General features: G+C 68.9%; 47 protein-coding genes. 21 read left to right on the top strand and 26 right to left on the bottom strand.

Annotated features, from left to right (window positions below; translation table 11 throughout):
- The 9 genes from Q8O26_RS00515 to Q8O26_RS00475 form a co-directional block, all read right to left on the bottom strand.
- Positions 1 to 159: P-II family nitrogen regulator (locus tag Q8O26_RS00515; protein ID WP_305572416.1), on the bottom strand; the 159-nt coding region annotated here is incomplete at its 3' end.
- 291 nt (positions 160 to 450) lie between these two features.
- Positions 451 to 1308 carry an acyl-CoA thioesterase II gene (gene tesB, locus Q8O26_RS00510; RefSeq protein WP_305572411.1) on the bottom strand — a complete coding sequence of 286 codons (858 nt, stop codon included), beginning with the start codon at positions 1306 to 1308 and terminating at the stop codon, positions 451 to 453.
- Positions 1309 to 1379: 71 nt separating this feature from the next.
- Positions 1380 to 2171: an ABC transporter permease gene (locus tag Q8O26_RS00505; RefSeq protein WP_305572409.1), complete on the bottom strand. Its 792-nt coding sequence runs from the start codon at positions 2169 to 2171 to the stop codon at positions 1380 to 1382.
- Positions 2168 to 3070 (bottom strand): ABC transporter permease subunit, encoded by a 903-nt coding sequence (locus Q8O26_RS00500; protein ID WP_305572407.1) that lies wholly within the window; start codon positions 3068 to 3070, stop codon positions 2168 to 2170. Before Q8O26_RS00500 ends, Q8O26_RS00505 begins: the two co-directional genes overlap by 4 nt.
- 3 nt (positions 3071 to 3073) lie before the next feature.
- Positions 3074 to 4219 (bottom strand): ABC transporter ATP-binding protein, encoded by a 1146-nt coding sequence (locus tag Q8O26_RS00495; RefSeq protein ID WP_305572406.1) that lies wholly within the window; start codon positions 4217 to 4219, stop codon positions 3074 to 3076.
- Positions 4220 to 4223: 4 nt separating this feature from the next.
- Positions 4224 to 5327 carry a polyamine ABC transporter substrate-binding protein gene (locus tag Q8O26_RS00490; protein WP_305572404.1) on the bottom strand — a complete coding sequence of 368 codons (1104 nt, stop codon included), beginning with the start codon at positions 5325 to 5327 and terminating at the stop codon, positions 4224 to 4226.
- Between the two features lie 57 nt (positions 5328 to 5384).
- A complete protein-coding gene (locus Q8O26_RS00485; protein WP_305572402.1) occupies positions 5385 to 6824 on the bottom strand; it encodes an amidohydrolase family protein in 1440 nt (479 codons plus the stop codon).
- Between the two features lie 51 nt (positions 6825 to 6875).
- Positions 6876 to 7655 (bottom strand): ABC transporter permease, encoded by a 780-nt coding sequence (locus Q8O26_RS00480; protein WP_305572400.1) that lies wholly within the window; start codon positions 7653 to 7655, stop codon positions 6876 to 6878.
- Position 7656: 1 nt separating this feature from the next.
- The gene (locus tag Q8O26_RS00475; protein ID WP_305572414.1) at positions 7657 to 8496 is read right to left on the bottom strand and encodes an ABC transporter ATP-binding protein; all 840 of its coding nucleotides are present in this window, start codon (positions 8494 to 8496) and stop codon (positions 7657 to 7659) included.
- Positions 8497 to 8777: 281 nt separating this feature from the next.
- Here Q8O26_RS00475 and Q8O26_RS00470 point away from each other — a divergent pair, with 281 nt between their 5' ends.
- Positions 8778 to 9269, top strand: coding sequence for a CinA family protein (locus tag Q8O26_RS00470; protein ID WP_305572398.1), 492 nt, complete (start codon positions 8778 to 8780; stop codon positions 9267 to 9269).
- 245 nt (positions 9270 to 9514) lie between these two features.
- On the opposite strand, the gene Q8O26_RS00465 is transcribed toward Q8O26_RS00470, so the two are convergent.
- The 6 genes from Q8O26_RS00465 to Q8O26_RS00440 form a co-directional block, all read right to left on the bottom strand.
- Positions 9515 to 10951, bottom strand: a complete 1437-nt coding sequence (locus tag Q8O26_RS00465) for a homospermidine synthase (protein ID WP_305572396.1) — start codon at positions 10949 to 10951, stop codon at positions 9515 to 9517.
- Between the two features lie 154 nt (positions 10952 to 11105).
- Positions 11106 to 11882, bottom strand: coding sequence for an enoyl-CoA hydratase (locus Q8O26_RS00460; protein WP_305572394.1), 777 nt, complete (start codon positions 11880 to 11882; stop codon positions 11106 to 11108).
- Between the two features lie 84 nt (positions 11883 to 11966).
- Positions 11967 to 12533 (bottom strand): DsbE family thiol:disulfide interchange protein, encoded by a 567-nt coding sequence (locus Q8O26_RS00455; protein ID WP_305572392.1) that lies wholly within the window; start codon positions 12531 to 12533, stop codon positions 11967 to 11969.
- Positions 12530 to 12712, bottom strand: a complete 183-nt coding sequence (ccmD, locus tag Q8O26_RS00450) for a heme exporter protein CcmD (RefSeq protein WP_305572390.1) — start codon at positions 12710 to 12712, stop codon at positions 12530 to 12532. The genes Q8O26_RS00455 and ccmD overlap by 4 nt, the downstream gene beginning before the upstream one ends.
- 8 nt (positions 12713 to 12720) lie before the next feature.
- Positions 12721 to 13482 carry a heme ABC transporter permease gene (locus Q8O26_RS00445; protein ID WP_305572388.1) on the bottom strand — a complete coding sequence of 254 codons (762 nt, stop codon included), beginning with the start codon at positions 13480 to 13482 and terminating at the stop codon, positions 12721 to 12723.
- A gap of 119 nt (positions 13483 to 13601) precedes the next feature.
- Complete coding sequence (locus Q8O26_RS00440; RefSeq protein ID WP_305572386.1) at positions 13602 to 14273, bottom strand: outer membrane protein; 672 nt, start codon at positions 14271 to 14273, stop codon at positions 13602 to 13604.
- A 533-nt stretch (positions 14274 to 14806) separates the two neighbouring features.
- On the opposite strand from Q8O26_RS00440, the gene Q8O26_RS00435 reads away from it, so the two are divergent.
- Together Q8O26_RS00435 and uvrC are read left to right on the top strand one after the other, a co-directional pair.
- Entirely contained in the window at positions 14807 to 15562 is a 756-nt protein-coding gene (locus tag Q8O26_RS00435; protein ID WP_305572384.1) for an SDR family oxidoreductase, read from the top strand.
- Between the two features lie 62 nt (positions 15563 to 15624).
- Complete coding sequence (gene uvrC, locus Q8O26_RS00430; protein WP_371134406.1) at positions 15625 to 17652, top strand: excinuclease ABC subunit UvrC; 2028 nt, start codon at positions 15625 to 15627, stop codon at positions 17650 to 17652.
- 19 nt (positions 17653 to 17671) lie between these two features.
- Here the strand turns inward: uvrC and Q8O26_RS00425 are convergent, their stop codons facing one another.
- Together Q8O26_RS00425 and Q8O26_RS00420 are read right to left on the bottom strand one after the other, a co-directional pair.
- Positions 17672 to 18406 carry a 1-acyl-sn-glycerol-3-phosphate acyltransferase gene (locus Q8O26_RS00425; protein WP_305572380.1) on the bottom strand — a complete coding sequence of 245 codons (735 nt, stop codon included), beginning with the start codon at positions 18404 to 18406 and terminating at the stop codon, positions 17672 to 17674.
- 31 nt (positions 18407 to 18437) lie between these two features.
- Positions 18438 to 19148 (bottom strand): YdcF family protein, encoded by a 711-nt coding sequence (locus Q8O26_RS00420; protein ID WP_305572378.1) that lies wholly within the window; start codon positions 19146 to 19148, stop codon positions 18438 to 18440.
- 179 nt (positions 19149 to 19327) lie between these two features.
- Between Q8O26_RS00420 and Q8O26_RS00415 the strand changes: the two genes are divergently transcribed.
- On the top strand, positions 19328 to 20302 hold the full coding sequence (locus Q8O26_RS00415; protein WP_305572376.1) for an NADPH:quinone oxidoreductase family protein: 975 nt from the start codon (positions 19328 to 19330) through the stop codon (positions 20300 to 20302).
- A gap of 72 nt (positions 20303 to 20374) precedes the next feature.
- On the opposite strand, the gene Q8O26_RS00410 is transcribed toward Q8O26_RS00415, so the two are convergent.
- On the bottom strand, positions 20375 to 20767 hold the full coding sequence (locus Q8O26_RS00410) for a hypothetical protein (RefSeq protein ID WP_305572374.1): 393 nt from the start codon (positions 20765 to 20767) through the stop codon (positions 20375 to 20377).
- Positions 20768 to 20873: 106 nt separating this feature from the next.
- Positions 20874 to 22631 carry a gamma-glutamyltransferase gene (gene ggt, locus Q8O26_RS00405; protein ID WP_305572373.1) on the bottom strand — a complete coding sequence of 586 codons (1758 nt, stop codon included), beginning with the start codon at positions 22629 to 22631 and terminating at the stop codon, positions 20874 to 20876.
- 142 nt (positions 22632 to 22773) lie between these two features.
- Here ggt and Q8O26_RS00400 point away from each other — a divergent pair, with 142 nt between their 5' ends.
- Both Q8O26_RS00400 and Q8O26_RS00395 read left to right on the top strand, forming a co-directional pair.
- Entirely contained in the window at positions 22774 to 23337 is a 564-nt protein-coding gene (locus Q8O26_RS00400) for a carboxymuconolactone decarboxylase family protein (protein WP_305572371.1), read from the top strand.
- 98 nt (positions 23338 to 23435) lie between these two features.
- On the top strand, positions 23436 to 24830 hold the full coding sequence (locus Q8O26_RS00395) for an MFS transporter (protein ID WP_305572369.1): 1395 nt from the start codon (positions 23436 to 23438) through the stop codon (positions 24828 to 24830).
- 92 nt (positions 24831 to 24922) lie between these two features.
- On the opposite strand, the gene Q8O26_RS00390 is transcribed toward Q8O26_RS00395, so the two are convergent.
- The 3 genes from Q8O26_RS00390 to Q8O26_RS00380 all read right to left on the bottom strand — a co-directional run bounded on the left by Q8O26_RS00390 (position 24923) and on the right by Q8O26_RS00380 (position 28725).
- A complete protein-coding gene (locus tag Q8O26_RS00390; protein WP_371134405.1) occupies positions 24923 to 25312 on the bottom strand; it encodes a heavy metal-binding domain-containing protein in 390 nt (129 codons plus the stop codon).
- 48 nt (positions 25313 to 25360) lie between these two features.
- A complete protein-coding gene (gene purH / locus Q8O26_RS00385) occupies positions 25361 to 26959 on the bottom strand; it encodes a bifunctional phosphoribosylaminoimidazolecarboxamide formyltransferase/IMP cyclohydrolase (RefSeq protein ID WP_305572367.1) in 1599 nt (532 codons plus the stop codon).
- Positions 26960 to 27060: 101 nt separating this feature from the next.
- Positions 27061 to 28725, bottom strand: coding sequence for a heparinase II/III family protein (locus Q8O26_RS00380; RefSeq protein ID WP_305572365.1), 1665 nt, complete (start codon positions 28723 to 28725; stop codon positions 27061 to 27063).
- 221 nt (positions 28726 to 28946) lie between these two features.
- Between Q8O26_RS00380 and Q8O26_RS00375 the strand changes: the two genes are divergently transcribed.
- The 6 genes from Q8O26_RS00375 (at position 28947) to Q8O26_RS20720 (ending at position 33795) form a co-directional block, all read left to right on the top strand.
- Positions 28947 to 29762 (top strand): DUF3108 domain-containing protein, encoded by an 816-nt coding sequence (locus tag Q8O26_RS00375; RefSeq protein WP_305572363.1) that lies wholly within the window; start codon positions 28947 to 28949, stop codon positions 29760 to 29762.
- Between the two features lie 206 nt (positions 29763 to 29968).
- Positions 29969 to 31018, top strand: a complete 1050-nt coding sequence (locus Q8O26_RS00370) for an ABC transporter substrate-binding protein (RefSeq protein ID WP_305572361.1) — start codon at positions 29969 to 29971, stop codon at positions 31016 to 31018.
- A gap of 87 nt (positions 31019 to 31105) precedes the next feature.
- A complete protein-coding gene (locus Q8O26_RS00365; protein WP_305572359.1) occupies positions 31106 to 31897 on the top strand; it encodes an ABC transporter ATP-binding protein in 792 nt (263 codons plus the stop codon).
- 10 nt (positions 31898 to 31907) lie between these two features.
- Positions 31908 to 32789, top strand: a complete 882-nt coding sequence (locus Q8O26_RS00360) for an ABC transporter permease (protein ID WP_305572357.1) — start codon at positions 31908 to 31910, stop codon at positions 32787 to 32789.
- A gap of 88 nt (positions 32790 to 32877) precedes the next feature.
- Positions 32878 to 33168, top strand: a complete 291-nt coding sequence (locus tag Q8O26_RS00355) for a YggT family protein (RefSeq protein ID WP_305572355.1) — start codon at positions 32878 to 32880, stop codon at positions 33166 to 33168.
- Positions 33169 to 33177: 9 nt separating this feature from the next.
- Complete coding sequence (locus tag Q8O26_RS20720) at positions 33178 to 33795, top strand: DUF167 family protein (RefSeq protein ID WP_371134404.1); 618 nt, start codon at positions 33178 to 33180, stop codon at positions 33793 to 33795.
- 7 nt (positions 33796 to 33802) lie between these two features.
- Here the strand turns inward: Q8O26_RS20720 and hisE are convergent, their stop codons facing one another.
- Complete coding sequence (hisE, locus tag Q8O26_RS00345; RefSeq protein ID WP_305572353.1) at positions 33803 to 34141, bottom strand: phosphoribosyl-ATP diphosphatase; 339 nt, start codon at positions 34139 to 34141, stop codon at positions 33803 to 33805.
- A gap of 145 nt (positions 34142 to 34286) precedes the next feature.
- Between hisE and Q8O26_RS00340 the strand changes: the two genes are divergently transcribed.
- Positions 34287 to 35252 carry a DMT family transporter gene (locus tag Q8O26_RS00340; protein ID WP_371134403.1) on the top strand — a complete coding sequence of 322 codons (966 nt, stop codon included), beginning with the start codon at positions 34287 to 34289 and terminating at the stop codon, positions 35250 to 35252.
- A 12-nt stretch (positions 35253 to 35264) separates the two neighbouring features.
- Here the strand turns inward: Q8O26_RS00340 and putA are convergent, their stop codons facing one another.
- Complete coding sequence (gene putA / locus Q8O26_RS00335) at positions 35265 to 38357, bottom strand: bifunctional proline dehydrogenase/L-glutamate gamma-semialdehyde dehydrogenase PutA (protein WP_305572351.1); 3093 nt, start codon at positions 38355 to 38357, stop codon at positions 35265 to 35267.
- Positions 38358 to 38485: 128 nt separating this feature from the next.
- On the opposite strand from putA, the gene Q8O26_RS00330 reads away from it, so the two are divergent.
- Positions 38486 to 38950 (top strand): Lrp/AsnC ligand binding domain-containing protein, encoded by a 465-nt coding sequence (locus tag Q8O26_RS00330; RefSeq protein WP_305572349.1) that lies wholly within the window; start codon positions 38486 to 38488, stop codon positions 38948 to 38950.
- A gap of 82 nt (positions 38951 to 39032) precedes the next feature.
- Here the strand turns inward: Q8O26_RS00330 and Q8O26_RS00325 are convergent, their stop codons facing one another.
- The gene (locus Q8O26_RS00325) at positions 39033 to 39236 is read right to left on the bottom strand and encodes a hypothetical protein (RefSeq protein WP_305572347.1); all 204 of its coding nucleotides are present in this window, start codon (positions 39234 to 39236) and stop codon (positions 39033 to 39035) included.
- Between the two features lie 114 nt (positions 39237 to 39350).
- Positions 39351 to 41696 carry a penicillin acylase family protein gene (locus tag Q8O26_RS00320; protein ID WP_305572346.1) on the bottom strand — a complete coding sequence of 782 codons (2346 nt, stop codon included), beginning with the start codon at positions 41694 to 41696 and terminating at the stop codon, positions 39351 to 39353.
- 266 nt (positions 41697 to 41962) lie between these two features.
- Here Q8O26_RS00320 and Q8O26_RS00315 point away from each other — a divergent pair, with 266 nt between their 5' ends.
- The 7 genes from Q8O26_RS00315 to Q8O26_RS00285 all read left to right on the top strand — a co-directional run bounded on the left by Q8O26_RS00315 (position 41963) and on the right by Q8O26_RS00285 (position 49155).
- On the top strand, positions 41963 to 42703 hold the full coding sequence (locus Q8O26_RS00315) for an MBL fold metallo-hydrolase (RefSeq protein ID WP_305572344.1): 741 nt from the start codon (positions 41963 to 41965) through the stop codon (positions 42701 to 42703).
- 87 nt (positions 42704 to 42790) lie between these two features.
- Entirely contained in the window at positions 42791 to 43192 is a 402-nt protein-coding gene (locus Q8O26_RS00310) for a cytidine deaminase (RefSeq protein ID WP_305572342.1), read from the top strand.
- The gene (locus Q8O26_RS00305; protein ID WP_305572340.1) at positions 43189 to 44004 is read left to right on the top strand and encodes a purine-nucleoside phosphorylase; all 816 of its coding nucleotides are present in this window, start codon (positions 43189 to 43191) and stop codon (positions 44002 to 44004) included. The genes Q8O26_RS00310 and Q8O26_RS00305 overlap by 4 nt, the downstream gene beginning before the upstream one ends.
- Positions 43997 to 44734, top strand: coding sequence for a deoxyribose-phosphate aldolase (gene deoC, locus Q8O26_RS00300; RefSeq protein ID WP_305572338.1), 738 nt, complete (start codon positions 43997 to 43999; stop codon positions 44732 to 44734). Before Q8O26_RS00305 ends, deoC begins: the two co-directional genes overlap by 8 nt.
- Positions 44731 to 46071 (top strand): thymidine phosphorylase, encoded by a 1341-nt coding sequence (deoA, locus tag Q8O26_RS00295; protein WP_305572336.1) that lies wholly within the window; start codon positions 44731 to 44733, stop codon positions 46069 to 46071. The genes deoC and deoA overlap by 4 nt, the downstream gene beginning before the upstream one ends.
- Positions 46072 to 46074: 3 nt before the next feature.
- Positions 46075 to 47268 carry a phosphopentomutase gene (locus Q8O26_RS00290; protein WP_305572334.1) on the top strand — a complete coding sequence of 398 codons (1194 nt, stop codon included), beginning with the start codon at positions 46075 to 46077 and terminating at the stop codon, positions 47266 to 47268.
- Between the two features lie 96 nt (positions 47269 to 47364).
- Entirely contained in the window at positions 47365 to 49155 is a 1791-nt protein-coding gene (locus tag Q8O26_RS00285; protein WP_305572332.1) for a glucan ABC transporter ATP-binding protein/ permease, read from the top strand.
- The last annotated feature ends 152 nt before the right edge of the window (positions 49156 to 49307 follow it).

The following is a 49307-nucleotide window of genomic DNA, read 5'->3' as shown; positions in this document are numbered from 1 at the left end:
CACGGCATATTCGGCGCCGCGATAGATCTCCGTATGGCCCTTCTGGCGTCCATATCCCTTCACCTCGGTGACGGTCAGGCCGTGGACCCCGATCCCCGTGAGGGCATCGCGGACCTCCTCCAGTTTGAATGGCTTGATGATCGCCATTACGATCTTCATGTCGTCATCCCCGAATTGGCTCCGTTGGGACGAGGTCCTGCGGAAGCGTGTGTGTCTGCGAGCGGGCCACGATCCCGAAGGCCGAAGTCCGAACCGGGATCATAGAATCAAGTCGCGTGCCACAGTCGGAACGCGGCGAATTTCGAAGCATTGGCAAAGGGTTGAGAATGGGACCGGAGGCCCTCGTCTGGCTGGAGAGGGGGCAATGCCGCCTTTTTGGGCAGCCTCCGGGGGGCGCCCATCTTCAGCCGTCTTTGGACCGGACTCTTGCCTGCAAATGAGGCAGTTTTCTCAGATACGCTTCTTCCGCAGCAGCCCTTCCTGGGCCACGGAGGCCACCAGCACGCCCTGTCGCGTGTAGATCGAGCCGCGGGTAAACCCGCGGGCGTTCTGCCCCGACGGTGAATCATGCGCATAAAGCAGCCAGTCGTCGGCCCGGAACGGCCGGTGGAACCACATGGCGTGGTCGAGGCTCGCCGCCTGCACCGACTGGTCGAAGAACGAGCGTCCATGCGGCACGTTGGCCGCGTCGAGCAGCGTCATGTCCGAGGCATAGGCGAGCACGCAGCGGTGGACGACGGGGTCGTCGGGCAAGGGCGCGGTGGTGCGGATCCAGACGTGGAACTTGCCCTCCGGCTGGCTCTCCCCGGTATAGCGGCCGAACTCGACCGGGCGGATCTCGATGGGCCGTTCGCGGGCGAAATAGGCCTTCATGGCCTCGGGCATATGGGCATGGAAGAGCTGGCGCACGTCGGCCTCCGACTTCAGCGCCTCCGGCGCCGGCACATCCGGCATGGCGAACTGGTGCTCCTCGCCCTCCTCCTCGACATGGAACGAGGCCGACAGCGAGAAGATCGCCGCGCCGTGCTGAATCGCCTTCACCCGCCGGGTGGAGAAGCTGCGGCCGTCGCGTACCCGTTCGACCTCGTAGATGATCGGCGCCTTGGGATCGCCTGGCAGGACGAAATAGCCGTGCAGCGAGTGCGGCCGGCGGTCCTCCACCGTGCGGCAGGCGGCGACCAGCGCCTGGCCTATCACCTGGCCGCCGAACACACGCTGCCAGCCGTCCTGCGGGCTCTTGCCGCGGAACAGGTTCACCTCGAGGCGTTCGAGGTCGAGGATTCCAAGGAGATTGGCGACGGCAGACATGGGCGCTCGCGGAACGGACGGGGTCTGCCGCCAGAAATCACTGTCGCACCCTTCGGGTCAACAGCCGCGGCTCAGCGCGCCGCCGCGCTGCGCTTGGTCGCCAGCGAGGCGGCAATCACCAGCACCGTCACCGTCGCGATCATCAGGGTGGAGATGGCGTTGATCTCCGGCGTCACCCCCAGCCGCACCTGGCTGTAGATGCGCATCGGCAGCGTCGTCGATCCCGGCCCCGTCGTGAAGGAGGCGATGACGAGATCGTCCAGCGACAGAGTGAAGGCGAGGAGAAAGCCCGCTACCACGGCGGGGGCGATGATCGGCAGGGTGACGCGGGTGAAGACATGGGCGGGCGCGGCGCCGAGATCGGCCGCCGCCTCCTCCAGCGACCGGTCGAAGGTGACGAGCCGCGACTGCACCACCACCGCGACGAAGCCGCAGGTGAAGGTCGCGTGCGCCACGGTCACCGTCCAGAAGCCGCGGTCGATGCCGAGCGACACAAAGAGCAGCAGCAGCGACAGGCCGGTGATCACCTCCGGCATGACGATCGGCGCATAGACGAGGCCGGAGAACAGCGTCCGGCCGCGGAAGCGGACGTAGCGGGTGAGCGCCAGCGCCGCGAGGGTCCCCACCAGGGTGGCGAAGGCGGCTGACGCAGCGGCGACCTGCACCGTCATCCAGGCGGCGTCCATCAGCTGGCGGTTCTGCCAGATCGCGGCATACCAGCGTGTCGAGAACCCGCCCCAGACGGTGACGAGCTGGCTGGCATTGAAGGAGAAGATCACCAGGATGACGATCGGCAGGTACAGGAAGGCGAAGCCGAGCGTCAGGGCGGTCGCATCGAGGAAGCGGGAGCGCTGAGAGGTCATCGTCCCGCCTCCATCTGCCGCGCCTGCTGGCGCTGGTAGACCATGATCGGCCCGACGAGGATGAACAGCAGCAGCACCGCCACCGCCGAGGCCACCGGCCAGTCGCGGTTGGAGAAGAACTCCGTCCACAGCGTCTTGCCGATCATCAGCGTATCGGAGCCGCCGAGGAGATCGGGGATCACCACCTCGCCGGTGATCGGGATGAAGCAGAGGAACGACCCCGCGACGATGCCGGGCAGCGACAGCGGCACGGTGATGCGCCAGAACGCCTTCCAGGGCGGGCAGCCCAGATCGTTGGCCGCTTCCAGCAGCGTCCGGTCCATGCGCTCCAGCGTCGCGTAGAGCGGCAGCACCATGAAGGGCAGATAGGAATAGACGACGCCGATCAGCACCGCCGTCTCGCTATTGGCGATCTGGAGCGGCGTGCCGATGATCCCGATGCCGAGGAGCAGTTCGTTCAGCAGGCCCTCCGGCTTGAGGATGCCGATCCAGGCATAGACGCGGATCAGGAAGCTCGTCCAGAACGGCAGGATCACCGCCATGACCAGGATCGGCCGCCAGCGCTCCGGCGCGCGCGCCATGGCATGGGCCATCGGGTAGCCGATGACGAGAAGGATCGCGGTGCCGATCGCGGCGATGCGCAGCGAGGAGAGGAAGGCGTCGACATAGAGTCGGTCGCCGGCGATCAGCGCGTAGTTGTCGAGGGAGAGCTCGCGCGCCTTGGCGAGCCAGCCGGCCGGCCCGTCGGCAAGGCCGAAGGTCGGCACATAGGGCGGGATGGCGGTCGCCACCTGCGACAGCGACATCTTCGCCACGATGGCGAAGGGCACAAGGAAGAACAGCACCAGCCACAGATAGGGCACGAGGATGATGGTGCGGCGGGTGGCGCGCTCACTCATGGCTCACCGCACCAGCAACAACAGCGCGTCCGGGGCCACCGCCAGCTTCACCGCCTCGCCTGTCCCGATCGGCCGCTCGACGCTGCGCGCGGCATTCGCCACCGCCGCCTTCAGCCGGAGGCCGGTGACGTCCACGTGATAGGTCGTGCGTCCTCCGAGATAGCCGATGTCGTGGACCGTCCCGGAAATGACCGCACGGCCATTGGAGATCGCCTCGCCTGCCCGCACGATGCGCGTCTTCTCCGGCCGCCAGGCCACAGCCACCGCCTGGCCGACCGCAACGCTGTCCGCGGCATCGGCGACGGTCAGATCGCCGACCGCCGTCGCCACCGTGACGCGGCGGCCATCGCAGCCCGAGACCGTCCCCTCCACCAGGTTGATCTCGCCGATGAAGCCGGCGACATGGCGCGTCGCCGGCGCCTCGTAGATGACGGCTGGCGTTCCCACCTGGGCGATCCGGCCCTTGTCCATCACGGCGATGCGCGTCGCCATGGTCATGGCCTCGTCCTGGTCGTGGGTGACGATGATGAAGGTGAGGCCGAGCCGCTCCTGCAGCGCCATCAACTCGAACTGCGTTTCCTCGCGCAGCTTGCGGTCGAGGGCGCCGAGCGGCTCGTCCAGGAGCAGCAGCTTCGGCCGTTTCACCAGGGCGCGGGCGAGCGCCACCCGCTGCCGCTGGCCGCCGGAGAGCTGGTGCGGCCGACGCCCGGCGAGGCCCTCGAGCTTCACCATGCGCAGCGCCTCGGCGACGCGGGCGCCGACCTCGTCGCGCGGCCGACCGTCCATCTCCAGCCCGAAGGCGATGTTCTTCTCCACGCTCATATGCGGGAAGAGCGCATAGGACTGGAACATCATGTTGACGGGCCTGACATGCGGCGGCATGCCGGCGAGGTCCTGTCCGGCCAGCAGCACGCGGCCGGCACTCGGCGTCTCGAACCCGGCGAGCATCCGCATCAGGGTGGACTTGCCGCAGCCCGAAGGCCCCAGCAGCGCGAAGAACTCGCGCTCGTAGACGGCGAGGGTCAGGTCGGAAACGGCGGTCTCGGCGCCGAAGCGCTTCGTCACGCCGTCGAAGAGCACGAGCGGCTGGGCGGCCGGCTCATCCCAGGGCGCGAAGGTGCCGCGGGAAGGACGTTCGGGAGGCTCCACGGCGCTAGCGGCCGGTCTTCGCCCGCGTCCAGGCGCGGGTGATGACGCGCTGCAGACGCGCATCGGGACTGGTCACGGTGAAGAGCCGCGCCATGACCTCGTCCGGCGGGTAGACCGATGGATTGTCGCGCACGGCGGGCGTGACCAGCGGCCGCGCTGCGAGATTGCCGCTGGCATAGGAGACGAAGCTCGCCACCTTGGCGATGACCTCGGGCTGGTTCAGATAGTTGATGAAGGCGTGGGCGAGATCGGCGTTCGGCGCGTCGGCGGGGATCGCCATCTGGTCGAACCACATCTGGGCGCCTTCCCTCGGGATGACGTACTGGATGTCGACGCCGTTGCCGGCTTCCTTCGCCCGTTTCTGCGCCTGGAAGATGTCGCCGGAATAGCCGACGGCGAGGCAGATGTCGCCATTGGCCAGCGCCGAGACATACTCGGACGAGTGGAACTTTGTGACGAGCGTGCGCAGCTTCTGCACATGGGCGGCCGCAGCCTCCCAGTCCTCGGCGCGCTTGGAATTCGGGTCGCGGCCGAGATAGCGCATGACCGAGGGCAGGAAATCCTCGGCCGTGTCGAGGAAGTGGATGCCGCAATCCCGGAACTTCGCCAGCGTGTCGAAATCGAAGGCCAGCTTCCAGGAATCGAGCGGCGCGTCGGCCATCCGCTCGCGGACCTTGGCGACGTTGTAGCCGATGCCGGTGGTGCCCCAGAGATAGGTCACCGAATAGGCGTTGCCGGGATCATAGGCGGCGACCCGGCGCTGGATCTCCGGCCACAGATGGACCCGGTTCGGGATCTTCGACATGTCCAGCCGCTGGTGGACGTTCGCCGCGATCTGCCGGGAGAGGAAGGGCGCCGAGGGCACCACGATGTCGTAGCCGGTGCGCCCGGCGAGAAGCCGCGTCTCCAGCACCTCGTTGGAATCATAGGTGTCGTAGGTGACCCTGGCGTTGAAGGCGCGCTCGAAGTCGCGCAGCACCTGCTCGTCGATATAGTTCGACCAGTTGAAGATCCGCAGCTCCCTGGGCGCCTGCGCGGCAGCGGCCGCGGCGAGACCGAGTGTCGCGACGCCGGCGACGGCGAGTTTCGCGAGGAAGCGCAGGACCATGATGCCATCCTTGAACCAGTGGGAAAGGGATGCCGCAATCTAGGCAAAGCGGCCCGTTTAGCAACAGCCCAGCCGCTCGCTGAAGTGGCGGCAGATTGTCGTCTCGAGCTCCGGCAGCACCGTCCGGAACGGCTCGCCCGCCGCCATGCCGGCGCGGAGCCGGCTTCGCACCTCTTGATGGACGGCTTCGGCGTCGATCCCCGTCAGCTTGCCGTCCCGCATGATGGTGCGGCCGGCGACGATCGTCTCACGGACATGGCGGGCGGTGGCGCGGGCGAACAGCAGTTCGACGGGGTCGACGGCCATCAGCGCGTCGGCGTCGAGCGCCGCGCGGTCGACCACGACGAGGTCGGCGGGCGCGCCCGAGACGAGGTGGCCGGTGACCGGCGAATTCAGGGTCCGGTGACCGGTGGCGAGCACAGCGCCGAGCACGTCGTCCGGGCTCAGGGCGCGGTCGAAGCCCCAGCCGGCATGGAGCGACCAGATCAGCCGCATCTCGCGCAGGAGGTCGTCGTCCTCGTCGAAGGCCTGGCCGTCGATGCCGATGGCGAGTTTCACGCCGGCCTTCAGCATGGCCGCGACCGGCGCGAGGCCCGAGCGCAGCGCCAGGTTCGAGGAGGTGTTGACCGAGACCGTGACACCGGCCTCCGCCAGGAGCTCCAGTTCGTCGGGCCGCGCCCAGACGCAATGCGCCAGGGTGAGGCGCGGCGACAGCAGGCCGATTTCCTTGAGATAGGTGACGATGCCCTGCGGAAAGGTGCGATCGGCATAGTCGCGCTGGTAGCGCGTCTCCAGCAGGTGCATGTGCACCCGCCGGCCCGTCGTCGCCGAGGCCTCGGCGATGGCCGCGAGAAGCTCCGGCGTCGCCCATTGCACACCCTGCGGGCCATACTGCACGTCGACCATCGGCCCGCCGATGGCCTCGGCTACCGCATCGACCCGTTCGAGCTGAGCCGTCACCGACAGCGGCGCCGCCGCCAGGAAGCGTTTCTCCACCTCCGCCCGCGCCGCTGCCGAGAGCTGGTCGAGGACCGGCGCGCTGTCGCCATAGACCAGCGGGTTCTGGTTGCGTATGGCAATGGCGAAGGCAATGCGCAGCCCGGCATCGGCGGCGGCCCGCGCCACCTCGCGGACCTCGTCGACGTAAGGGGTCAGGCCCTGCACGCCGGTGTAATGGACCATGGTCGCCCCCTGTCCGCCGGCGACCGCGCGAGCGAAGGGTGCGGCGGCGGCGAGATAGGGGTCGAGCGGCGCGAAGAGCCTCAGGCGGTGCAGCCAGACCTCCAGAGGCCGGCCGAAGCCGCCGATGGAGGAGGTGCGGATGGTGCGGCCGTGGTCGTGGGCATTGGCGAGGGCCGGCATGACCACGAGGTCGTCATGGGGCGCCCCCGCCGGCAGTGCCTCGATCGCCGCGATCCTGTCGCCGTCGAGCGTCAGGCGGGCGGGACCGCGGGTACCGTCGCGGTCGACCAGGGCGGAACAGGTGATGATGCGCATGAGGGTCTCCGCGGGCGGAAGGGCCGGCACTGCCACAGGGCGTGAGGCCCTTCAGGTCACCGCCAGATCCTTGCGGTGGGCCCAGCCGGTGACGCGGCTCTCGGCGATGGAGAACAACGCATAGAGCCCGACGCCGAGGCCGGCGAGGATGAAGAGGCCGGCAAAGACCAGCGGCACGTTGAAGGTGGAGGAGGCGACCATCATCATATTGCCGATGCCGCGGTTGGAGGCCACCGTCTCGGCCACCACCGAGCCGACGAAGGCGAGCGTCACCGCCACCTTCAGCGAGGCGAAGAAATAGGGCATGGAGCGCGGCAGCGAGACGTTCCACAGAATGTCCCACTTCGACGCCTTCAGCGTCTTCATGACATCCTCGAGTTCCGGCTCAACCGTGGCGATGCCGGTGGCGACGTTCACGACGATCGGAAAGATCGAGATGATCGCCGCGGTGAGAATGGCCGGCACGGTGCCGGCGCCGAACCACAGGACGAAGATCGGCACCACCGCCACCTTGGGGATCGACGAGATGCCGACGAGGAGGGGATAGGCGGTGTCATAGGCGAGGCGCGAGGAGCCGATCCCGACGCCGAACAGGATGCCGATGACGACGCCGATGGCGAAGCCCACCAGCGTCGTGAACAGCGTCTGCGCCGCATGGGGCTGGATCGCCGGCCAATATTCGATCAGCGACGCGATGATCTGGGTCGGGCGCGGCAGCACGATGTCGGAAATGCCGCCGACGAGACAGGCGAGCTCCCAGAAGACGAAGACGCCGATGATCAGCGCGATGGAGGCGGACTTGCGCCGCACCAGATCCATGATGCCGTCCATGTCAGTGCCCTCCCGCCTGGACGATGCCGGTGCCGCCGCGGGCCTCGACGATAAGGCGGCGCAGCTGCTGGTTCAGCGCCACGAAATCCGGCTCGTAGGTCATGTCGATGGTACGGGGCCGGGCGAAGCTCACGGGTGAATCGTCGAGAATGCGACCGGGCCTGGCGCTCATCACGCAGATGCGGTTGCCGAGGAAGGCCGCCTCGCGCAGGTCGTGGGTGACGAGGAGCACCGTGGTCTTCTTCGCCATCCACAGCTCCTGCATGATCTGCCAGAGCTCCTCGCGGGTGAACTGGTCGAGGGCGCCGAAGGGCTCGTCGAGGAGCAGCAGATCGGGCTCGTGGACGAGGGCGCGGCAGAGGTTCGCCCGCTGCATCATGCCGCCGGAGAGCTGCCAGGGAAACTTGTCGCCGAAGCCGGCGAGGCCGACCTGCGCCAGCAGCGCCTCGGCCCGGTCGCGGAACTCGCCCCTGCGTTTGGCCCGGAACTGCGACCGGAATGGCGGCACGATCTTCAGCGGCAGCATGACGTTGTCGCGGATGGTGAGCCAGGGCAGCAGGGTCGAGTTCTGGTAGGCCATCCCGATGCGGATCGGCGTCGCGCCGAGTTCGCGCCCGCCGACGAAGACATGGCCGGTAGAAGGCTTCAGCAGGTCGCCGACCAGCTTCAAAAGGGTGGACTTGCCGCAGCCTGAGGGGCCGACGAGCGCGACGAAATCCCCCTCGTGGATGGAAAGGCTCGTCTCAGCCAGCGCCTGGACCTGCCTGTCGCCCTTGCCGAAACGCACCGAGACCTTCTCGAACTCGATGAAGGGCCGGGTATGCGACACCAGCGGCGACATGCCTGATTTGTGGGCAGCCGCGTCGTCGTCATGGACGGGAGCGACGGCGGCGAGGGCGAGGGACATGGCAAATCCTGGCTGGGCGACGCAGCGGCGCTGAATGTCGCTTCGTCGTGGCAAGACGGATGCCAAGCGACGATGCCAGGCGACGGACGGGAGCCGATCATGAGACCGCCCATCAGACCGCCCGGCGGGACTTGGCGGTTCCCTCCGACGGCCGCGTTGCGCCTTCCTGCCGGCTCGGGCAGGGTTCGCCGGCCTGCCTTCGATCGGAGACTTCCATGGATCTCGACGCCATCGCCGCCCGCATCGGCCGCCTGCTCGTCGAACGGAAGGAGACCGTGGCGGTATCTGAATCCTCCGCCGGCGGGCTCATCTCCGCGGCCCTGCTCTCGGTCCCCGGCGCCTCGGCCTATTATCTCGGCGGCGCCGTGGTCTACACGCCGAAGGCGCGCGACGCCCTGCTCGGCATCTCGACCCGCCAGATGGTGGAATCCGGCATCCGCTCGGCCTCGGAGCCCTGGGCGGCGCTGATGGCCAAGACCATCCGCGAGAGCCACGGCGCCACCTGGGGTCTGTCGGAGACCGGCGCCACGGGCCCGACCGGCAACCGCTACGGTGATCCCGCCGGCCATGCCTGCCTCGGCCTCGACGGACCGGTGCTGAAAGCCGTGACGCTGCACACCGGATCGGCCGACCGCGGCGCCAACATGCGCGCCTTCGCTGCCGCGGCGCTCGGGCTGTTCGAGGATGTGCTGGAAGGCCGGGGTTGAGGGACGGTAACAGGCCGGACATGCCCCACCCTCACCCACCCCTCGCTGGCGCGAGGAGAGGGGGACTACCGCGTCGCGCCTTCTATCACCGGTCGAGCCTGGCTCGACGGCCCCGGACGGTTCGGGTCGTCATAGTCCCCTCCCCTCGCCAGAGGGGAGGGTGCGGGTGGGGCATTCCTTCAATGAAACCCAAAAAACACGAAGGGCGGGCCCATGGCCCGCCCTTCGCATGCAATTCGCTCCGCTCAGTCGCGAACGAGGATGTTCCGGAACTGCCAGGGGTCGGAGGTGTCGATGTCCTCCGGGAAGAAGCCCGGGCGGCCATCGAGCGGCGTCCAGTCGGTATAGGTGCCGATGACCGGCCCGAGATAGGGCCTCTGCACCTCGAGGCAGCGGCGGAAATCCATGTCGTCGGCTTCGACGATGCCGGCTTCCGGGTTCTCCAGCGCCCAGACCATGCCCGCGAGCACGGCCGAGGTCACCTGCATCCCGGTGGCGTTCTGATAGGGAGCAATGCGCCGCGTCTCCTCGATGGAGAGCTGCGAGCCGTACCAGTAGGCGTTGCCGGCATGGCCGTAGAGCAGCACGCCGAGCTCGTCGATACCGTCCTCGATCTCGTTCTCGTCGAGGATGTGCCAGCTATCCTGCCGCTTGCCGGCGGCGCCGAACATCTCGTGCAGCGACAGCACCGCGTCATTCGCCGGATGATAGGCGTAGTGGCAGGTCGGCCGGTAGGTGACCTTGCCGGCCGCATCGCGCACCGTCAGGTAGTCGGCGATGGAAATGGCCTCGTTATGGGTGACGAGGAAGCCGTACTGGGCACCCGGCGTCGGGCACCAGGACCGGACGCGGGTATTGGCACCGGGCTGCAGCAGATAGATGGCGGCGCCGCAGCCGGTCTCGTGCGTGCCGGCATTGGCCGGCATCCAGGTCTCGTGCGTGCCCCAGCCGAGTTCGGCCGGCTGCAGGCCTTCCGACACGAAGCCCTCGACCGACCAGGTGTTGACGAAGACATTGGCCGGCTTCGGCTTCTTTGAGCGCTGGGTGTCGCGTTCGGCGATGTGGATGCCCTTGACGCCGACCTTCGCCGCCAGCGCCGCCCATTCCGCCTTGGTCTTCGGCTCGGTGAAGGCGATGCCCTGGTCGGTGGCGATGTTCAAAAGGGCCTGCTTGACGAACCAGGACACCATGCCGGGATTGGCGCCGCAGCAGGAGACCGCGGTGATGCCGCCGGGATTGCGGTCCCGGGCGGCCAGGACGCGCTCGCGCAGCGCATAGTTGGAGCGCTCGGCAGGACCCATGCTCTCGTCGAAATAGAAGCCGGCCCAGGGCTCGGCGACCGTGTCGATGTAGAAGCTTCCGAGCTCGCGGCACAGTTCCATGATGTCGACGGAGGAGGTGTCGACCGACAGGTTGACGCAGAAGCCCTTGCCGCCGCCGGCGGTGAGCAGCGGCGTCAGCAGCTCCTTGTAGTTCTCCCGCGTCACATGCGCCTGCAAGAAGCGGATGCCGCGCTCGTCCAAGAGCTTGCGGTCGGTGTCGACCGGATCGATGACCGTCAGGCGCGCCTGATCATATTTGAAATGCCTCTCGATCAGCGGCAGCGTGCCGCGGCCGATGGATCCGAAGCCGATCATGACGATCGGTCCGGTGATTTCATGATGGACGGGCCATGAGCTCATGCGAGGTCTCCGATCTTGCATGGAAACTGAAAACGGGTCCGCGGCGGCTAAGCCGGGACCCGGATGTGATAGCGGCGCGTTCTTGGACACGACGCGACCCTTCCGTCAACACCCTCTTCGCGTGACGTGATGATGACGGCAGGCCCGGCCCCGCTCAGCGTGACCGGCCCTTGGACTGGACGCCCTCCCGGCGGGCGGCAAGATCGTTAGGCGCGAGGGCGCTGTTGTGGCGCCGCGACCACTCCGCCTCCAGTGCCATCGCCTCGCCGAAAGGCAGGTCGTAACCCTCGTTCATCAGCCGCTTGTAGTCGGCGAGAAAGCCGGCATCGACCTCGGCGATCTCGCCCGCCAGCGCCAGCACCTCCGCCATCAGGTCGCCCGGCGGCACGGTGCGGCTGACGAGGCCCCAGGCGCTGGCCTCCGGCGCCGTCACGAAGCGGCCGGAGAAAGCCATTTCCTTCGCCCTGGAAGGGCCGATGATGCGGGCGAGCTTCTGGCTCAAGCCCCAGCCGGGAATGACGCCGACGCGCTGGTGCGTGTCGGCGAAGCGCGCCGTCTCGGCGGCGATGAGGATGTCGCAGGCGAGAGCCAGTTCGAACCCGCCGGTGATGGCGACGCCGTTGACCGCGGCGATCACCGGCTTCGGGCACTGCTCGATGGCGCGGATCGGGTTCGGCCTCTCGCCGCCGCCCTCCACCATGCCGAGGAGGCCGGACGAGGCGCCGAGCTCCTTCAGGTCGAGGCCGGCGGAGAAGGCGTGCTCGCCGGCACCCGTCAGCACCAGGACCCGCGCCGTTTCGTCGCGTCCGAGGGCGGCGACGGCGGCCGTCAGCGAGCGGATCAGCGACTGCGACAGGGCGTTCATCGCCTGCGGGCGGTTGAGGACGAGCACCGCCACCGGGCCGTGGCGTTCGATGAGGAGTTCGGTCACGGCGGTCCTCCGGTGGATCCGGCGGAGTGTGCGGCGGTGCGGCCGGCGGCGCATCCCGGCGATTCGGCGGAGGTCGCGCCGGCTCTACCGCGCCAGCGCCTTCTCGACCTCGGGCCGGATGATCCCTGCCAGGACCTGCGCGGTGATCGGCCCGACATGCTTGAACAGGATCGTACCGTCGCGGCCGACGACGAAGGTTTCGGGAACGCCGTAGACGCCCCAGTCGATCACCGCACGCCCGGCCGGATCGACGCCGATGAGCGCATAGGGATTGCCGTTGCGGCCGAGGAAGCGGCGCGCATTGTCCGGCTGGTCCTTCTGATTGATCCCGGCGATGCGAATACGCGTGTCCTTCGCCAGTTCCATCAGGAAGGGATGCTCCTCGTGGCAGGGGATGCACCAGGAGGCGAAGACGTTGACCACCGTGACATGGCCGGCGAGGTCGGCGGTGCGGAAGCCCGGGCGGTCGATGCCGGCGAGGGGCGCGAGTTCGAACTGCGGTGCCGGCCGGCCGATCAGGGCGGAGGGCAGCCGCTGCGGATCACCGCGCAGACCGACGACGAAGACTGCGACCAAAGCGGCAAAGAGCACCAGCGGCAGGTAGGCGAACCAGGAGCGGCGCTTCGGCGCCGAGGCTGCCGTCTCGGTCACGACGACACGCCCCCACTGCGGGCCGAGCGCCGGGTGACGCCGCGGGCCTCGAGCGCGGCGAGCCGCGTCTTCTGGGTCCGGTGGTCGACGACGATCCAGACGATGAGCGCACCCAGCGTCACCACGGTGACCGCATAGGACGCGAAGATGAAGCCGGTATGGGGATCGGAACCGAACATGATGGCGTTCACTCCCCGGGAACGGGCTCGGCGCCCGCCGGCATCTCGCGCTGCGCCGCGACCATCTGCATGGCGCGCACCCGGCGCCGCAGGATCTCGTTGCGCATCGCCGCCAGATGCAACGTGACGAAGAGCAAGGTGAAGGCGATGGCGGCGACCAGCAGCGGGGTCAGGATGGACGGATGGATCGTCGGGCCGTCGAGGCGGAAGACGGAGGCCGGCTGGTGCAGGGTGTTCCACCAGTCGACGGAGAATTTGATGATCGGCAGGTTGATGGTGCCGACGAGCGTCAGGACGGCGGCGGCGCGGCCGGCCCGGCCGGGATCGTCGACCGAGCGCCAGAGCGCCATCAGGCCGAGATACATCAGGAGGAGGACGAGCTGGGACGTCAGCCGCGCGTCCCAGATCCACCAGGTCCCCCACATCGGCTGGCCCCAGAGTGAGCCGGTGGCGAGGCAGATGAAGGTGAAGGCCGCCCCGATCGGTGCCGCCGCCTTGGCCGAGACGTCGGCGAGCGGATGGCGCCAGACCAGTGTGCCGATCGAGGCCACCGCCATGACCGCATAGCAGAACAGCGACAGCCAGGCCGAAGGCACGTGGACATACATGATCCGGACGGTGCTGCCCTGCTGGTAGTCGGCGGGCGAGCCGAAGAAGGCGAGGTAGAAGGCAATGGCCATGACGACGGCGGTCGCGGCGGCGAGCCACGGCAGCGCGCGGGCGACCAGCGCGAGAAATCGTGTCGGATTGGCCAAGTCTGTCAGCGCCATGCCCATTTTCTAGAGCGCGGGGGCCGGGCTGGCAATGCGGCCGATCAACCGGGACGTCTGAAAACGACGACGGCCCGGGCGAACCCGGGCCGTCGGTGGACACGCCTGCGTGAGGCGGATCAGAAGCGGTAGTTCACGCCGGTGCGGATCGTGTGGCTGTTCATGCCGATGCGCGGCGCGCCGCTGAGCGCCGTGAAGGCCGAGCGGCCGAGGTCGGTGTAGCGGTATTCGACGAGGGCCGAGACGTTGCGGGTGAACATGTATTCGCCGCCGACGCCGAGCGTCCAGCCGGTGAGCGACCGCGTCTGGCGGGCGACCGCCGGAGCGAGTTCGCGGGCCTGGATCTGGCCGAGGGCGAGACCACCGGTGGCGTAGAGCAGCAGGTTGTCCTGCACGGCATAGCCGAGACGGGCGCGCAGCGACCCGTGCCAGTTCTCGCTGGCGCGGACGTCGACGGCCGGGCCGACCGCGACGAAGCGGCGCGAGATGCTGCCGTAGGAGATGTCACCGGCGACGCCGAGCACGACGCGGTTGATCTGCCAGTCATAGCCGGCCTGCAGGCCGCCGAAGACGCCCGAAGCGCTGCCGAGCCCGTAGCCGGCATTGTTGCGGAAGTTCGACGCGAAAGCGCCGCCGAGATGGGCACCGATCGAGAAGCCGGTCCAGACGCCGGCCGGGGCGCCCGGAGCGTAGACGGCGTCGGCGATCGGCTGGCGGCGCGGAATATCCGCGGCGAAGGCCGGGGTGGCGAGCGTGGCGGCTGCAGCCGCGGCCCAGACGATCTTCTTCATGGTCAACTCCTGTCCCACGAACGATGCCGGCGACCGGCCCCGTCCCTGATGTGATGCGGTGAACAATCCATAACCGCATTCGTTCGAATTATCGCGTGTTCCTTCGCCGTGTCCTTAATGGAGCGTTACCGAACGAAGGATGCGCAGCCGTCAGGCGACGGCATGAGCGTTCATTTTCATCGGTTGTTGGCTGAATTGAGGCGCATCGCGCCAGAACACAATAGGAAATATTCTGTTATTCCGCGTGCAATCGAAAGTTTTTATTTGAAACCTCGGAATAGATGCTGGAATTCCTCCCGCGTGATGTGTCGCAATCATGGCGTCCGGCGGGCCTTCCGCGGGCCATGCAAGTGAACCGCGGTCCCTGAGCCAGCGTAGAGCATGACGCAATGCGGCAGGACCCCCGGGCGCAAGTCGATGGCCCCGCCGATACTGACTCCATGTGGGACCGGCACGGCAACGCCGCCTGTGGCATATCGGCACCACCGGGATCATGTCGTCGCCGCGTGCGGCACCAGGGGATGGGAACGCAGATGAGCGAGATCGGCACGGCTCTGGTGACGGGCGGCGCGAGGCGGGTCGGCCGCGCCATCGTCGAGGCACTGGCGGCAGCGGGCTATGCCGTCGCTATCCATGCCAACCGGTCGCAAGGCGAAGCCGAGGAACTGGCGAGGCATATCGTAGGGGCGGGCGGCCGCGCCGCCGTGGTCACTGCCGATCTCGCCGAACCGGCCGATGTCGACGGTCTCGTCGCCCGCGCCTGCGCCGCGGTGGGGCCTTTGACCCTGCTCGTCAACAATGCCAGCGAGTTCGCCGAGGACCATCTGGGCTCGCTGACGCGCGAGGTGTGGAACCGCCAGTTCCGTGTCAATATCCAGACCCCGTCCTTCCTCGCCCAGGACTTCGCCGCGCAGGCCCCCGCGGGCGCCTCCATCGTCAACATCACCGACCAGCGGGTGTTGAAGCCGACGCCGCAATTCTATTCCTATGCGCTGACCAAGGCCGCGCTCGCCGCCGCCACCGTGGCGATGGCGCAGGCCCTGGCCCCCCGCATCCGCGTCAATGCGGTCGCGCCGGGCCCCAGTCTCCAGGGCCACCGTCAGGGTCCTGAGGATTTTGCCCGCCAGACCGCCGCCACCCTGACGCGGACCGGCAGCCCGCCCGACGAGATCGCCCGGGCCGTCCTCTACCTCGCGGGCGCAACGGCCGTGACCGGCGTCACCATCCCCGTCGACGGCGGCCAGCATCTGATTTGGCAGACCCCGGATGTCGACGGCGTGCGCGAATAGCCGGGCGCGCCTTCCACTGATGCCAGATGCCGGACGCGGCGATCGCCTATATATCGCCCATCATGACTCGCCCCGGCCGCACCAATATCGACCCCGACCTCTCGGACCCTGAGGCTGCCGCCGCGGACGAGCCCGAAACCCTCATCCTCGACCTCGCCGCCGAGGAGGACGATGCGCCGGGCGAGGGCACGGTCGCCGCCGGCATGGAGGTCATCAAGGCGGCGGTGAAACACGCCCCCAGGGGTCCCGGCGTCTACCGGATGATCGGTGCCAAGGGCGAGGTGCTCTATGTCGGCAAGGCGAAGTCGATCGCCCGCCGCGTCGTCTCCTATACAAGGCCGACAGGCCTCGTCAGCCGCATCGTGCGGATGGTGGCCGCTACCACCGCGATGGAATTCGTCTCGACCAAGACCGAGACCGAGGCGCTGCTGCTTGAGGCCAATCTCATCAAGCAGCTGCGCCCCCGCTTCAACGTTCTGATGCGGGACGACAAGTCCTTTCCCTATATCCTGATCACCGGTGACCACGCCGCCCCGCGCATCGTCAAGCATCGCGGCGCCCGCGCCGCCAAGGGCGACTATTTCGGCCCCTTCGCCTCGGCCTGGGCGGTCGGCCGCACCATCAACGCGCTGGAGCGGGCCTTTCTCGTGCGCTCGTGCTCGGACGCCGTCTTCGACAGCCGCACCCGGCCCTGCCTCCTGTTCCAGATCAAGCGCTGCGCCGGACCCTGCACCGACGAGGTCGCGCCGGACGATTATGCCGCCCTGGTGAAGGAGGCCAAGCTCTTCCTCTCCGGCCGCAGCCAGGCGGTGAAGCAGCTCCTCGCCCGCCAGATGGAGGAGGCCGCCGAGGCCATGGAATTCGAGCGGGCCGCCGTCTATCGCGACCGCCTCGCCGCCCTCTCTGCCATCCAGGCGACCCAGGGCATCAATCCCCGCGGTGTCGAGGAGGCCGACGTTTTCGCGGCGGTGCAGGAGGGCGGGCAGACCTGCATTCAGGTCTTCTTCTTCCGCACCGGGCAGAACTGGGGCAACCGCGCCTACTATCCCAAGGCCGACCGGTCGCTGGAGGCCGCCGAGGTCCTCGCCTCGTTCGTCGCCCAGTTCTACGACGACAAGCCGCCGCCGACCCTCGTCCTCCTGTCCCACGAGGTCGAGGACCAGCCGGTTCTCGCAGACGCCCTCTCCGCCCTCGCCGGCCGACGTGTGGAGGTGCAGGTCCCCAAGCGCGGCGAGAAGAAAGATCTCGTCGACCATGCCGCCCAGAATGCCCGCGAGGCGCTGGGACGCCAGCTCGCCGAGAGCGCATCGCAGTTGAAGCTCCTTCAGGGCCTCGCCGGCGCCTTCGGCCTGTCGGCCCCGCCGCGCCGGATCGAGGTCTATGACAATTCCCACATCATGGGCTCCAACGCCGTCGGCGGCATGATCGTGGCGGGTCCGGAGGGCTTCCGCCGCCGCGACTACCGCAGCTTCAACATCAAGTCCGACATCGCGCCCGGCGACGATTTCGGCATGATGCGCGAGGTGCTGGAGCGGCGCTTCAAGCGGCTGCTGAAGGATGCCCCCAAGGCTGTCGCCGAGGACGGCGCGGAGACGGATGGCGAGGCCGGCGCGGCGGAGGAGGTCGAAGCCGACGGCTCCTGGCCCGATCTCGTCATCATCGACGGCGGCCCGGGCCAGCTCGCCGCCGCCCAGACCATCCTCACCGGCCTCGGGATCGCCGACGTGCCGCTCGTCGGCATCGCCAAGGGCCGGGACCGCGAGGCGGGGCGCGAGACCTTCCACATGGCGGGACGCGAGCCCTTCCGGCTCGAACCGCGCGATCCCGTGCTCTACTTCGTCCAGCGACTGCGCGACGAGGCGCACCGCTTCGCCATCGGCACCCATCGAGGCCGTCGCAAGAAGGACATCCGCTCGGCCGGCCTCGCCGAAATCGGCGGCATCGGCCCGGCGAGGAAGCGCGCCCTGCTCAACCATTTCGGCACGTTGAAAGCGATCGAGCGCGCCAGCCTCGGCGACCTCCAGCTCGCCCCTGGCATCAATGCCGCGACGGCCCAGGCCGTCTATAACTTCTTCCACCCGCAGGGGTGAGGCGGCACGCCGGACGCGGTTACTCGCCCTCGCCGCGGGCCCGCGATTCCGCGATCAGCCGGTTGGTCGCGCCCTCGATATCGGCCTCCAGCTTCTCGGCGAAGTCGGCCGCCGACAGGCCGGGCGGGATCGGATCGAGGAATTCGACCAGAACGGTGCCCGGTCGGCGGGTGAAGGACTTGCGGCTCCAGAACATGCCGGAATTCAGCGCCACAGGCTGGCACGGCAGTTCGAGGGTCCGGTACAGATGGGCAACGCCGTATTTGTAGTCCGGCGGCGCGGCCACCGGCCGCCGCGTGCCCTCGGGAAAGATCATCACCTGCCGGCCGATGGCCGCCGCCGTCTTGGCGCCTTCGGTGATCGAGGCGAGCGCCTCGCCCTTCTTGCCGCGGTCGACCGGGATCTGCCGGGCCTTCCAGACCGCCCAGCCGAACAGCGGAACATAGGCGAGCTGCCGCTTGTACACATAGGCGGGCCGGCGGAACGGCAGGAAGAAGGCGAAGGTCTCCCAGGCCGACTGGTGCTTGGCCGCGACGAGGATGGCGCCGTCGGGAATTTTCTCAATCCCGCGCCACTCGACCTTCAGGTCGCAGATGACGCGCAGCGCCCAGAGATTGCCCCGCCCCCAGACGAGCCCGATGCCCAGGATGAGACGGTCGCCGGGGAGGAGCATGAGCGGAACCATGACGAGGAGCAGCAGCCCCGTCCACAGGTAGAAGAAGATGTTGAAGACGAGGGAACGCAGATGAAGCATCGGGCGGGTCCTTGCCGCCCGGTCCGGCGGATCAGCTGCGGGCGGTGCGCAGTGGCGGGACGGGTGGATCGGCGGTCGCCCGGTCCAGCCGCAGTCCCACCGCCGCCATCAGGTACTTGGCATATTCCACGCCGAGAATCTTCACGCTCGCTGCGTCTTTCCACCATCGCTGCGGATGGATCGCGCCGGTCTGGACCGGAAAGGCAACCAGCCGCACGTCCGGCATGATCCGCTGCAACTCCAGCATGGTCCGCGGCATGTGATAGCTCGAGGTCACCACGAGCAGCGAACGGAAGGCGTGCAGCCGCGTCCATTTCGCGGTTTCGATGGCATTGCCGCGGGTATTGAGCGCGCGGTGATCGAGGTCGATGCAGCAGGCCATGAGCGGCGAGGCCGACGGCACCGCACGGGCGAGTTCGCGCTCGCGCACCATCGGGTTGACGCCGCTGATGAGGAGGCGGCGACCGTGGCCGGCGCCGAGCAGGGTCACCGCATCACTGACCCGGTAGGAGCCGCCCGTCATCGCCACGATCGCCTCGGTGCGCGGGCTGTCGGGATCATAGGGGCGGGTGGCCGTCTCGGCGAAGGCGATGAACCCGCCGCCGAGCCCGAGGACGGCGGCAGCGGTCAGCGCCGGGATCAGGAAGGACGGCCGCAGCACCGCGCGAAGCAGCGAAGGCCGGGGAGAGACCTTCGATCCGGGCGCCAGACCGGGCGCGCTGTCGATGCGCAGGAGCGTCATGAGAGATAGAATAGCACCGAATGAGGCAATCAGAAGTCCCGTTCGTGGTCGGCTGCCATGGTTTGCCTCGCGAGAGGCCGGTGTCGCGGGCCGGCGTTCGCCGCCCTTCCTTCGGCCGGGATTGACTTGCGGCGGGCCGCCGTCGAAGCCTTTCCGACCCGTCCCTGGAGTGCGTCGTCATGAAAGCCGTCCTGTGCAAGGCCTATGGGCCGCCCGAAAGCCTCGTCGTCGAGGATCTGCCCGATCCGGTCGCCGGACCCGGCGAGGCGGTCGTCAGGGTCGCCGCGGTCGGCCTCAACTTCTTCGACAACCTGATCATCCAGAACAAGTACCAGGTGAAGCCGGAGCTACCCTTCTCGCCCGGCTCCGAATTCGCCGGCCGGGTCGAGAGCCTCGGCGAGGGCGCGAGCGGCCTGAAGGTCGGCGACCGCGTCCTCGGCAACATCTCCCACGGTGCCGCGCGCACCCATATCGTCGTCAAGGCCGCAGCGCTGGCGCCGATCCCCGACGGGCTGTCCGATGCTCAGGCCGCCGGCATGGTGATCACCTACGGCACCACGATCCATGCGCTTAAGGACCGTGCCCAGCTGAAGCCGGGCGAGACGCTGGCCGTCCTCGGCGCGGCGGGCGGCGTCGGCCTCGCGGCCATCGAAATCGGCAAGGCCATGGGCGCCCGGGTCATCGCCTGCGCCTCCTCCGACGAGAAGCTCGCATTCTGCCGTGCGCATGGGGCCGACGAGACGCTCAACTACGCCACCCACGACCTCAAGGAGGGACTCAGGACGCTGACCGGCGGCAAGGGCCCTGACGTCATCTACGATCCCGTCGGCGACAAGCTGGCCGAGCCGGCGCTGCGCGCCATCGCCTGGGAGGGGCGCTTCCTGGTGATCGGCTTCGCCGGCGGCGAGATTCCGAAGATCCCGCTCAACCTGACCCTGCTCAAGGGCTGCGACATCCGCGGCGTGTTCTGGGGCTCCTTCGCCCAGCGCGAGCCCGAGAGAAACCGCGACAACCTCGTCCAGGTCGCCCGCTGGACCGCCGAGGGCAAGCTGTCGCTGCATGTCCACGGCACCTGGCCGCTGGAGCAGATCGCGGAAGCGCTCGGGGTGCTGACCAGCCGCAGGGCCCAGGGCAAGGTGATCCTGACACCATGATCCTGACTCCCGGATCCTCTTGCGGAGATCCTGACGCGTCCCCGGCACCACCGCCGCGCCGGAACCGTCCCTTCAGGTCGAGGCCAGGGACCGCGGCACCGAAGCGCGCTGCGGCGCGACGGTGCTGAGATCGGCCTCGGCAGCGGCGCGGTCCGCCTCGCTCTCGGCGATGAGGTGGACATGCACCTCCTCGGCGCGCTTCATCTGGGCGAGGCGCGCGAGGGCGGCGGGGGAAGCCGGCGAGCGGCCGGCCCAGAGCGCGACGCGCGTGCCGTCGGCTTCGGCACGGGCGAGGACGATGACGGCCCCCTGATAGGCGGGAGCGGTCGCGGCGGCATGGACGGTAGCGAGATAGCGCCGCCCGGAAACGCCGCGCCAGGCATGGAAGCGCGCGGCAAGGCCGGAGACCCTCAGGGCGGAGGGCATACCGGCGTCGAAAGCGTGGATCGTTCGGCCTCTGTTCATTGGAACATTATGAGAACAAACCAGCGTTGCGGTCAATGGGGCCGGACCCCTTCGCCGCCCCCTTGCTGACAGCGTTATGGCAAGAGGAGCCGCCGGTGCCACCCGCTCAGTGCCCCGCGGCCAGGGTGCCGCGCTGGCGGCTGTCCGCCGCCCCGGCCCAGCCGCCTGGCACGGCGAGGATGGCATTGACGTTGCCGAAGGCACCGCGCGGCGCGATCCGGTGGCCCCGCGCCTCCAGCAGCCTGAGCGTGTCGACCGACAGCCCGCCCTCGATGTCGATGGCATCCGGCAGCCACTGGTGGTGGATGCGTGGAGCGGCGACCGCCTCGGCGATGTTCATGCCGTGGTCGATGACATTGAGGATGGTCTGAAGGGTGATGGTGATGATGCGGCTGCCCCCCGGCGATCCCGTGACCATCGCCACCTTGCCGTCGCGGAACAGGATGGTCGGCGTCATCGAGGAGAGCGGGCGCTTGCCCGGCCCGGGCAGGTTGGCGGCGCCCTGGACGAGGCCGAAGGCGTTCACCGCCCCGGCCCGGGCGGCGAAGTCGTCCATCTCGTTGTTGAGCAGGATGCCGGTGCCCTCGGCGACGAGGCCGAGGCCATAGGAGAAGTTCAGCGTGGTGGTGTTGGACACAGCGTTGCCGTGGCGGTCCACCACCGAGAAATGCGTCGTCTGCTCGCCCTCGTGCGGCGCCGGGTCGCCGGCGCGAATCTCGGCCGAGGGACGGGCGCGCTCCGGATCGATCCGTCCCCTCAGCGAATCCGCATAGGCCTTGGCGGTGAGCCCACGCACCGGCACGGTGACGCTGTCGGGATCGCCGAGGTGCTGCGCCCGGTCGGCATAGGCAAGCTTCATCGCCTCGACCATGAGATGGATCGTCTCGGCGCTGTTGTGGCCGCGCCGTCCGAGGTCCATCGGCTCCAGAAGGTTCAGCATCTGCAGGAGATGCACCCCGCCCGAGGAGGGTGGCGGCATGGAGGCGATGGCATAGCCCTTGTAGCTGCCGCGCACGGCCGGGCGGATCACCGGCCGATAGGCGCGCAGATCCGCCTCCGTCATGATGCCGCCATGCTCTGCCAGGGCGGCGACGATGCGCGCCGCCGTCGCGCCCTCGTAGAACCCGGCCGGCCCCTGCTGGGCGATGGCCTCGAGCGCGCGGGCGAGGTCCTCCTGCATCAGCCGTTCGCGCTGGCCGAGGGCGCTGCCGTCGGCCTTGAGGAAGATGCGCCGCGAGGCGGGAAAGCGGCCGAGCCGCGCCGCGGCCCGGGGAAGCGAATCCGCCAGGTCCTCGTCCACCGGTATGCCGTCGCGGGCGAGCCGGATAGCGGGGGCGATCAGTTCGGCGAGGCTGAGCCGCCCCGAGCCGTAGCGGCGATGCGCCTCGGCGAGGCCCGCCACCGTGCCGGGCACGCCTGCGGCCAGCCCGGTCTCGCGCGACAGACGCGGGTCAGGCTCCCCATTCGCCCCGAGGAACATGGTCGGCGTCGCCGCCGCCGGCGCCGTCTCGCGATAGTCGATCGCGACCGTCTCGCCCCTCTCGGCGAGATGGACCAGCATGAAGCCGCCGCCACCGAGATTGCCGGCCCGCGGCAGTGTCACCGCCAGTGCGAAGCCGACCGCCACCGCCGCGTCGACCGCATTGCCGCCGCGCTTCAGGATCTCGACCCCGACGCGGGTTGCCCGCGCCTCCTGGCTCGCCACCATGCCGTTCGGCGCCAGCGACGGATGGACGCGCGCCGCCTCGGCAATGATCGGCCAGGGCGCGACGGCCGGTGCCGGCACCGACTGGGCGAGTGCGGCCGGCGGCATCAGCCAGGCGGCGGAGACGGCCAGCAAGGCCAGAACATTCCGATGACGCATTCCCGTCCTCTCCCGACGCACTGCCGTCCCGCAGCGGCGGCCCTTGGCAAGTCGCCCGCGAAAGCCATGATGGGCGCGATTGCGGAGGTGAGTCGGTCACGTCCGCGCGACCCCATAAGAACAACCGACGCGAGACACGTCCATGGCCGCCCCCGACCGCCTGCCGCCCATCGCCCCCGCCGCCTACACGCCCGAGCAGGAAGCCGCCGCGGCGGATTTCCGCAAGCGCCGCGGCGTCGAGCCCTTCGGCCCCTATGCGCCACTGATGCGTTCGCCCAAGGTGATGATCGACGTCGAGGCGCTGGGCCGCCGCCTGCGCTACGGCTCGTGCCTGTCCGAGGACCTGAAGGAACTCGCCATCTGCCAGGTGGCGCGCTCCTATTCGCAGCAGTTCGAATGGTCCGTGCATGCCATGGAAGCGGAGAAGGCGGGCGTCTCGAAGGAGATCCTCGCCGCCCTCGCCGACGGCCGCCGTCCCGACGCGATGAGCACCGACGAGGCCCTGATCTACGATGCGGTCGCCGAACTCCTGACGACGAAGCGCTGGTCGGACACGACCTATGCCCGCATCGTCGCGCGCCACGGCGAACAGGGTGCCGTGGAGATTCCGACCCTCATCGGCATCTATTCGCTGCTCGCCCTCGTCCTCAACGTCGGGCGCACGCCAGCCGATGGTGCCGAGGGCCTCGCCCGCTGGCCCGAATGACCCTCTCCGGATTGTGATTTCCGCATCGCTTGCAGCCCCCGCAAACCATCGCGACTCCTGATTCGTCCATTCGGCGCGGAACTCTTCCAAGGACCCCCATGTCGCCCACGGCCATCGTCTCCGGCGAGACCGCCGTCCAGCCGGCGCCCCGCAAGGCCATCGCCGGCTGGGTGCTGTTCGACTGGGCGGCGCAGCCCTATTTCACGCTGATCAACACCTTCGTCTACGCCCCCTTTTTCGCCAGCGCGATCGCCGCCAACCCGGTCGAGGGGCAGGCCATGTGGGGTTTCGCCACCAGCGCCGCCGGCGTCGCCATCGCCATCCTCTCGCCGGTGCTCGGTGCCATCGCCGACGCCTCGGGCCGGCGCAAGCCGTGGATCGCCGCCTTCGGACTGCTGCTGGTGGTGGGGGCGAGCCTCCTGTGGTTCGGCCGTCCCGGCGCACCGGAAACCGTCGCCATCGTGCTGGTCGCCTTCGTCATCGCCACCATCGGCGCCGAATTCGCCACCGTCTTCAACAATTCGATGATGCCGACCTTGGTTCCGCCCCAGCGCATCGGGCGGCTGTCCGGCCTCGGCTGGGCGGTCGGCTATCTCGGCGGGATGACCTCGCTGATCTTCATGCTCGGCTTCCTCGTCGCCAGCCCCGAGACCGGGCGCACCCTGGTCGGGCTCGAACCGCTCTTCGGCCTCGATCCGGCACTGCGGGAGGGTGATCGCGCCGCCGGCCCCCTGACGGCCCTGTGGTTCATCGTCTTCATCATCCCGCTCTTCCTCTTCACGCCGGACGTGCCCGCCCGGATGGGCATGGGCGCGGCGGTCAGGTCGGGCATGGCGAGCCTCAGGGCGACGCTGAAGGAGGTCCGCCAGCACCGCAACGTGCTGGTCTTCCTGATCGCCAACATGATCTACATGGACGGGCTGGTGGCGCTCTTCGCCCTCGGCGGCATCTATGCCGCAGGCGTCTTCGGCTGGGCCACCATCGAGATCGGCCTGTTCGGCATCTTCCTGACCATCACCGGCACGGCAGGCGCCCTGCTCGGCGGCCGGCTCGACGACACGCTCGGCTCCAAGACTGTCATCCTCGGCTCGATCGGGATCCTCACCTTCGCCGTGGTGACGATCCTGCTGATCGGCCCCGGCCACGTCTTCTTCGTCTTCCAGACCGCCCTGCCGGCAGCGGGCGACGGCCTCTTCGCCACCGCTCCCGAACAGGTCTATCTCGCCCTCGGCGGGTTGATCGGCGCTGCGGCGGGCCCGCTCCAGGCGGCTTCGCGCTCGCTGCTGGTGCAACTCGCCCCGCGTGCGCAGATCGGCCAGTTCTTCGGGCTCTTCGCGCTGTCGGGCAAGGTCACGGCCTTTGTCGGGCCGTTCCTCGCCGGCGTCGTGACCCTCGCCCTCAACGACCAGCGCGCCGGACTCGGCATGCTGGCGATCATGTTCCTGATCGGCGCGGCGGTCCTCGTTTATGTCCGGACCGAGCGGGCTGCGTGAAACTCTCCCCGGCGGGGGATCCGGTCACTGTCTCGTCAGCCCCGGTCTCGTGCCGGGCCATGACGCGATGATCCCGACAATTGCCCTGCAGGTCAGCGCTGGCCGCCCCAGGGCGGCACCGAACCGCCCATTCCGGTCGGCTGGATCGGCGCCTGCTGGCCCATCAGCATCTCGACGGTGACGGCCGTGCCGGAGACCGAGACCATCAGCATGGACTTGCCGAGCGTTTCGTAATCGATGTCGATACCGACGATGGCATTGGCGCCGAGGCGCTGGGCCTCCGCCATCATTTCCTGGAACGCCGTTGTCCGCCCGTCGCGCAGCACGGTCTCATAGGACCCCGCCCGGCCGCCGACGATGTCGCGGATCGAGGCGAAGAGGTCGCGGAAGATGTTGGCGCCGAGGATGACCTCGCCGGTGACGATTCCGTTGTAGCGGATGATCCGGCCGCCCTCGAGCGCCGGCGTCGTGGAAAGCAGCATGGGATGGTCTCCTCGGGGGTCGCCCGCCTGTGATGTGGGGATGCGTGCTCAGTGTCGGAAGTGGCGTATTCCGGTGAAGACCATGGCGAGGCCGGCGGCATCGGCCGCGTCGATGACCTCCTGGTCGCGCATCGAACCGCCGGGCTGGATGACGGCGGTGGCGCCCGCCTCGACGGCGGCGAGAAGGCCGTCAGCGAAGGGGAAGAAGGCGTCGGAGGCGACCACCGAGCCCCTGGTGAGCGGGGTGGTCCAGCCGCCGGCGACAGCCGCATCCTCGGCCTTGCGGGCGGCGATGCGTGCGCTGTCGACCCGGCTCATCTGGCCAGCGCCGATGCCCACCGTCGCGCCGTCCCTGGCATAGACGATCGTGTTCGACTTGACGTGCTTGGCGACGCGGAAGGCGAAACGCAGGTCGGTCAGTTCCTGCGGCGTCGGCGCACGCCTGGTGACGACCTTGAGCTGGAGGTCGTCGACGACGGCATTGTCGCGCGATTGCACCAGCAGGCCGCCAGCGACCGTCTTCACATTGATGCCGGGAGCCTTGGGGTCGGGCAGCCCGCCCGCCAGCAGCAGGCGCAGGTTCTTCTTGGTCGCGAGGATGGCTTTTGCCTCCTCGGTCGCGTCAGGTGCGATGATCACTTCGGTCAGGATCTGGACGATTTTGCGGGCCGCTTCCGCGTCCAGGGTGCGGTTGAGCGCGATGATGCCGCCAAAGGGGGATACCGGATCGCAGGCGAAGGCCTTCTCATAGGCCTCGAGCAGGGTCGATGCCTCAGCAACGCCGCAAGGGTTGGCGTGCTTGATGATGGCGACCGCCGCGGTCCGTGCCGGATCGAACTCGCCGATCAGCTCATAGGCCGCATCCGTATCGTTGATGTTGTTGTAGGAGAGCTCCTTGCCCTGCAACTGACGGATCGTCGCGACGCCGGGCCGCGGGCTGGCGCTCTGGGGGGTCTTGTAGAAGGCCGCCCACTGGTGCGGGTTCTCGCCGTAGCGCAGGCCCTGGGCCAATGCGCCGCCGAAGGCGCGATAGGCCGTCGCGGTCTCGTCGAGCGCGTCGAAGAGCCAGTTGGAAATGGCCGCGTCATAGGCGGCAGTGCGGGCATAGGCCTTGGCGGCGAGGCGCTTGCGAAGGTCTACGGTCGTGGCGCCGCCATTGGCCCTCATGGCCGCGACGACCGCGGCGTAGTCGGCTGCATCGACCACCACCGTCACGGCCTCGTGGTTCTTCGCGGCGGCGCGGATCATGGCGGGACCGCCGATGTCGATGTTCTCGATCGTGTCGTCCCACGAGGCGCCACGGGCGATCGTCGCCTCGAAGGGGTAGAGATTCACCACCAGGAGGTCGATCGGCAGGATGCCGTGGGCCTCTGCGGCGGCCTCGTGCTCGGCATGACCACGAATGGCGAGCAGCCCGCCATGGACCGTCGGGTGCAGGGTCTTCACGCGGCCGTCCATCATTTCCGGAAAGCCCGTGAGCTCGGCCACCTCGGTGACCGCCAGACCCGCATCCTTCAGCGTCTTGTAGGTCCCGCCGGTGGACACCAGCGCCACGCCCAGCGCGGCGAGGTCGCGGGCGAAATCGACGATCCCGGTTTTGTCGGACACTGAGAGAAGGGCACGGGAAATGGGCGTGGCATTCGGCAAGGCGGGCGGCTCCGGCGGGCACGATGGGGATTGTCGCGCGCTCTAGCACGCGTACAGCGTGCCCGAAACCGCTTTTGCGGGCCGCAGGCCTCGCGCGCCGTTCAGAGCGGCAGTTCGGGCTCGGCCTCGGCGGCGGGGGCCGGGCGCGGACGCTCGAGCTTCTGGAACGACCAGGACACCGCGGGAACCGCAGCGGAGGAGGGCACAGCCACGGCGAGCTGCAGCGTGCGGCGCGGCCCCTCGGCGAGCGTCAGCGCGACGCTCTCCTCGATGGCCACCGGCTGGTCCGCCAGGAACCGCCAGCCTTCCCCGCTCGCCAGGCGCAGCAGCGCGGCGCGCGGGTGCTCGGTGGGGATCAACATGACGGCCGGGTGGATGTGGAAGCGCAGGACATAGGCCCGGTCCTCGCCCTCGATCCGGTCGACGCCTTCCAGCAGGTCACCCGCCGCGGCGAGGCGCAGGCGACGGCGGTGCAGGACACCCGCCCGGCCAAGATAGCCGTCGTGGCGGGCGTCGAGCGTCAGGTCCAGCCTCTGGCAAGAGACCTCCCGCGGCCCGGAGAGGACCAGCCCCGCCGTGTAGAGCCCGCGGCCGACGGTCATCGACGACCGCTCGGCCACCGTCACCGTGGAATGGGCGGCTGTCTTGCGCGCCTCCATGCGCCAGGTGGCGCGCTGGAGGGAGGGGCTGCCGCAATTGATGACGATCGTTTCGAGCCCGGAGGACAGTTCGAGCGAGAGGCAGCCGGCATGGGCCCTGGCGCTGAAGGCGGGGGGCGGCGCCGGGCCGGTATCGATCAGGGCGATGGTGCCGCCGGCCTCGAGCCGCTCATAGCCGCCGCGCGGCGCCGAAGCCGGGGTCAGGCCGCGCGTCTCGTCATAGGCGAGGGCCGTCGCGACCTGGTCGATGGCGGTCTGGCCCATGCCGTTGAACCGGGCGAGCGTGCCGTCTCCGTGCTGGAAGAAGCGGATCATCGGCATCATCCGGTCCACCGCCGTGAGGATCGCGGCAGGGGGTGTGGCGTTGCGGGCAGGAAAGAGCTGGCGCAGCGGCAGGAGATCGAGGACGAGCCCCACCAGCATGCTGGGGTCGCGGCTCACATGGCAGCCGTCGGGGAGGATCTGGCGGTCCAGCTCCTCGCCGAGAAGGCGGGAGGCGCGCGCCACCAGTCTGTCCTCGCCGTCCATGCACAGCCCCGCCGTGACCAGGGCGACGAGCACCGCCAGCCGCTCGATGCCGGGAGACAGGCGGGCGATCTGGAAGTCGAGCTGGCGCACCTGCCGCCAGAGGGCGCGAGAGAAGCGCCGGTAGAAGACCTGGTCCGCTCCGGCGAGCAGCAGGCCGGAGGCGCCGATCCAGGCGCGGATCCGCTCGGCCGAGAGCGCGACGGAGTTGGGCATGGGCCGGCCGCGCGCCTGCGCGTCGATCCATGCGGTCACCAGCCGCCGGCCGGCCTCGGCCGCTTCCGGCGTGCCGGCGGCGCGCAGGTGCCGAAGCCAGGAAAAGCCGGCCAGCGCCTCGGCCCACTCGACATTGGGGGGCGATGCGGCGAACGGATCGGTTCTGGTGACGATGCGGCCGGCGAAGACATAGACGCCGTCGATCAACTCGTCGGCCCGCACCGGATCGGCGGTGCGCAGGTCCTGCGGGACGAGGACGAGGGCGGGCGCGGGCGTCGCGCCGATGCCGACGCGCAGACGGCCCGGCAGCGCCGGCAGCGCCGCCGCGGCGCGCAGGCTGGCCGCCACGACGAGCGACAGGGCCACCCAACGCTCCCCGATCCACGTGGTCAATCCCGCCGACAATGCTCCGCGCCTCCCTCTGCGACGGGCCGTCCGCCCGACCGCCGACCTTGCATCTACAGCTGGTCGACGCATTTCCGACCATCAAGCCACAGTCCGATTTCCAAGCCATTAACCATTTCGCGCTTTGATGCGGGTCATGCCGGGTGGCGCTGTCCGGCACCGTTGGTCCTGGAGTGTGTCCCGTGTCTCGATCGACCCTGCCCTTCGCAGCCGCCGCGCTGTTGTCATGTCTCGCCGTCCCGGCGCTGGCGCAGGAGCGGGTTTCCGCGCGCTACGAAATCCTCATCGGAGGGCTGCAGGTCGGCATCGCCGGGTTCGAGGGCCGCGTCTCGCATGACAGCTACCAGGCCTCGGTGTCGCTGCGGCTGTCGGGCGTGTCGCGCGTCATCGCCTCGGGCCGCGGTTCGGCCATGGCGTCCGGACGCATCCTAGCGGGGCGCGCCGTGCCGGCCAACTATACCCTGACCCTCAACACCACCCAGCAGAACGATGCGATCCGTATGGCCATGGCCGGCGGATCCGTGCGGTCCCATTCGGCCGAGCCGGATCGCCCGGCCGCTGCAGACGAGGTTCCCGTCACCGCAACCCACCGCCAGGGCGTCCTCGACCCGCTCTCGGCTGGCCTGTTCTTCGTGCCCGGCACGGGTCCGACGGTGGTGGCGGAAGCCTGCGCCAAGACCTTTCCGGTCTTCGACGGACGCCAGCGCTACGACCTGTCGTTCTCCTTCGCCCGGACCGAGAACCTGAAGGTGCCGGGCTATGACGGTCCGGCGGTCGTCTGCAATGCCCGCTACCGGCCGATTGCCGGCCATCGCCCCGCCGTCACCGCACCGATGGAGGCGAACCGCGACATGCAGATCTGGCTCGCGCCGGTCGCCGGCACGCGGGCGCTCGTTCCCGCCCGCATCGCCATCCGAACCCCGGTCGGCATGGCCGAAATCCAGCCGACGCGCCTGGAGCTCGGCGGACCCACCACGACGGCCTCGACCAGCCGCTGAGGCCCTCCGCCCTCGCGCTGGGCAAGATGCTCACTTTCTGGGCAGTGCGACGAATCGGAAGACGAAAAATCGGTTGCCGTACGCTACGGCATGGTCTTTGCTGCCATCGGTAATTTCACGGTGCCCGCGCCTCGACGTTGCGGTCATCCCTCGGCGAGACCCCCTGGGTCAGCCCGGCATTTCACCGACCGACAGAAGGCCCGCAGATGACCGAGTCCCGCTTCCTGCCCACCCGCCGCGCGGCCCTGAAGCTCGCCGGCGCCGCCTCGCTCGCCCCGCTCTTCGCGCCGGCCGTCCACGCCCAGGCGACGACCAATGTCCGCTTCACCCTCGACTGGCGCTTCGAGGGTCCTTCGGGCCTCTTCCTGACCGCGCTGGAGAAGGGCCATTTCCGCGCCGAGGGCCTCAACGTCTCGATCGACGCCGCCTCCGGCTCGCGCGAGGGCGTCACCCGCGTCGCCTCCGGCACCTATGACATCGGCTTTGGCGACATCAATTCGATGATCCGCTTCCGTGACGAGAACCCGACCGTCGACCTCAAGGCGAACATGATCGTCTACGACCGTCCGCCCTTCGCGATCGTCGGCCGCCGGTCGCGCGGCATCACCACCGACGTGAAGAGCCTCGAGGGCAAGAAGTTCGGCGCGCCGGCCCCCGATGCGGCCTATGCCCAGTGGCCGATCTTCAAGACGGTCAACAAGCTCGACGATTCCAAGATGCGCTTCGAAAACGTCGGTTTCCCGGTCCGCGAGCCCATGCTCGCCTCGGGCGAGGTCGATGCCATCTTCGGTTTCGCCAATTCCTCCTTCATCAACCTCAAGTCGCGCGGCGTGCCGGAAAACGACATCGTCGTGCTCCACATGTACGATTACGGGGTCGAGCTCTACGGCAACGCCATCATGGCGAGCCCCGGCTTCCTGGCGGCCAACCGCGCGGCGGTCGCCGGCTTCAACCGCGGCCTCGTCAAGGGTATCCGTGACGCCATCGCCGACCAGGCGGCGGCGGCGCGGCTGGTGATCGCCCGCAACGACGTCGCCCGCTTCGAGACCGAGGCCGAGCGCCTGAAGATGACGATCGACAATTACGTCCTCTCGCCCTATGTCCGCGCCAACGGCATCGGCGGCATCGAGACGGCGCGCATGACCACCGCCATCGACCAGATCGGCCTGACCTTCGCCTTCAAGAACAAGCCGAAGCCCGAAGACATCTTCATCTCCGACCTGCTGCCGGCGGCCGCCGAGCGCAAGGTGGCCTGAGGCTTGCTTTCCTACCGAGCTGCGGGTGGCGCGAATGCCCCCGCCCCAAGTCCCGCGTGAATGCACCGCTCCGAAAGCGTCTCTCCATTGCGTCCATTCGTCGAACTGACCGGCGTCAGCCATACCTACGCCACCGGCGGCACGCTTGCCGTCGATGGGCTGGACATCAGGGTCAACGAGGGTGAATTCGCCGCCGTGGTCGGGCCTTCCGGCTGCGGCAAGTCCACGCTGATGAAGCTGGCGACCGGCCTGCAGTTCCCGCAATCGGGCGCCGTCGTCGTCGACGGCAAGGAAGTGCGCGACCCCGTCAAGATCGCCGGCATGGCCTTTCAGGCGCCGACCCTGCTGCCGTGGCGCACGACGCTTGAGAACCTGATGCTGCCGCTCGAGATCGTCGAGCCGCACCGCTCGCGCCTGCGCCGCCACAAGGCGGAGTATGTCGCCAAGGCCGAGGCCCTGCTGGCCTCGGTGGGCCTCGAAGGCGCCGGCTCCAAGTTTCCCTGGCAGCTCTCCGGTGGCATGCAGCAGCGCGCCTCGCTCTGCCGCGCCCTCATCCACGAGCCCAAGCTCCTCATGCTGGACGAGCCCTTCGGTGCGCTCGACGCCTTCACCCGCGAGGAGCTGTGGTGCGTCATCCGCGATCTGCATGCGCGCATGGCCGGCACGCTCACGGTCATCCTCGTGACCCACGACCTGCGCGAGGCGGTCTTCCTCGCCGATCGCATCTTCTGCATGTCCTCGCGGCCGGGCCGGATCATCGCCGAGCGCGAGGTCGCCTTCGCTCGCCCCCGCGACATCGAGATCACCTACAAGCCGGACTTCTCCGACATCGTCCACGACCTGCGCGGCCGCATCGCGCAAGCCCGATCGACGGCCTGAAGGATCGACCATGGACGACCTGGCGGAATTTCTGCTCACTTCCTGGCCGGCGGCGCTGGTCATCGGCGTGGCCATCTACATCGGCTACCTCCTCTACAAGGTCATCGGCGCCTCGGCGCTCGACCGCACCAAGCTGTCGCTGCAGCTCGCACCCCTGTTCTGCACCTTCGGCACGTTCCTGGTGTGGGAACTGCTCTGCAAGGCCTTCGCGGTCTCCACCTTCGTGCTGCCGGCGCCGAGCGACATCGCCATCGCCATCTGGCAGTTCCGCCGCCAGATCGGCTTCCATTCCTTCCATACGGCCTGGATGACGCTGGCCGGCTTCGGCCTCGCCGTCGCCTTCGGCATCGCGCTCGGCCTGCTGCTCGGCGCCAGCCGGTTCTTCTATGCCGGCTTCTACCCGCTGCTCGTCGGCTTCAACTCGATCCCCAAGGTGGCGGTCGTTCCCATCCTTGTGATCTGGTTCGGCGTCGGCTGGCTGCCGGCCGTTCTCACAGCCTTCATGATCTCGTTCTTTCCGATCGTCGTGAATGTCGCCACCGGCCTCGCCACGATCGAGCCGGAGACCGAGGACGTGCTGAAGGCGCTCGGCGCCTCCAAGCTGCAGATCATGACCAAGGTCGGCATCCCCCGGTCGCTGCCCTATTTCTTCGGCTCGCTGAAGGTCGCGATCACGCTGGCCTATGTCGGCTCCGTCATCGCCGAGTACAATGCCTCGCGCTACGGCATCGGCAATCTGATGGCGCGCGCCTCGGCCGATTTCAACGTTCCGCTGCTGTTTGCGGCCCTCATCGCTCTCGCGATCCTCGGTGTCGCCATGTACATGGCCACCGTCTGGCTGGAAAACCGCATGACCGGCTGGGCTCAGCGCTCGTCTTTCGCGGCTACGTGACCGGCGGGGACGCAACCGCGCGCTTGCCCCGCCCGGTTCGACACCCCATAAAACAGGTCCGGCTCCCAAACCCCTTCACGGCGGACCCATGAAAGCCATTCTCGACGTCATCCTGATCGCCCTCAACCTCTACTGGTGGGTGATCATCATCTCCGCCGTGCTGTCCTGGTTGGTCGCATTCAACGTGGTGAACTACCGCAACCAGATCGTCGCGCAGATCGACACCACCCTGCGCGCCATGACCGAACCCGTCCTGGCGCCGATCCGTCGGCGCATGCCCAATTTCGGTGCCGTCGACCTCGCGCCGATCGTCCTGCTGCTCGGCATCATCCTCATCCAGCAGGTGATCATCCGCTACATTTACCCCAACGTCTTCTGAGGGACGGGCATGGACGCCTTGCCTTATCGCGTCGATCGCGAGCGCCTCCTGGTCGACGTGCGGCTGACTCCGCGGGGCGGGCGCGACGCGTTCGAGGGCGCCGAGAAACTGTCGGACGGCCGCTCCGTCCTCAGGGCGCGGGTGCGCGCCGTTCCCGAGGACGGCAAGGCCAATGCGGCACTTGAGGGGCTTCTCGCCGGGGAGCTCGGCATCGCCCATTCCCATGTGGCCGTCGTCCAGGGCAAGACCGCGCGCCTGAAGACCCTGTCGGTGGCCGGCGATATCGTGCAGTTGTCGGCGACCCTCGCGAGGCTCGCCGCCGCTGTCCTCATGCTTCTCGTCGCCTCCGCCGGCGCCCCGGCGGGCGCCCAGTTCATGGCGCGGGGCGACATCTGTGTCGATCCCTCGCAGTTCCAGCGCTCACGTGTCGCCGTCGAGCGGGCGGGGTTGCAGACTCCCGACCGCGCCCGCCTCGTGAGGACGCTGCGGGCGGCCCAGTCGCTGGCCGTCGACGCCTGCCCCAACCGGGACGGCTGGCTGGTGCGGCGCGCCGTGGGCATGATCAACGCAGTCAACCGCGAGGTCCGCCTGCCGCCCGTTGACCTGCCGCTGTTCCTGCGGGAGTAGCTTCCTCTCAGCGGCTGCCGGCGACCGCCAGAGGCCCCTTGTGGAGCTTTTCGGCGAGGCCGTAGAGCCGCTCCCGCCGCTCCATCTCCTGCCAGACGTCGGTAGGGGAGATGTCCATGTCGGTCCACAGGACCGTCAGATTGTAGATCAGGTCGGCGCTCTCGCGGATGACCGCCTCGCGGTCGTTGCCGACGGCGTCGAGCGTCACCTCCGTCGCCTCCTCCATGAGTTTCTTCGCCATCTTGGCGCGGCCGCCGGCCACCAGCTTGGCTGTGCGCGAGGACGGCGCGTGGGTCTGGCGGAGCTGCAGGATGGCCTTATGCAGGCGGTCGATGGCATCGGACATGTCGGCGGCTCGCGTCCCCGGCTCCGGTCGAATCATTTGTCTATTCCTGCGGACGTTTGCAGGCTCGCAGACAAATGCGGCCTGTCAATGACAAGCGGCCGCATTGTTTGTTTCATCGTCCTCGACCTGTGACCTGAGAGACCGGGTGGCCGTCGCGCGCCGGGACGACTACACCGCGAGAGACCCGAACCGGAGCCCTCTCGCCGTGACCCTGCGCGACTGGATATTGCTGATGACGCTGTCGGTCCTGTGGGGCGGCTCGTTCTTCTTCGCCCGCATCGCCCTCGACGAGGTGCCGCCGCTGACGCTGGTGCTCGCCCGCGTCGTCATCGGGTCCGCCGTCCTATACGCCGTCCTGCGCGCCACCGGCGAGAGGTTCACGGCCCGCCGCACGGTCTGGTTGACCCTGACCGTCATGGCGCTGCTCAACAACGTCATTCCCTTCTCGCTGTTCTACTGGAGCCAGACCGCCATCCCCGCAGGGCTCGCCGCCATTCTCAATGCCACCACGCCGCTCTTCACTGTCATCGTCATGCACCTCTTCACGACGGACGAGCCGGCGACGCCCAACAAGACCGCCGGCGTCGCGCTCGGCTTCCTCGGCGTCGTCGTGCTTGTCGGTCCGGCGGCGCTGGGTACGATTGACACGCCGCTCTGGGCACTGGCCGGGTGTCTCGTCGCGACGATCTCCTATGCCTTCTCCGGCCTGTGGGGGCGGCGCATCAAGCCGCTCGCCCTGACGCCGACCTTCACCGCCTGGGTGCAGCTCACCATCACCAGCATCGTCATGGCGCCGCTCGTCGGTATCGTCGACCGCCCCTGGACCCTCGCCATGCCCGGTCCGGCCGCCATCGCCGCCGTGCTGGCGCTGGCCGTGCTCTCGACGGCGCTCGCCTACATCATCTTCTTCCGCCTTCTGGCGACGGCGGGGCCGAGCAATCTGCTGCTGGTGACCTTCCTGATCCCCGTCTCGACCATCCTGCTGACCGGCCTCTTTCTCGGCGAGCGGCTGGCCTGGACCCACTTTGCCGGCATGGCCCTGATCGGCCTCGGGCTCGTCGCCATCGACGGCCGGGTCTGGCGCCGGTTCGCGGGCCGTCACGCGCAGTGAACGCGCGGGCGTCTAGCCTTCCCCACCGGTCAGCAGGCTGGCATTGCCGCCCGCCGCCGCGGTGTTGACGGTAACCACCTGTTCCAGCGCGAAGCGCGGCAGGTAGTGCGGCCCGCCGGCCTTCGGCCCGGTGCCCGACAGGCCGGAGCCGCCGAAGGGCTGGCTGCCGACCACGGCGCCGATCATGTTGCGGTTGACGTAGACATTGCCGTGGGCGAGCCGCGAGACGACCTCCTCGACGACCTGGTCGATGCGGGAATGGATCCCGAGCGTCAGGCCGGTGTCGTTGCCGGCGATGGCGTCTGTGAGCTGTCCGAGCCGGCCGGCCTTCCAGGTGGTGACATGCAGGACGGGGCCGAAGACCTCTTCCGTGATGTCTTCCGCCCTGGCCACGCGGATGATCGCCGGGGCGACGAAGAGCCCGGCCGGCGCATCGGGCGGAAGGCTCGCCTGCCAGACGAGCCTTCCCTCGGAGCGCGCCCTGTCGATGACCGCCTCCAGCCGGGCCTTCGCCTCCTCGTCGATGACCGGGCCGACATGGGTCGCGGGATCGATGGGATCGCCGATCCTGAGCTCGGCGGCGGCCCCTCGGATCATCTCCAGCATGCGGTCCGCCACGTCCTCCTGCAGGCAGAGGAGGCGGAGGGCTGAGCAGCGCTGGCCGGCGGAGCGGAAGGCGGATGTGACAACGTCGTCGCTGACCTGCTCGGGCAGCGCCGTGGCATCGACGATCATGGCGTTGATGCCGCCAGTCTCGGCGATCAGCGGCACGATGGACCCGCGCCGCGCCGCGAGCTGGCGGTTGATCTTGCCGGCGACCTCGGTGGAGCCGGTGAAGGCGACGCCTGCGACGCGCGGATCGCCCACCAGCAGCGCTCCGACCCGGCGGTCGCCCGGAACCAGCGCCAGCACGTCGCGGGGAATGCCGGCCTGGTGGGCGAGCGCCACCGCCGCGGCGGCCACCAGAGGCGTCTGCTCGGCGGGCTTGGCGATGACCGCATTGCCGGCAGCGAGCGCCGCCGCCACCTGGCCGAGGAAGATGGCGAGCGGGAAGTTCCACGGACTGATGCAGGCGATGGTGCCGCGCCCGCGCAGGGTCAGGCGGTTCTCCTCGCCGGTCGGGCCCGGCATCAGGACACCCGCACCGAAATGCCGGCGTGCCTCCTGCGCATAATAACGGCAGAAGTCGACGGCTTCGCGTACCTCCGCCACGCCGTCGTCGAGGGTCTTGCCGGCCTCGCGGGCGAGCAGCGCACAGAACATCCCGCGCTCCGCCTCCAGAAGATCGGCGAGCCTGTCGAGCGCTTCGGCGCGGGTGCTAACGGGTGAGCGGCTCCAGCCGGCAAAGCCGGCGGCGGCGCGGTCGAAGGCGGCCGTGACCGCCGTGGCATCCGCCTCTTCCACCGCGCCGACCGGGGCACCGTCGACCGGGCTGGTCACCGAGCGGATGGCGCCGCGCAGGGCCTTGCCGCCGACCAGCGGCTGGGCCGTCGCCGGGATACGCCCGCGCCCCTTCGTCACCCCGTCGAGAAAGCCGGCGAGCGCCGCGGCGTCACCGAACTCGACCCCTGCCGAATTGATCCGGCCGGGCGCATAGAGGTCCTTCGGCAGCGGCAGCCGGTGCGGACGCGCATCACCGGCATTGCCGATCCAGCTCTGCGGCCGGGCGAGCAGCGTCTCCACCGGTACGGCGGGATCGGCCGAGGCCGAGACGAAGGAGGAATTGGCGCCGTTCTCCAGGAGCCTGCGGACGAGATAGGCGAGGAGGTCGCGGTGGCCGCCGACCGGCGCATAGGTCCGGCAGGCCGCCGCGGGAAGCGTCGCCAGCAGAGACTCGTAGAGCGCCTCGCCCATGCCGTGCAGGCGCTGGAACTCATACCCCTCGGCACCGCCCGCCTCTTCGAGGATCGTCGCGATGGTCAGCGCGTTGTGGGTGGCGAATTGCGGATAGATCCGCGGCCGGGCGGCGAGAAGCCGTCGCGCGCAGGCCATGTAGTTGAGGTCGGTCATCGGCTTGCGGGTGAAGACCGGGAAATCGGGCAGGCCGCGCTCCTGCGCCCGCTTCACCTCGGTGTCCCAATAGGCGCCCTTGACGAGGCGCACCATCAGCTTGCGATCGAGGCGCATCGCCAGGGCGTCGAGCCAATCGATCACCGCCAGCGCCCGCTTCTGGTAGGCCTGCACGGCGAGGCCGAACCCGTCCCAGCCGGCGAGCGAGGGATCGGTGAGGACGGCAGCGATGACGTCGAGCGAGAGCTCCAGACGATCGGCCTCCTCGGCATCGACGGTGAAGTTGAGGTCGTGGGCCCTGGCCGCCTGCGCGAGCTTCAACAGCTTCGGCACCAGTTCGGCCATCACGCGCGCGCGGCTGACTGCGTCGTAGCGCGGGTGCAGCGCCGAGAGCTTCACCGAAATGCCTGGACGGTTGGGCAGGGTCTCGTTGCCGGCGGCCCGGCCGATCGCCTCAATGGCGTCGCGGTAGGAGGCGAGATAGCGATCGGCATCCGCCGCTGTGCGGGCGCCCTCGCCGAGCATGTCGTAGGAATAGCGGAAGCGGCGGGCCGAGCCGGCCCGTCCGAGCGCTTCGGATATGGTCTGGCCGAGCACGAAATGCGACCCCAGGAGGCGCATGGCCTGGCGCGTCGCGGCACGGACCGTCGGCAGGCCGAGCCGCTTGCCGAGCGTTTCGAGAATGCCCTCCGGGCTCTCGCCCGGGTGGATGACGCGGGCAGTGACGCCGAGCGCCCAGGCCGAGGCCGAGACCAGCCAGGCCTCAGACCTGGTGGCCCGGTGCGCCCAGTCGGTCCCCGACAGCTTGTCCTCGATGAGCGCATCGGCCGTGCGCGAATCCGGCACGCGCAGCAGCGCCTCGGCCAGCACCATGAGGGCGAGGCCCTCCTTGGTGGTCAGCGAGTATTCGCGCAGGAAATCCTCGATACCGCCGAGCCCGCCGGACTTCGCGCGGATGGCGCCGACCAGTTCCCGCGCGCGCGCGCTGATGCGTTCCTCCGCCTCGGGCGGGAGCGCAGCGGTAGCGAGAAGGCGGCGCGCGATGATCTCGTCGGCCTCGGCATAGGGTGCCTGAAAAGACGGTGCGGGGGACAAGGCGAGCCTCTTGCGTCGCTAGGGGATCCTGAGAGACTATCTGCGGAAGTTCGGCCGTTCGATAGGTTATTTTCGATGCATGATGGTGACATTGACTGCCAGGACTGTCTTCTGCCGGTGTTTCCACGGTGAGCGTTGTCCTCGATCCCGTCGACCGCAAGATCTTGCGCCTGCTGCAGGAGGATGGCCGCCTCGCCAATGTCGATCTCGCGGAGAAGGTCGGCCTCTCGCCCACCGCCACGAGCGAAAGGGTGAAGCGGCTGACGCGCGAGGGCATCATTGCCGGCTATGGCGCCCGCCTCGATCCGCTGAAACTGTCACGCGGCTTCCTGGCCTTCGTCGAGGTGACGCTCGACAAGACGACCCCGGATGTTTTCGACCGCTTCGCGCGCGCGGTCGCGCGGGCGCCCGATGTGCTCGAGTGCCATCTCGTCGCCGGCGGCTTCGACTACCTGATCAAGACGCGGGTCGCCGACATGGCGGCCTACCGCATCTTCCTCGGCGAGGTTCTGCTCTCCCTGCCGGGCGTACGCGAGACACGGACCTATGCGGTGATGGAGGAAGTGAAGGCGACCGCCAGCCTCCCCGTCTAGGACCCCTGACGCAGACTTCGGATCAAGTGGTGCCGCGGCCGATGCGTCCGTCCGGTGGTGGCCGACACGGGCCGGGTGGCTCTCAGACCTTTTCCGGGATGGGGACGTCCTGCGCGACGACCGGACTGTGGACAGGGATGATGCAGGCATCGAGCGTCTTGGCGGCCGCGCGAGCCTCCCGTGCCACTTCGACCAGACGGCCGCCCTGACCCTTGCCACTGCGGATCATGACGTCGATCGCGGCCAGCGACTGATTGAGGCGGGCGAGAGCGTCGCGGTGCGGCATGGGCCGGTTGATCCCCTCTGATCACTAGAGGAAGAGGGTACGGCTCGCGGGTTTCAGCCCGGCGACACAGGGTGGAATGATTGTTACCGGGCGAAATAGAGTCGCTGAAACGATTCAGCCCGGCTTCAGGTCCAGTCGGCGCTCGAGCGCCGCGTCAACCGCCGCCGCCGTGTAGGGCAGCGGTGCATAGTCCCCGGCCGCCCAGCGGGCGAAGAGGTCGCGGTAATGCGGCGAATTCGGATCGCCGGACTGGCCGGGCGTGTTGATCGTCACCGAGCGATCGAGATCGGCAAGATCGACGACGAGCCGGAACGACGAGCCCATCATCGTGCGGAAATCCGGGCCGCGATAACCGGTGTGCATGGGCGTGACCGATGATCCGGCATGGGGAACCGGCCCGATCGACAAGGCTTTGGCCGTCTCCGCCGGCAGAAGGAAGGACAGCGGATGCTCGAAGTAGGCGTGATGGAGTTTGCCCCAGGCCCAGACCGAAGGATCGGGCCCGAGCAGCAGCTTCAGTTCGCCAAAGGCAGCCCCCAGCGAGGCGACGAGGATGGCGTCGCGCATGGCGGCGGGATCGCTGCCGAAGCGGTCGTCGGGCTCTTCGAGGATGGCGAGGGTGCCGTCGACGTCGCCGGGCACCATCAGCGCATGAAGGTCGGGGGCGACGATGGCGTTCCAAAGCGCCTTTTTCAGGTGGCGCGACCACCAGACCTCGAACAGGGCCCCGGCGGGTGACATGCTTGTCAGGGCATGGTCCCAGCCTCCCAGCAGGGCGATGGCGGCCGCCGTCTCGGCATCAGGTGCCGACAAACCGGCCAGCAGCTTGCCGAGGCGGCGGGCCGGAATGGAGACGACGTCGGTCTGCAGCGCGCGCGAGGTGGAGAGCGTGTGCGGCGAGACCGAAGCGAGCACCTCCTCGATCCGGCTGGCGCGCGAATAGTCCACCCACTCGTAGCCGAAGGGATAGGCCTTGTGGTCCCAGCCCGCAGGCACGTTCATCTCGTTGGCGGAGAAGACAAAGCCGCGGTCGGGATTGCGCACCAGGGGCGCCTGCGCCCGGTCACGCCATCCGGCCCATTCGTAGCGGCCGTCGCCCGGAACCGGCAGGAGTCCGTCCCAGTTGGGGCGGATGGGATTGATGCCGGCCGGCATCCACGCGACGTCGCCGGCCGTGTCGGCATAGACGAGGTTGCAGGAGGGCGTGCCCCAGGTCACCGCGGCGGCGCGGAATTCGGCGAGATTCTTCGCGCGCATCAGCTTGTGCGCGACCAGATAGGGCGCCGTTCCCGGCTCGAAATAGGCGGCGCGCACCGCATAGATCCGGCCGGCCGCCGGATCCTCGTGGACCACCGGGCCGTGTCGCGTGAACTTCAGCGTCAGGATCTGGTCGTCGCAGCCCCTGACCTTGATGCGCTCCTCGACCGTGCGCACCCGCTCCCAGCCCTCGCCGTAACGGTAGAGGTCGCCATCCTCGGGATTCGTTTCGTAGAAATAGAGGTCTTCCTGGTCGATGTAGAAGATCGTCAGGCCCCAGGCCATGGTGCCGTTATGGCCGATCATCACGCCGGGAACGGAGGGCTCGCCCGCACCGACCACGTCGAGACCGGGGCATGTGAGATGAACGATGGTCCGCAGCGAGGGCATGCCGTGGATCCGGTGTGGATCGGAGGCGAGGATCGGCATCCCCGTATCGGTCTTAGACCCGTGCACCGCCCAGTTGTTCGAGCCGGTATACTGGGCGTCGAGGACGACCTCCAGCAGGTCGGTGGTCGCGCGCCATTTCGGCGCGTCCTCGAGGCTCGCCGCGAGGCGCTCCTTGGAAAAGGTCGCGTTGGCCGTGGCGAGCTTGATCACGTCCAGTGCCGCCAGCGGGATCGTCGCGGGGTCGAGCCCCTCGGGGACGGCCGGCGTGATCTTCGGCTCGAGGTAGCGGCGCAGGAGGTCGGTGCGATGGTCGGCCCCAGCGTAGACCTGGCAGCGCAGGATCTCGGAGAGCGCGTTGCGCGACAGCGAGTGAGTGCGGATGCGCGACACGTCCCCCGGTGCCCAGGCCGCCGGCTTGGTGCCGAGCAGGCCGAACTCGAAGGGCAGGAGCGAGGGATCGGCCTCCGTCATGGCGATGAAGGCGTTGATGCCGTTCACAAAGGCCGTGAAGGTCGCCTCGGCCTCGGGGCCATAGGCGGCGAATTCAGCCTCCTGGTCGCCGCGGTAGAGGAACAGCCGCGAGGCGCGATCCTGCTCGATGTAGCCCGGGCCGAAATCGGCGGAGAGGAGGCCGAGGCCCCGTTTGCGGAAAAGATCGATCTGGAACAGGCGCTCGCGCGCCGCGTGGAAGCCCTGCAGGAAGAACAGATCGGCCTCGTTCTCCGCCCGGATATGGGGAATTCCGTTGGCGTCGATGCCGATCGACCCGGGCGCCGAAAGGCCGGGGAGCGTGAGCGTTTCTGATGGGGTCATGGCCAGACATGTCGCTGCGAGGGAGCGGGACTGTGCACGCCAGGTGGGCCGGTGTCATCCTTTGCGGACGAGAACGAGGCCTGCAACGATGCGGGTCTATCGCAGAGCGGAACGGGAAAAATTTTTGGAAAGGATGCTGCGGAGTAGCCCGCGGCACGGCGCTTCAAAGACCCCGTCCCGCATGCTCATATGATCCCGGTGACTGGGCGCCGGCGCCAGACTGCGGCTCACACACCGGACGCCTCGACCTCAACCATGGATGGCCCATGAAGATTACCGTTCTCGGCTCCGGCGATGCTTTCGGCTCGGGCGGACGCTTTTCTACCTGCCTGCACCTCGCCGGTGCCGACGGCACGGTGATGCTGGTCGATTGCGGCGCCACGTCGCTGCTCGCCTTGCAGCGCGCCGGGATCGACCGCAACAGCATTTCGGCCATCCTGCTCACGCATTTCCACGCCGACCATATCGGCGGCCTGCCCTTCTTCATGCTCGATGCGCTGTTCAACACGCGTCGCACCGCGCCGCTGACCATCGCCGGCCCGAAGCGGGTGCAGGACTGGGTGAAGGCGGTGATGGAGGCGGCCTTTCCGGGATCGTCGAGCAACGCCTATTCCTTCGAGATCACCTATGTCGAGATCACGCCGGAACAGCCGGGCACGATCGCCGGCAATGCCGTGACGGCCTTTCCGATGGTGCACGACCAGCGGGCCGGACCGTGCCAGGGCTATCGCATCGCCCGCGACGGCAAGATCTTCGCCTATTCCGGCGACACCACCTGGACCGAGGACCTCTTGCCCCTCGCCGATGGCGCCGATGTGCTTCTCGTCGAGTGCTACACCTACGACATCCCCCTGAAGAACCACCTCGACTGGATGACGCTGTCGGGCCGGCTGCCCGACCTCAAGGCGAAGCGCATCGTCCTGACCCATATGGGGCCACAGATGCTGGCCAACCGCGACAAGGTTCCCGTCGCTTGTGCCGAGGACGGGCTGGTCATCGATCCCTGAGCGCCGGCTGGCCCTTTTCGGTTCAGGCGCCGCCCGCCTTGCCCTATATCCCGCCATGGGGGAGGGTCGCGGCGTGAGGGAGCCACCATGACACAGGCACTGGACGACTTGTTCGACGCGGCGCGAAAGGCGCAGGCTTCCGCCTATGCGCCCTATTCGCGCTTCCGCGTCGGTGCGGCGATCCGCGCCGGTTCGGGCCGCATCCATGCCGGCTGCAACGTCGAGAACGCCGCCTATCCCGTCGGCACCTGCGCCGAGGCGGGGGCCATCGCCGCCATGCTTCTGGCCGGCGACCGCACCATCGCCGAGATCCTCGTCTTCGGTGACGAACCGGAACTCTGCACACCCTGCGGTGCCTGCCGTCAGCGGCTGCGTGAATTCGGCGCTGGCACCCTCACGGTCCACGTCGCCGGGCCGAAGGGTCCGCGGGCCCGTTTCACCCTCGCCGAACTGCTCCCCCATGCCTTCGGCCCGGACAACCTGTCATGACCGCCGCCCGCATCATCCGCGCAGCGGCGGGCGAGGCCCCCATCGCCTGCGCCATCGTGCTCGGCACCGGCCTCGGCCCGCTGGCCGATGCGGTCGAGGATGCCCTCGTCCTCCCCTATGGCGAGTTGCCGGGGTTCCCCCATGTCGGCGTCTCTGGCCATGCCGGCAGGCTCGTCGTCGGGACGCTGGAGGGCTGCCGTGTCGCGGTGCTCCAGGGCCGTGCCCACACCTACGAGAGCGGCAACCCCCGCGTCATGAAGCCGGTGATCGATGCGCTCGCCGCCCTCGGCGTTCCCCGTCTGCTCCTCACCAATGCCGCCGGCTCCCTGAAGGCCGACATGGCGCCCGGCTCGATCATGGCGATAGAGGACCATATCGCCCTGTTCGGGCCCAATCCGCTCATCGGCCTGACCGGCGACGACCGCTTCGTGCCGATGAACGGGGCCTATGACCCCGCCCTGCGCCGGGCCATCGCCGGCGGCGCCGCGCGCCGGCGCGTCGCGCTCTTCGAAGGCGTCTATGCCTGGGTGACCGGCCCGAGCTTCGAGACGCCGGCCGAAATCCGCGCCCTGCGCACGCTCGGCGCCGATGCGGTGGGCATGTCGACCGTGCCCGAGGTCATCCTCGCCCGCCATGCCGGCCTGGCCGTCGCCGGCCTCTCGCTCATCACCAACCTCGCCGCCGGCCTGGCGCCGGATGCCCCGTCCCATGCCGAGACCAAGGCCGTCGCGGCGGCCGGGGCTGACGCCATGGAGGCCGTCATCCGCGGCTTCCTCGCGGAAATCAACCAGGCCGAGGCCGGCCATGACTGATGCGACCCTTGCCCGCCGCGCCGCGGCGCTTCTCGACCTCACCGACCTTTCCAACGGCCTCGACGAGGCCGGCGTCGAGCGGCTCTGCGCCCGCGCCGTGACGCCGCTCGGACCGGTCGCGGCCGTCTGCCTCTGGGCCGGCTTCGTGCCGCAGGCGCGCCGCCTCCTGCAGGGCACGCCGGTCCGTATCGCCACGGTGGTCAACTTTCCGGCCGGCGAGGATGACGTGATGCGCGTCGCCGACGAGGCGCGCTGGGCCCTGCTCGACGGCGCCGACGAGATCGACGTCGTCCTGCCCTGGCGGGCGCTGATGGCTGGCCGCCACGAGGTGGTGGGCGCCCTGCTCGGCGCCGTCCGGGCGGTGGTGCCCCAGGGCCGCACCCTCAAGACCATCCTGGAGACAGGCGAGTTGCAGACACCGGAGCTCATCCGCGCCGCCGCGCGCATCGCCATCGGCACCGGCGCCGATTTCATCAAGACCTCCACCGGCAAGACCGCCATCTCCGCGACGCCGGAGGCGGTACGCCTGATGCTCGAGGAAATCCGCGCCTCCGGCCGCACGGTCGGCATCAAGCCCTCGGGCGGCATCCGAACCCTCGACGACGCCAGGACCTATCTCGACCTCGCCGACGCGGTCATGGGGATTGGCTGGGCGAGTCCGGCGACCTTCCGCTTCGGGGCCTCCGGCCTGCTCGACCAGCTCCTTGCCGCAGGAAAGGCCGCCCCATGAGCGACCGACGCTCCGCCTTCATCCCGCAGGAAATCATTCGTGCCAAGCGCGACGGCGCGACGCTCGGCGACGGCGACATCGCCACCTTCGTCGGCGGCATCGGCGCGGGGACGGTGACGGAGGCGCAGGTGGCGGCCTTCTGCATGGCCGTCTTCTTCCGCGGCATGACCATGGACGAGCGCGTGGCGCTGACGCGGGCGATGACCGCCTCCGGACGCACCCTGTCGTGGCGCGACCTCGACCTCCCTGGCCCGGTCCTCGACAAGCACTCCACCGGCGGAGTCGGCGATACGGTCTCGCTCATGCTCGCCCCGATGGTGGCGGCGGCCGGCGGCTTCGTGCCGATGATCTCCGGCCGCGGCCTCGGCCATACCGGCGGCACGCTGGACAAGCTCGAATCCATCCCCGGCTATGACGCGACGCCGGCGCACGATCTCTTCCGCCGCACGGTGCGGGAGGTCGGCTGCGCCATCATCGGCCAGACCGCCGATCTTGCACCCGCCGACAAGGTCATCTACGGCGTGCGCGACGTCACCGCGACGGTGGAGTCTGTGCCGCTCATCACCGCCTCCATCCTGTCGAAGAAGCTCGCCGCCGGCCTCGACGGCCTCGTCATGGACGTGAAGACGGGATCGGGCGCCTTCATGCCGGATTTCGCCGGCTCCCGCGACCTCGCCGAATCCATCGCCGCCGTGGCGGGTGGCGCCGGCCTGCCGACGGTCGCCCTGGTCACGCCGATGGACCAGCCGCTGGGACCCGCCGCCGGCAATGCGCTGGAGGTCAGGATCGCCATCGAACATCTCGCCGGCGGCCACCGCGTCTCGCGCCTGCACGGCGTCACCCTGGCGCTCGGCGCCGAACTCCTGGTCCTCGGCAAGCTCGCGCCCGATCTCGACACCGCCCTGGGCAAGCTCGAACGCGTCCTCGCCAACGGCCGCGCCGCCGAGATCTTCCAGCGCATGGTGGCGGCCCTCGGCGGCCCCCATGACCTGATGGAGCATCCGGACAAGCACCTTCCCCGCGCCCCCCTGGTTCGCCCGGTCGCCACCCTCCACGCCGGCACCGTCCTGTCGATCGATACCCGCCGGATTGGCATGGCCGTCGTCGCCCTCGGCGGTGGCCGGACCCGCTCCTCCGACCCGGTCGACCATGCGGTCGGCCTGACTGGCCTCGTCGCCCTCGGCGACAGCCTCGAGGCCGGCCAGCCGCTGGCGCTGACCCATGGCCGCGACGAGGCCACCATGGCGGCCGCTGCCGCGATGATCACCGGTGCCTTCACCCTCGGCGAAGGGGGCGCCGCCATTGGCGCCCTCGTCCAGGCGCGGATCACGGGCTGAACCATGGCCCGCGCCCTGATCATCGTCCTCGATTCCGTTGGCATCGGTGCCAGCATGGACGCCGCCCGTTACGGCGATGCGGGTGCCGATACGCTGGGGCATGTGGCGGAGTGGTTCGCGGAAAGGGACCTGCCCTTCGCGCTGCCGAACCTCGACCGGCGCGGCCTCGGTGCGGCTTTGCGCGCCTCGACCGGCCGCCTGCCACCGGGATCAAGCGCCGACGAACCCATCGCCGGGCGCTGGGGCTTCGCCGTCGAGACATCGAAGGGCAAGGACACGCCTTCGGGCCATTGGGAGATCGCCGGCCTGCCGGTGACCTTCGACTGGGGCTATTTCCCCGAGACCGTTCCCTGTTTTCCCACCGGCCTGACGGACGCACTGATCCGCGAGGGAGGCCTTCCCGGCATTCTCGGCGACTGCCACGCCTCGGGCACCGAGATCATCGCCCGGCTCGGCACCGAACACATGGCCAGCGGCAAGCCGATCCTCTACACCTCGGCCGACTCGGTCCTGCAGATCGCCGCCCACGAGGAGGCCTTCGGGCTCGACCGGCTCCATGCGCTCTGCGTCATCGCCCGCCGGCTCTGCGACCCGCTCGGCATCGGCCGCGTCATCGCCCGGCCCTTCACCGGCACAGACCCGTCAAGCTTCGTGCGCACCGGCAACCGCCGCGACTATGCGGTGTCCCCACCCGCACCCACCCTGCTCCAGGTCGCCTCGGAGGCCGGGCGGCAGGTGATCACGGTCGGCAAGATCGGCGACATCTTCGCCCATGTCGGCACCGGCGAGGTCTTGAAGGCCACCGGCAATGCGGCCCTGGGGGAGCGCACCCTCGAAGGCCTGGCGCGGCTGGCCGACGGCGGCCTGCTCATGGCCAATTTCATCGACTTCGACTCGCTCTATGGCCACCGCCGCGACCCGGAGGGCTACGGCGGCGCGCTGATGGCCTTCGACGCCTGGCTGCCCGCGCTGACCGCTGCGTTGCGGCCCGGCGACATCTGCATCCTCACCGCCGATCACGGCTGCGACCCGACTTATCCCGGCACTGACCACACCCGCGAGCACGTGCCCGTCCTCGCCTTCGGCCCAGATCTGCCCGCAGGCCCGATCGGCAGGCGCGAGAGCTTCGCCGACATCGCGGCGACGGCGGCCGCCCATCTCGCCCTCATCTGGACGGGCGCCGGCCGGCCCGTGTGAGGTCCTACGCAACAAGCCCTCTTGTCGCGCGTTGAGGGCCGTGTATCACAGCACCCGACTCTCCGGGGCATTCCGCCTCCCCGCAAAGGCCGTCGTATGTCGCTCCTCCATGTCTATTGGCGCGTCCTCAGGCAGCTCGGCCCCGAAACCCGGCTCGGACTGACTCTGCTCGCGTGCAACGTCGTGCTCGCCTGCATCATGTTCGCCGAGCCCATCCTGTTCGGTCGCATCATCGACACCCTGTCGGCGGCACAGGCTCGCGGCCGCACGGTGACCTGGGCGGAGATCCTGCCGCTGGTGATCGCCTGGGTCGTCTTCGGCCTCTTCACCATCGCCGCCGGCGTCCTCGTCGCGCTGCACGCCGACCGCATGTCGCACCGCAGGCGCCTGGCCTTCATGCAGCACTTCTTCGAGCACGTGCTGAACCTGCCGCTCAGCTACCATTCGGGAGCCCATTCCGGCCGCCTGCTCAAGCAGATGCTGGAAGGCTCCAACGCCATGGCCTGGCTGCTGCTCTCCTTCCTGCGTGAGCACTGCGCCTCGCTGATCGCTCTGGTGATCCTGGTGCCGGTATCGCTCTGGGTGAACTGGCGGCTCGGCAGCCTGCTCGTCGTGATGGTCTTCTTCTTCTTCATCCTGACGAGCTGGGTGCTGCGCAAGACGGAGACGTTGCAGGGCAAGGTTCAGGAATATCACAACGCACTGGCCGAACGGGCCACCGACGCCCTCGGCAACGTGCCGGTGATCCAGTCCTTCACCCGCATCGAGGCCGAGGTCCGCGCCATGCGCTCGACGATCGATGCGCTGCTCGCCGCCCAGATCCCCGTCCTGTCCTGGTGGGCCATCGCGGCGGTCGCATCCCGTGCCTCGGCGACGCTGACGGTCCTCTCGATCTTCCTCGTCGGCACCTGGCTGCATATCAACGGCCTTGCCTCCATCGGCGAGATCGTCACCTTCATGGGCTTCGCCACCATGCTGATCGGCCGCCTCGAGGCGCTCGTCGGCTTCATCAACTCGGTTTTCCTCGAAGGTCCGAAGATCAAGGACTTCTTCAACGTCGTCGATACCTTGCCGCAGGTGCACGATCGGCCGAATTCCATCGACATCGGCCAGGTCAAGGGCACCGTCGCCTTCGAGAACGTCTCCTTCTCCTATGACGGCAAGCGCGCGGCGGTGGCCGATCTGTCCTTCGTCGCCAATCCCGGCGACACGATCGCCCTGGTCGGCTCGACCGGCTCGGGCAAGTCGACGACGCTGTCGCTGCTGCATCGGGTCTTCGACCCGCAATCGGGCCGCGTCCTCATCGACGGCCACGACATCCGCGACATAGCCCTGGTGTCGCTGCGCCGAAACATCGGCGTCGTCTTCCAGGAGCCGATGCTGTTCGCCCGCACTATCAAGGAGAACCTGCAGGTCGGGCGTCCCGAGGCGACCGACGAGGAAATCTGGCAGGCCTGCGAGAGGGCCCAGGCGACGGACTTCCTCAAGCGCCAGCCGGATGGCCTCGACACCGAGGTGGCCGAGCGCGGCCGTTCGCTCTCCGGTGGTGAAAGGCAGCGCCTGTCGATAGCGCGGGCCCTGCTGAAGGACCCGCCCGTCCTCATCCTCGACGAGGCGACCTCCGCCCTGGACGCCACCACCGAGCAGAAGCTGCAACTGGCGCTGGAGGAGGTGATGAAGGGGCGCACCACCTTCGTCATCGCCCACCGCCTCGCCACCATCCGGCACGCCTCGCGCATCCTCGTCTTTGACCAGGGCCGGGTCGTCGAGAGCGGCTCCTTCGAGGAACTGGTGGCCCAGGGCGGCATCTTCGCCGCCCTCGCCAAGGCGCAGTTCATGTCGGGCGCCGAGGACGCCCCGGCGACAAAGCCGGTCGTCGCGGTGTGAGAAGTCTGAAGGCCCCACCCGCACCCTCCCCTCGCTGCGCGAGGAGAGGGGGGCTTTGACGTTCCACCTCGTCCGGCCGAGGGCAGCGCCAGGCTCGACCCTGTCCGGGAAAGCGGGGACGCAGAAGTCCCCCTCTCCTCGCGCAGCGAGGG

Source organism: Phreatobacter sp. (assembly GCF_030691135.1).
In the GTDB taxonomy this organism is placed as follows: domain Bacteria; phylum Pseudomonadota; class Alphaproteobacteria; order Rhizobiales; family Phreatobacteraceae; genus Phreatobacter.
This window is presented reverse-complemented; position numbering and strand designations above follow the sequence as displayed.

Coding starts and splice junctions, on each gene's coding strand:
- tesB (WP_305572411.1), bottom strand. CDS start 1,308: ATGTCTGCCGTCGCCAATCTCCTTGGAATCCTCGACCTCGAACGCCTC.
- Q8O26_RS00505 (WP_305572409.1), bottom strand. CDS start 2,171: ATGACCTCTCAGCGCTCCCGCTTCCTCGATGCGACCGCCCTGACGCTC.
- Q8O26_RS00500 (WP_305572407.1), bottom strand. CDS start 3,070: ATGAGTGAGCGCGCCACCCGCCGCACCATCATCCTCGTGCCCTATCTG.
- Q8O26_RS00490 (WP_305572404.1), bottom strand. CDS start 5,327: ATGGTCCTGCGCTTCCTCGCGAAACTCGCCGTCGCCGGCGTCGCGACA.
- Q8O26_RS00485 (WP_305572402.1), bottom strand. CDS start 6,824: ATGCGCATCATCACCTGTTCCGCCCTGGTCGACCGCGACGGTACCCGC.
- Q8O26_RS00480 (WP_305572400.1), bottom strand. CDS start 7,655: ATGGACGGCATCATGGATCTGGTGCGGCGCAAGTCCGCCTCCATCGCG.
- Q8O26_RS00475 (WP_305572414.1), bottom strand. CDS start 8,496: ATGTCGCCGCTGGTGTCGCATACCCGGCCCTTCATCGAGTTCGAGAAG.
- Q8O26_RS00470 (WP_305572398.1), top strand. CDS start 8,778: ATGGATCTCGACGCCATCGCCGCCCGCATCGGCCGCCTGCTCGTCGAA.
- Q8O26_RS00465 (WP_305572396.1), bottom strand. CDS start 10,951: ATGAGCTCATGGCCCGTCCATCATGAAATCACCGGACCGATCGTCATG.
- ccmD (WP_305572390.1), bottom strand. CDS start 12,712: ATGTTCGGTTCCGATCCCCATACCGGCTTCATCTTCGCGTCCTATGCG.
- Q8O26_RS00445 (WP_305572388.1), bottom strand. CDS start 13,482: ATGGCGCTGACAGACTTGGCCAATCCGACACGATTTCTCGCGCTGGTC.
- Q8O26_RS00440 (WP_305572386.1), bottom strand. CDS start 14,273: ATGAAGAAGATCGTCTGGGCCGCGGCTGCAGCCGCCACGCTCGCCACC.
- Q8O26_RS00435 (WP_305572384.1), top strand. CDS start 14,807: ATGAGCGAGATCGGCACGGCTCTGGTGACGGGCGGCGCGAGGCGGGTC.
- uvrC (WP_371134406.1), top strand. CDS start 15,625: ATGACTCGCCCCGGCCGCACCAATATCGACCCCGACCTCTCGGACCCT.
- Q8O26_RS00425 (WP_305572380.1), bottom strand. CDS start 18,406: ATGCTTCATCTGCGTTCCCTCGTCTTCAACATCTTCTTCTACCTGTGG.
- Q8O26_RS00420 (WP_305572378.1), bottom strand. CDS start 19,148: ATGACGCTCCTGCGCATCGACAGCGCGCCCGGTCTGGCGCCCGGATCG.
- Q8O26_RS00415 (WP_305572376.1), top strand. CDS start 19,328: ATGAAAGCCGTCCTGTGCAAGGCCTATGGGCCGCCCGAAAGCCTCGTC.
- Q8O26_RS00410 (WP_305572374.1), bottom strand. CDS start 20,767: ATGAACAGAGGCCGAACGATCCACGCTTTCGACGCCGGTATGCCCTCC.
- ggt (WP_305572373.1), bottom strand. CDS start 22,631: ATGCGTCATCGGAATGTTCTGGCCTTGCTGGCCGTCTCCGCCGCCTGG.
- Q8O26_RS00400 (WP_305572371.1), top strand. CDS start 22,774: ATGGCCGCCCCCGACCGCCTGCCGCCCATCGCCCCCGCCGCCTACACG.
- Q8O26_RS00395 (WP_305572369.1), top strand. CDS start 23,436: ATGTCGCCCACGGCCATCGTCTCCGGCGAGACCGCCGTCCAGCCGGCG.
- Q8O26_RS00390 (WP_371134405.1), bottom strand. CDS start 25,312: ATGCTGCTTTCCACGACGCCGGCGCTCGAGGGCGGCCGGATCATCCGC.
- Q8O26_RS00370 (WP_305572361.1), top strand. CDS start 29,969: ATGACCGAGTCCCGCTTCCTGCCCACCCGCCGCGCGGCCCTGAAGCTC.
- Q8O26_RS00360 (WP_305572357.1), top strand. CDS start 31,908: ATGGACGACCTGGCGGAATTTCTGCTCACTTCCTGGCCGGCGGCGCTG.
- Q8O26_RS00355 (WP_305572355.1), top strand. CDS start 32,878: ATGAAAGCCATTCTCGACGTCATCCTGATCGCCCTCAACCTCTACTGG.
- Q8O26_RS20720 (WP_371134404.1), top strand. CDS start 33,178: ATGGACGCCTTGCCTTATCGCGTCGATCGCGAGCGCCTCCTGGTCGAC.
- hisE (WP_305572353.1), bottom strand. CDS start 34,141: ATGTCCGATGCCATCGACCGCCTGCATAAGGCCATCCTGCAGCTCCGC.
- Q8O26_RS00325 (WP_305572347.1), bottom strand. CDS start 39,236: ATGCCGCACCGCGACGCTCTCGCCCGCCTCAATCAGTCGCTGGCCGCG.
- Q8O26_RS00320 (WP_305572346.1), bottom strand. CDS start 41,696: ATGACCCCATCAGAAACGCTCACGCTCCCCGGCCTTTCGGCGCCCGGG.
- Q8O26_RS00315 (WP_305572344.1), top strand. CDS start 41,963: ATGAAGATTACCGTTCTCGGCTCCGGCGATGCTTTCGGCTCGGGCGGA.
- Q8O26_RS00310 (WP_305572342.1), top strand. CDS start 42,791: ATGACACAGGCACTGGACGACTTGTTCGACGCGGCGCGAAAGGCGCAG.
- Q8O26_RS00305 (WP_305572340.1), top strand. CDS start 43,189: ATGACCGCCGCCCGCATCATCCGCGCAGCGGCGGGCGAGGCCCCCATC.
- deoC (WP_305572338.1), top strand. CDS start 43,997: ATGACTGATGCGACCCTTGCCCGCCGCGCCGCGGCGCTTCTCGACCTC.
- deoA (WP_305572336.1), top strand. CDS start 44,731: ATGAGCGACCGACGCTCCGCCTTCATCCCGCAGGAAATCATTCGTGCC.
- Q8O26_RS00290 (WP_305572334.1), top strand. CDS start 46,075: ATGGCCCGCGCCCTGATCATCGTCCTCGATTCCGTTGGCATCGGTGCC.
- Q8O26_RS00285 (WP_305572332.1), top strand. CDS start 47,365: ATGTCGCTCCTCCATGTCTATTGGCGCGTCCTCAGGCAGCTCGGCCCC.